We start from the raw sequence: 55,402 nt of genomic DNA, 5'->3' as shown, positions 1-55,402 counted from the left end.
GCGACCAGCAAGGGATCGTCGGCGGCGCGGTCCACCCCCGAATCCAGCCACGGCCTTGCGCGTTCATGGATGAAGGGCAGCGTGTCCTGAAACGCCCCCTTGCCGATGCCAAGGTCGATTGCCGCATGCAGGATCTGCGCCAGAGGGCCGATCGGGGTCGGGTTCTCGAAACTCGACTGGAACGGCACGACCCAGTCCGGCTGCACCTCGACCCTGTCGAACGCGACCGAGCCAGATCCGGTCACGCGCTGCCCGAACCCGTCCCAGTCATCCGTGACCGAGACGCCGTCCGCCGCGCGCGGGATGAAGACGATCTGCTGGCGCTCGTCCTCGTCCACGACAAGGGTCGGGATCCAATGGGCAAAGATCGCTCCGGTGCAGTAGAATTTCTGTCCGGTGACGAACAGCCTGTCGCCATCGCGGCTTAGTCGGGTGCGGCGGTTGAAATCCCTTGCGCCGATCTCGGCCAGCGCGTTGCCGAAGCGGTGGCCCGCCAGCGCCAGCGCGTTGAAGCGGGCCTGTTGGTCGGGGCTGCCGCCGCTGCGCAGGACTTCCAGCGCGTAGAAATGGTTCTGCGGAATCTGGGCCAGCGAGCCATCCGCCGCGCCGATGATGGCGATGACCCGCGCCAGCGTCACGACCGAGACTCCGGCCCCGCCATGTTCGCGGGGCACGCTGATCCCCCATAGTCCCGAGGCGCTGAAACGTTCCAGCTGTTGCCATGGCAGGATGCGGTCACGGTCGCGCACCGAGGCATAGGCCGCGAATTCGGCGGCAAGGCTGTGGGCGGTCTCGATGGCTTCCGCGTCACTCGCGATCAGGTGGACCTCGGCGGGGGGCGGGGCGGGCTGGGGGGCGGTCTTGGTCATGTCAGTTCCATTGATGACGTGCGGGCAGGGCGTCGTTCAGGTGCCAGTTGCCCAGCAGGTGGTATTTCCAGCGCAGCGGGTCATGCAGCGTATGGACGCGGGCGTTGCGCCAGATCCGGCCCAGATTCGGCGCGGCGCGGGTGGCGGATGAACCGGCCAGTTCGAAAAGCTTCTCGGCGGTGTTCAGCGCGGCTTCCGAGGTCAGGATCTTGGCCTCGGCTACCGCGACCGAGGCGCGGGCGCTGGATTCCTCGGTGATCTCGCTGGCGGCGATCTGGTTCAGCAGGCGCGCGGCGTCATGCAGGACCGCGCGGGCCGCCCATATGTCGATCTGCAACCGGCCGATCTCGGCGATGATATATGGATCGTCCTGAGCACGGGCGACGCCGGAATCGACCCAGGGCCGCGACTTGTCGCGGACAAAGGCGATGGCTTCGTCCAAGGCCCCGATGGCGATGCCGCTGTCGATGGCGGCTTGCACCAGTTGCGAGACCGGTCCCGCCAGCCCCGGAACCTGCGCCCGCTGCCAGACCGGAATGATCTGGTCAGGGGGTATCCGCACATTGTCGAAAACCACCGTCCCCGAGGCGGTCGTCCGCTGGCCGAAGCTTGACCAGTCGTCGATGACCTCGACTCCTGCCGCGTCATGGGGAACGCAGACCTGTACGGGGCGGCCCTGTTCGTCATTGGCGCGGGTCGGAATCCAATGGGCAAAGATCGCGCCCGTCGAATAGAAGCGCCGACCGTTCAGCCGCAGATCGCCATCCGTGCCGCGCGATAGTCCGGTCGTGTTATGGGTCAGGGCCTTGCGACCCTTTTCCGGCCCTGCATTTCCGATCCGCGCACCGGCCAGCACCTCGGCATACCAGCGCGCTTTCTGCTGGGGGCTGCCCGCTTCGGACAGAAGCTGGAGGACGCCGAAATGGTTCTGCGGGATCTGGCCGACCGAACTGTCCGCCGCACATAGGATCTCGAACACCTCGGCCAGCGTCAGATAATCCAGCCCCGGCCCGCCATGGGCCTTTGGCACGGTCAGCGCCCCCAACCCCGAGGCGGTGAAGGCGGCGATCTCGTCAAAGGGCAGGATGCGGTGCCGGTCGCGCTCGGCGGCCTTCGGGGCCCAGTCGGCGGCGAGATGACGCGCGGCCTCAAGCGCCTGGGCGCGGGTCTCGATCCGGTCCGGCGCGACCGGAGGGCTGGTCAGGGGTTGCGATCTGGGGTCATGGATGGTCATGGGGAAATCCTTGCGACTGGGGGTCAGTTCTTTCCGATCCACGGCACGAAGCGCCGCTCGATCAGGCGCAGCCCGATCTCGGAAATCGTGGCGAGCGCCGAGATCACCAGAATCCCCGCGATCACCATGTCGGTGACCAGAAATTGCGCGGCGAACTGGATCATGTAGCCAAGGCCACGGGTGGCCGCGACCAGCTCGGCCGCGACCAGCGTTGTCCAGCCCGCGCCAAGCGCGATGCGGATTCCGGTCAGGATCGAGGGCAGCGCGGCAGGCAGCAGGACGTAGCGGACCACCTGCCAGCGGGTCGCGCCAAAGGCCCGCGCGGCGCGGATCTGGCTTTCGCCCGCTGCGCGCAGCCCCGCTGCGGTCGAGATGACGATGGGCGCCAGCATGGCGATGCCGATGACAAGGATCTTGGAAGGCTCGCCGATGCCGCACCAGATGATGATGAGCGGCAGATAGGCCAAGGGCGGTAGTGGGCGGACGAACTCGACCAGGGGGTCCAGAATGCCGCGCCCGACGCGCGAGGTCGCGATCAGCACGCCGACCGGAATTCCGACCGCCATGGTCGCGACCAGCGCCGCCAGCACCCGCCACAGGCTGGCCGCGACATGCTGCCATAGCAGGGCATTGGCATAGCCTTCGGTCGCAGCGCGGTGGATGGCCTGCGCGACCCGCAAGGGCGAGGGCAGGAAGACCGGCGACACCCAGCCCCGCGCCGAGGCGATGCTCCAGACCAGCAGAACCGCTGCCATCGTGGCCAGTGCAAGGGCCGGCCCGACCGGAATGGAACGCGGCGGGCGTGGTTTCGGGGACAGGGGCATAGCGGGGCCGTCGATGGCGCTATCGGTCATCACGCGGCCTCGCGGGCATGGATGGCGTCCACCAGCCGCTCGCGGGCGGCGATGAATTCCGGTTCGGACCTGAGCGCGCGGGGATCTTCTCCGGCAAGGAAGCGGCGGCCCCAAAGGGTCTTTTCCTCATGGGTGATGCGTCCGGGCGAGGGGGTCAGAACGACGACGCGGGTCGATAGAAACAGTGCTTCCTCGATGCTATGGGTGATCAGCAGGGCTCCGGCATGACTGTCGCGCCAAAGCTTCAGGATCAGCCCGTGCATCCGTTCCCGCGTCATCGCGTCCAGCGCGCCAAGGGGTTCGTCCATCAGCAGGAATTCGGGGCGGGCCGCCAAGGCGCGGGCCAGACCGATGCGCTGGCGCTGTCCGCCCGACATCTGCCAGATAGGCTTGTCGCCCTGATCTGCCAACCCGACCGAGCCCAGCAGGTCCAGCGCGACCCTGCGTCTTGCCTCGGCACCGATGCCCGCCAGTTTCAGCGGCAAAGCGACATTTGCCGCGACGTTGAGCCATGGCAGCAACCCGTCATCCTGAAAGATCACGGCCCGCTCCGGCCCCGGTCCGCGCACGGATCGACCGTCGATCAGCACCTGCCCCGAAGACGGGCCCAGAAAGCCCGCCGCAAGGTTCAGCACCGTGGTTTTCCCCGAACCCGAGCGCCCGATCAGGCTGACGAACTCGCCGCGCCGGATCGCCAGAGAGACACCGGCAAGCACGGGCGCTGCGGCGCCGTAGCGCAAGGTCACGTCGCCGAGCGACAGGACCGCATCGGGGCGCTGCGGCGCGGTCATTTCAGCGCCGCGCTGGCGTAGCTGGCGTTCACATAGGGGGCGTAATCGGCCAAGGCCTTGGCCGAGCCCTGCGCTTCCAGAAAACCCGCCGTCGCCTTCAGCGCCTTGGCCGTCGCTCCGCCCAGAAAACTGTCAGAGGTCTGGTCGGCCAATCCGGCGAACGCATAGCCCCGAAGCAGCGCGGGCACGTCGGCGGCGGGCGCTCCGGTCAGTCGGGCGATCTCGGCCACCTCGGGGCTGTCGGGTCCCCATGCCGCCGGATCGGCCAGATAGGCGTCGGTCGCCGCGCCCGTGGTCTTGACGAAGGCGGTGACGATTGCGGGGTTCTTTTCGGCATAATCCTTGCGGACGATCCATGCGTCAAAGGTCGGTCCGCCCCAATCCGCGACCTGTTTGCTGTCGGCCAGAACCGTTCCACCGCTGGCCTTGATCTGGTTCAGCACCGGATCCCAGACATAGGCCCCGTCGATATCGCCGCGTTCCCATGCCGCGCCGATCTCTTGCGGGCGCAGGTTCAGTAGGCTGACTTCGGCGGGATCGACGCCCCAATGGCCAAGCGCCGTCAGCAGCGAATAATGTGCGGTCGAGACAAAGGGTGTCGCGATCTTTTTCCCCTTGATGTCGGCCGGATCAGTGATGCCCTTGACCGCCAGCGCCTCGGCCTCGGCGATATTGCCGACGACATAGACCGTCTCGACCGGCAATTGCTGCGAGGCCGCCGCGGTCAGGGGCGAGGAGCCGACATAGCCGATATCGATCGCCCCCGAGGCGATGGCCGCGATCACATCTGCGCCGCCTCCGAACAGCTTCCATTCGATCTCCGCGCCGGTCGCGGTTTCGTATAGGCCCTGCGCCTGCGCGACGCGGGCGGGCTCGACGATCTGTTGCCATCCGATGCGCAGGTTCTCGGCCCATGCGGGCAGCCCGAGCGCCGTGAAAATGGCGGTGGACAGGATAAGGCGGTTGGGTGTCATGGCGCTCTCGATTGGCCGGAATGGCCGTGCGGGATTATTCACGACTTAATTTACCGTGATTTCTCGGGCGCTCCATTCCAAAGAGTCCCCGCCAAAGAGAAGCGGGGTCATCGCGGCGACCGCGCGAAAGGAAAGAATTGTTCTGTGACGGGCGCGAACCCGACGCGCGGCGAGGGCGCGGTCGGGTGAGGCTAGGCGATCATGCCCAGCGAAAGCGCGGCGATGCCCAGACCGGCCAGCACTTCGAACAGCGGCAGAACCTGACGGGAATATCCCGCCTGACCCGCCGAAAGGACCGTGGTCTCGCGGGCAAAGACGCTGAGGCCCGCGACGACGATCGTCAGGGTGGCCGTGCCCATCGACATGGCGATGACGCCCAACAGTCCGGCGGTCAGGATGCCCATATGCCATGTCAGCACCAGCAGCAGGATCGCTCCGGAACACGGCCGGATCGCGATGCCAAGGATCAGGGCCAGCATCTCGCGCAGGCTACCCGATTGGCGCAACTGTTCCGGCGTCGGGCCGTGGCTGTGACCGCAGCCGCAATGGTCGTCGTGGTGATGGTGATCGGAATGGGTTGCGGCTTGGCGCTGCCGCAGCAGCTTGGCCGCCCCACGGAACGCCAGCCACAGCCCGACAAGTCCGGTCGCAACCGCGCTGGCCGAGATCAGATGCCCCTCGGCCAGCGTTGTCAGTTGCGTGCGGGTCAGGCCAAGGGTCAGCATCCCCAGCCAGACCAGCAGGATCGCCGTAGTCGCCTGACCCAGCGCGGCAAGAACCGAGATCAGCGACAGGCGCAGCAGGGGAACGTTCCGGCCCAGACCGTAGCCGCCGATGATGACCTTGCCATGACCCGGCCCCAGCGCATGGAAGAAGCCATAGCCGAAACACAGGGTCAGCAGGACGCCTGACGCGCCGGTTTCATGCGCGCGGAGCGACCGCAGGATGCCCGCAAGCTGGTTCTGGAAATCGCGCTGCCAGCCCGCCGCCCATCTGGCAAGCTGCAGGTCCATTCCGGCCGCCAGCCACCACAGCAGCGCCGCGAACAGGACCAGCGGGACGATCAGGATGGCGCGTCGCATGACACCACAAAACTGTCGGCGAAAAGGATGCCGATATCGGGAATCTCGATTTCCTGAAACGGGTCGTCGGTGACGTCAAGCGCGGCCAGCTTCTCGCCATATTTGGCCTGTGCCGCAGCTTCATCGGCCTTGTCGCGCCGCACCCGACAATCGTCGCGCCCGTCGATGCGCGGCTCTTTCGGGACATCATAGGCCACGAAATAGCTGGGATCATAGGACCGCGCCACGATATCCGCCCCCGCGACAGCGACCGCCGAGGCCAGAGGCCGGATATGCGAGGTGATGACCCGTCCGTTCTCGAAGCGGACCTTGTGCTGTTCGGGGCCGCGCAGAGTGACCGGCTGACTCGCGATCTCGACCGAGAAATCTCCGGGAAAGCCCGCCGCCCAATCGACATCCTGACCGGCAAAGGCGTCCAGCCGCTCCTGTTCGGGGGTGCCGTCGCCATCGCTGTCCAGACCGTTTTCCTCGATCATCAGCAGCGAATAGAACTCGTCATAGGCCCAATCGACGCGGATCGCCTGAAGCTCGCCCGAGGGCGAGAAGACCAGACTGAAATCCGTGTCGATGAAGACATGCGGATGCGCGTTTGCCGGTGTCGAAAGCGGCAAAAGCAGGAGAAGGGCTGCGAGATGTGATCCGGAACGCATCGTCCGGACCTATTCGCTGGGCGGCATTTTCGCAACGACGCATGTGGTCGGGGGCGGTTTTTCGCCCAGAAACCTGCGCTGGCCGCGCCCGACAGCCCCTTGCAAGGCCCGTTCGCGCCCGCTAATAATGTTACGATATAACATATCAAATTGGAAATACCGATGCCCGTCACAGCCGAACCCCGCGATCACCGCCTGCCCGTCACGGTCCTGTCGGGCTTTCTCGGGGCGGGCAAGACGACGCTTCTGAACCATGTCCTGAACAACCGCGCCGGACGCAGGGTCGCGGTGATCGTCAATGACATGTCCGAGGTGAATATCGACGCCGACCTGATCCGCGCCGGAGCCGAATTGTCGAGATCGCAGGAAAAGCTGGTCGAACTGACCAATGGCTGCATCTGCTGCACCCTGCGTGACGACCTGCTGCAAGAGGTGCGCCGTCTGGCGCATGAGGGGCGTTTCGACTACCTGCTGATCGAATCCACCGGCATCGCCGAGCCGCTTCCGGTGGCCGCGACCTTTGACTTCCGTGATGAAGATGGCGAAAGCCTGTCGGACCTCGCGCGGTTGGACACGATGGTGACGGTCGTCGATGCCGCAAACCTGACGGCCGATTTCTCCAGCCATGATTTCCTGTCGGCACGCGGCGAAAGTCTGGGCGAGGGTGACAACCGGACGCTGGTCGATCTGCTGACCGACCAGATCGAATTCGCCGATGTGATCGTGCTGAACAAGATCAGCGCCGCCGGTCCGCAGAAGCTGGAACAGGCAAGACAGATCATCCGCGCGCTCAATCCCGATGCGCATGTCGTCGAGGCCGACCATGCGCGGGTCGATATGGGCGTGATCCTTGACACGGGACGATTCGATTTCGACAAGGCGCATGAACATCCGCTTTGGGCCAAAGAGCTTTACGGTTTCGCCCATCATGTTCCCGAAACCGAGGAATATGGTGTCTCCTCGTTTGTCTACCGCGCCCGCAGGCCTTTCGATCCCGTTCGTATCCACACGGTCCTGAAGGGCGAACTTTCCGGCGTGATCAGGGCCAAGGGGCATTTCTGGATCGCCACGCGCCCCGACTGGGTCGCTGAATTCAGTCTGGCAGGGGCGGCCGCCACGGTCAGCCCGCTGGGTCGCTGGTGGGCCGGAGTCCCGCGTGATCGTTGGCCGACGCTGACCGACAGTCTGGATGCCGTCGCCGGACATTGGCAGGAGCCGTGGGGCGATCGCAGGCAGGAGCTGGTCTTTATCGGCGCGGGCATGGATCAGGCCGCCATCAGTCAGGCGCTAGATGCGGCGCTGGTCCCGGCCCCGTCCTTCGAACCGGAAAAATGGCAGGGTCTTGACGATCCGTTCCCGAATTGGGGCGCGGATCGGGCGTGACGCGACCGACCACGCCCCTTGCCGACCGGACGCGCGCCATGCCGCCCGCGAACAACCTCGCCTCGTCGCTGCGAAAGCGCCGGAACGCGGCCCCGATGGACAGTTTCGACCGGCTGCCGAAAGAGTTGCGGCAATGGTTGGCGCAAGCCGCATTGCCGTGGAGCCCGCGCTCGGTCAGGCGGATCTGGCACGAGGCCACCCGTTGCGGCGGGGCGGGCTTTGCCGATGCGCTGGCGCGATTGGCCGCCGCCGAGCGTCGGGCGTTGCGTCGGGACAGTCGGGATATCTGGGGACAGGATTATCCCTGCGACTGATGGCGCGGGTCTTCCGCCTCTCGCGATCCTGCTTCAGGTCGGGTATCGTGACGCCAGTTCAGTCAGGATATCGCTTTGCTTGCCCCCCAGACGCCAGCCGACGGCCAGCCGCAATTCGGCGATGGAAATCCCAGAACCGCCTATAACCGCGTGTTCTTCGGGCTGATGCGGGTGCAGCGCAGCCTGATGCCCGAGATCGAGAAAAGCCTGCGCGAACTGGGTATCCGTGATCCGGTCTGGTACGAGATCCTTTACGCGGTCGAACAGGCGGGCGAGGGCGGCGTGCAGATGCTGTCGCTGCAGGAACGCCTGTGCATTCCGCAATATGCCCTGTCGCGCCATGTCGCCCGGATGGAGGATGCGGGCCTGATCCGGCGTGAGGCCGTGGCGGGGGCGGGCAGGGGCCAGAACCTTTACCTGACCGAGGCATCGCGCGGCCTGCAGGACCGCGTGTGGCAGGTCTATGTCGAGCGCATTCAGGCCGCCATCGGCCCGCATATGACAACGGACGAGGCCTATGACCTCGTCCGCTACCTGAACAGATTGTATAGCTGAACCTAGAAGCGCATCGTCGCGACGACCGAAACCGTCCGCCCCGGTTCGTAAAGCGGGGTCACGCTGGAATAGTCCTGACCATAGGTGGCGCGGTCGGCATATTCCTTGTCGAACAGGTTGTCGATCTGGCCGCGGATCACCAGCCCCTCGACCGAAGCCGAGGCATATTCGGTGAACAGGTTCAGCACGCCATATCCGGGAATGCCCTGATCGGCATCGACCTCCTGATCGTCATAGGCCTGCGCGGCCTCGATGCTGCCGCCAAAGGTGAACGCGCTGCCCGAGGGGGTGTGCTGCACTTCTAGCGCCAGAATTCCGCCCAAAGGCGCGCCCAGATCGACGGCGGCATAGCTGTCCGTGCCGGTCCCGTTCACCTCGAACGTGCTGTAGGAATAGCTGGCCCGCAGGAAGCCGTCGCCCCAGCCATAGCCCAGACCAAGGTTGAAGCCACGGCTTTCGGCATCGGCGTTCCCGTTCTCGCGGAAGCTGCTGACGCGGGCATCGTCGATCCTGGTCAGGAACAACTCGCCGTCCACGGTCAGATCGCCTGACTCGTAATCGAAGCCCAGCGTGTAGTTTTCGGCGCGGGCGGCTTTCAGGCCGGAATAGTCCCAATCCGGATTGAAGATGAAGTTGTCCTCGAGCGTGACGCCACCGAAGACCGACGATATCCCGCCGCGCAGTTTCAGGGTCTCGGTCACGGCATAGGACAACGAGGCATTGCCGCTGAAGCCCGAATAGCTGTCCTGCCAGCCGCTCGTGCCGGTGAAGTCCTGACGGTCCCAGCGCGCGCCGAACGAGACCGAAAGCCGGTCGCTGGGCTCAAGCCGCGCCTGCGCGTAGATGCCGATGTTTTCCGCGCTTTCCGTGACATCGCCCGAGGCGTCGTCGCGGTAGCGGCTATCGCGGTCGTAATAGTCCAGACCGGCCGTGACGCTGTCGGTCGCCGAAAGGTGGAAGCGGTTCTCGATCGTCACCGAGGTCGTCTTGTTCAGGCCCCGACTGGTGCCAAGTTCCGGTTCAAGCGGCTGGGCAACGCCGATATCGACTTCGGAATAGCCGATGACGACACGGGGGTCCCAGATCCCCTCGGCCTGCGTGTTCTGGTAGGATAGCGCATAGGTGCGGCGGTCGGTGTCGTAGTTGCGCAGCGGAAAGGGCCTGCCGTCGCTGACGAAATTCGCGCGATAGGGGCGCAGCGCATTGTCCTGCATCCGCTGGCCCGAAAGCTCGAAACGGTGGCCGTCCTCGGTTTCGTAGGCGAATTTCAGCAGCCCGCTTTGCAGGTCGGCGGCCGATCCCTCGACCGTGTCGCCCGCGCCGGTTTCATAGTCGTCGCCCGTGGCGGATTTCAGATAACCCAGCCATTCGAAACCGCCGTAACGTCCGGCAAGCGTCCCCGAGCGACCAAAGGTCTGGCCGTTATCGGCATAGGACAGGCGGATATTGCCGCCGATATTCCGGCCCTCGGCAAGGATGTCGCCCGCATCGACGGTTTCCATCACCACCGCGCCCGCCATGGCATTCGGGCCGGCATCGGCGGCGGCGACACCGGCATCGACGCGGACGAATTTCATCAGCCCCGGATCGAAGGCATTGGCCGAGACATGGTGGAAGATGCGGTTGTTCTGCATGACCCCATCAACCGTGACCGACAGGTTCAGCATATCGACGCCGTTGACGAATATCTTCTGCGCGACCGGAATCGCGCCTCCGACCGAAACCGAGGCGATGCCCGCGAACAGATCCTTCAGATCCCCCATCCGCGCACGGTCGAGTTCCGCATCGGCGACATATTCGCTGGTACCGCGATCCGCAGCGTTTCCGTCATCGTCGCGGGCGCGCATGACCAGCGGGTCCAGCATCACGGATTGTCCGCTGGGTGGCACAGTGTCGGGCGAGGTGCTTTGGGCCAAGGCAGGCAGCGGAGCCGCTGCCATCAGGATTGTCGTTGCCAGAATTCGTTCGCGCGCCATTCTCGTCTCCTGAGGGTGGATTGGCTTGGAACGACGGTTCTTGGCTATTTCCCCGCGCCTAGCATGGCGAATGCAAACATGCAAATGCATGTTTTTGGCGGATGCAAGGAATCGCGGCTTGAACGGCTGGGCGTGCCCCGATCTAGCCGGATGACGCGCGGAAGCTCCGGCTGATCGCCTCTAGTCCGCCGATGGCGTAGCTGTGCAGATGCGCGACCAGTTCCTCGAACGGGGCTTCGAAGATCTTCTCGCCGATGGGGGTGGCGCTGCGCCCGAGCAGAACGAAAGCGGCGCAGGGCGCGGCGATGCAGGGCAGGCAGCGCAGCAGCGCCGGATGGTCCAGCGGGATCGCGGTGATTTCGCTGATCACAGGCAGGATGACCTGAAGCTTCGGCAGGACTTCCTGAGTTTGCAGGACGTGCAGATGCGACGAGGGCGAGATGATCTCGCGTCCCAGAACCACCATCGGCCATTGCACCTGTCCGGAACGACCGCCCAGAAGAAACCGGATCAGGTTCTTCAGCTTGTCCTGCGCCGGACCATCGCTGGCAACGAGTTGCTCAAGATCGTGCAGATCGGCGATCCGGCGGTGGGCCTCGGTCAGAACGGCCTGATACAGGCCCGAGCGGTCCCGGAAATGGTAGTTGATCGAGGCCAGATCGACCTCGGCCTCGGCGGCGATATCCTTGCTGGTGGTGTCGGCAAAGCCCGAGGCCGCGAAGCGCTCGCCCGCAACGGCAAGGATGCGGGCGCGGGTGGCCTCGCCATCGGTGCGGGTCGCGCGTCGTTTCCGTGTCGTGGTCTTGCTCATCTCAATCCGGTCTTCGCAGCATGGGAGAACGCCTTCTACGCGCAGGGGGGCCGTCGGAACAAGGCGATGTGCCAGAACGACAGGCTAGACTTTAATCCGAATTTAATCTAAAAGCAATTTAGACTAAGTGCAGATCCGCATCCTTGGACCTTCAGGGGCATCCCCATGAAAAAAATCCTGCCCATCCTTGTTGTCGCCGCTCTGGCTGTCGGCGGCTGGTTCTGGTGGCAGCAGCGCAACGCGGGCGAAGCGGACGGGCTGACGCTTTACGGCAATGTCGATATCCGGCAGGTCGCGCTGGCCTTTGACGGCAGCGGCCGCATCACGGAACTTGCCGCGCAGGAAGGCGACAGGGTCAGGGCCGGAGAGGTGATCGCGCGGCTGGACATGCAGGCGCTGCAACTTCAGGCCAAGGCGCAAGAGGCCGTGGTCGAGGCCCAGCGACAGGCCCTGCTGCAATTGCAGGCCGGTTCGCGCCCCGAGGAAATCGCGCAGGCCCGCGCCAAGGTCGCCTCGGCCAAGGCTTCGGCGGAACTGGCCAATCTGCAACGCGACCGCGCCGCGCGTCTGGTGACTTCGCGGACCGCCAGCCAGCAGGATCTGGACCGCACCGAATCCGAGGCCAAGGCCGCGAACGCCGCCGTCGATCAGGATTCCGCCGCGCTGGATCTGATCCTTGCAGGCGCGCGCCCCGAAGAAATCGCTGCCGCAGAAGCGAAGCTGCGCGAGGCCGAGGCCCAGCTCGAGCTTTTGCGACACAATATCGCCTTGGGCGAATTACGCGCGCCCGCTGATGCGGTGATCCGTTCGCGCCTGCGCGAACCCGGCGATATGGCAAGCGCGCAATCTCCGGTCTATGCGCTGGCCTTGACTGATCCGAAATGGATCCGCGTCTATGTCCGCGAGGCCGATCTGGGCCGCATCCGCCCCGGCATGGCAGCGCAGATCGTGACCGACAGCTTTCCCGATCAGCCGGTCGCGGGCGTGGTCGGCTATATCTCGTCGGTGGCCGAGTTCACCCCGAAATCCGTCCAGACCGAGGAATTGCGCACCAGCCTTGTCTACGAGGTCCATATCAACGTCGCGGACAAGGAAGACCGGCTGCGCCTTGGCCAGCCGGTGACGGTCCGGCTGGATGACGGGGCCGCCCCATGACCGCCGCGCCTGTCGAGGCCACGGCCCTGCGCAAAAGCTTTCGCGACAAGGATCTTGGCGAGATCACCGCGATAGACGGTTTGTCTTTGTCGGTCAGGCAGGGCGAGTTGACCGCGCTGGTCGGTCCCGATGGCGCGGGCAAGACCACATTGATGCGGATGTTCGCGGGCCTGCTGAAGCCCGATCAGGGCAGTCTGCACGTCCTTGGCATCGACGTCGCGCGCGACCCGCAGCAGGTGCAGGACCGGATCAGTTACATGCCGCAGCGCTTCGGTCTGTACGAGGATCTGAGCGTTCAGGAAAATCTGGACCTTTACGCCGATCTGCATGGCGTGCCGCAGGACCAGCGCCGCGACCGTTTCGCGCGGATGCTGGAAATGACCGACATGGCGCGCTTTACCGCGCGTCCGGCGGGCAAGCTTTCGGGCGGGATGAAGCAGAAGCTGGGCCTTGCCTGCACGCTGGTGCGCTCTCCCGATCTGCTGCTGCTGGATGAGCCCAGCGTCGGCGTCGATCCCCTGTCGCGCCGCGACCTGTGGAAGATCGTGCTGCAGCTTGTCGATGACGAGGGGCTAAGCGTCATCGTCAGCACCTCGTATATGGACGAGGCCGAGCGTTGCGCGCAGGTCCATGTCATGCATCGGGGGCGGCTTCTGGCCACGGGTACGCCAGCGGAGCTGCGCGAAAAGGCGCGTGGCCTGACCTTCGTCGCGACCCCGATTGCGGGCATGCCGGCGCGGGATTTGCAGGCACGGCTGATCGACGTGCCCGATCTGGTCATCGACGCGGTTCCGCAGGGTGGCAATGTCCGCTTCATCCGCAGGCCCGAGGCCGACGCGGCGCGACTGGCCGGATTGCTTGATGGCGCCTCGAGCGCGTCGCGCCCCGAGGAATTGGAGGACAGTTTCATGATCCTCTTGCGCGAGCAGGATCAGGGCGCGTCACCCGTCGCGACCGACATGCCGCCCTCGGGCGCGGCAGATAACGGCCAGCCGGTGATTGTCGTGCGTGATCTGGTCCGCAAGTTCGGCGATTTCACCGCCGTCGCCAGCACCTCGTTTCAGGTCGGGCGGGGCGAGATTTTCGGCCTGCTCGGCCCGAATGGCGCAGGCAAGACGACGACGTTCAGGATGCTGTGCGGGCTTTTGCCCGCGACCAGTGGCCAGCTTGAGGTGGCGGGGCGCAACCTGCGCGTCGCGCGGGCGCAGGCACGGGCGCGGATCGGCTATGTGGCGCAGAAATTCGCGCTTTACGGCAATCTTTCGGTGCGCCAGAACCTTGAATTCTTCGGCGGCGCCTATGGGCTGGGGGGCAGATTGCTGCGCGACCGCATCGCCCAGACCGTCCGTCAGTTCGACCTTGATCCCGCCGCGCAAAGCGGTCTGCTGCCCGCTGGCTACAAGCAGCGGCTTGCCATGGCGACCGGACTGCTGCACCGCCCCGAGATCCTGTTTCTGGACGAGCCGACCAGCGGTATCGACCCGCTGGCCCGACGCGCCTTCTGGCGGAGGATCACGTCGCTGGCCAAGGGCGGCGTCACCATCATCGTCACCACCCATTTCATGGAAGAGGCCGAATATTGCGACCGCATCGCCATTCAGGACGCGGGCGAGATGCTGGCCATCGGCACGCCGCAGCAGGTCCGTGAACTGGCGGGCGATGCGGGGGCGCGGGACATGAACAGCGCCTTCATCGCCATCGTCGAGACCGCCCGCGCCCGACGCGAGGCGGCATGAGCGGCGCGCGCACCCGCCTGATCGCGCTGACCCGCAAAGAGGTCCGCCAGATGCTGCGCGACCGCAGCAACCTGATCGTCGGACTGGCCCTGCCGGTCGTGCTGATCCTGCTGTTCGGCTACGGGCTGTCCTTTGACGTGACGGATGCCCGCATTGCCGTGGTGATGGAGGACAGTTCCGCCGCCACGATGAATGCCGTGGCAGGGCTGGCGGGCTCGGATTATCTCAGCCCGATCTGGACCCATTCCATGCCCGAGGCCGAGGCCCTGATCCGCGCGGGTCAGGCCGACGCGATCCTGCGCGTGCCCGCCGAGTTCACCCGCGATCTGTTGCACGGGCAGGGCCATCTGCAACTGATCCTGAACGGTGTCGATTCCAACACCGCGCAATCCATCGAAAGCTACGCCACCGGCGCGATCCAGACGGCGCTGGCCCATATCTCGGACCGGCAGGGCGGGCCTGCGGCCTCGGCCAGCGTCGCGATTGTCCAGCGGACATGGTTCAACGAGGCGGGAAACAGCACATGGTTCCTTGTCCCCGGCCTGATCGTGCTGGTGATGACCCTGATCGGAGCCTTCCTGACCTCGCTTCTGATCGCGCGGGAATGGGAGCGCGGGACGCTGGAATCCCTGTTCGTCACCCCCGCCCGCCCGATCGAGATGGTGCTGGCAAAGCTTGCCCCCTATCTGGTGATCGGGGTGATCGACCTTACCATGTGCCTGATCGCCGCGAAATTCGTCTTCGGCGTACCGATACGCGGATCGCTTTGGATTATCATCCTGTCCTCGCTTCTGTATCTGCTGGTGTCGCTGGCCTTGGGGCTGGTGATCTCGGGCGTGACAAGGAACCAGTTCGCTGCCAGCCAGATGGCGCTGTTGGCCAGTTTCATGCCCGCGCTGATGCTGTCGGGCTTTGTGTTCGACCTGCGCAACGTGCCCGTCGCCATGCAGGTGATCAGCAACCTGTTGCCCGCCACGCATTTCATGGGGTTGATCAAGACCCTGTTCATGGCGGGGGATTACTGGCCGCAGATCCTGCGCGCCAACCTGACACTTGCCGCCTATGCGGTGGTGCTGGTCGTGATCGCGACCCGCACGCTTGCGAAGAAACTGGACTGAGCCATGCAGGCCTTGCTGTTGTATATCGCCCAGACCTTCGCGCTGATCCGCAAGGAAATGCTGGCGCTGCTGAAAGACCCGTCGAGCCGCGCCCTGCTATTCGCGCCCGCGCTGATGCAGACGCTGCTATTCGGCTATGGCGCGACCTATGACCTGACCCATGCGCCCTTTGCCGTGCTGGACCAAAGCCGCAGCGCGGCCTCGGTCGAGATCACGGCGCGGATCGAGGGAACCGGCGTGTTCTCGCGCGTGGCCACTCTGGACAACGCATCCCAGATCGCCCAGCAGATCGACAGCGGCAAGGCCCTGCTGGTCGTGGTCTTTCCCGCCGATTTCGAATCCCGTCTAGCCGCCGGAACGGAATCCCCGATGCAGGTGATCCTGGACGGGCGCAACTCCGCGACTTCGGGCGCGGCGGCAGGGCAGGTCGCTGCCATCGTCGCGGCCTATAACCAGTCGCTGGGCGCGGGTCCGCCCGTGACCATCACGCGGAGGGCGTGGTTCAACCCGAATTTCGAATCCCGCTGGAACCTGATGCCCGCGATGATCGCCTCGCTCAGCATGTTGCAGACCCTGATGATCGCGGCGCTATCGGTGGCGCGCGAACGCGAGCAGGGGACGTTCGACCAGTTGCTGGTGACGCCGCTGACGCCCTCACAGATCCTGATCGGCAAGGCGCTGCCCGCGATTTTCGTCGGGCTGGCACAATCGACGATCATCTTCCTGATCATCCTGTTCTGGTTCCGCATCCCGATGGCCGGATCGGTCTGGCTGCTTTATGGCGGGCTTTTGACCTTCACGGTGGCGGCTGTTGGCATCGGGTTGTCGATCTCGGCGGTGTCGTTGAGCATGCAGCAGGCGATGCTTTACACCTTCATGCTGGTCATGCCGCTGATGCTGTTATCGGGGCTGCTCACTCCGGTGCGGAACATGCCGCATGTGCTGCAGGTCGTGACCTATCTGAACCCGCTGCGTTTCGGCATCGACATCGTCCGCCGCGTCTATCTGGAGGGCGCGGGTTTTGCCGATGTCGCGCCGAATTTCCTGCCGCTTGTCGCGGTTGCGGCCGTGACCCTGCCGCTGGCGGCATGGCTGTTCCGCAACCGGCTTGGCTAGGCCCGAAGGTCCCTGTCAGGCTCCCACGGACGGAAGCCACAGCACGATCTGGGGAAAGGCACAGATCGCGGCCACCAGCAGCAGGATGCAGCCGATAAAGGGGATGACTCCGGCGATGACGGTGGCGACCGATCCCTTGCCGCGCACGCTTTGCACCACATAAAGGTTCATCCCGACCGGAGGCGTGACCAGCGCCAGTTCGCACATCATCACAAGGAAGATGCCGAACCAGATGCTGTCATATCCCAGCGAGATCATCACCGGCAGCACGATGGGAATGGTGGCGATCATCATCGCCAGCGCATCCAGAAAGCAGCCCAGCACCAGATAGATCGCGACAAGGATCACCAGCATCAGCCACGGCGCGACATCCAGTTCGGCGACAAAGGCCGAGACCTGCGACGGAACACCCAGCACGCCAAGGATGAAGTTCAGGTAGAAGGCCGCGACCAGTATCAGCAGCGTCATCGCGGTGGTGGTGACGGTGGACAGCATCGACTCGCGCAGCATGGGCAGGTTCAGATCCCCGCTGCATCCGACAAGGACCAGCGCCGCGACGACGCCGACGGCGGCGGCCTCGGTCGGGGTGGCAAAGCCGGTATAGATCGAGCCCATGACCAGCACGAACACGAATAGCGGCGGCAACAGGTCCATCAGGGTGGCGCGGCGCTCGGACCAGGGGGCCAGATTTTGCCGGCCTCCGGCGATCGCGGGATTGATCATCGCCGCGATGATGATGGTGATGGCAAACAGCGCGGCCAGCAGCAGACCCGGCAGCACCCCCGCCGTGAACAGCGCCCCGATCGAGGTATTGGTGATCGCGCCATAGATGATGAGGTTGATCGAGGGCGGGATCAGAATCCCCAGTGTCGCGCCCGAGGCGATGGTCCCCGCCACCCATGTTTCCTTGTAGCCCTCGGAGCGGAAGGTCGGGAAGGCAACCGTTCCGATTGTCGCCGCTGTCGCTACAGACGAGCCCGAGATCGCCGCAAAGACCGTCGAGGCCGCGATATTCGTGTGCAAAAGACCGCCCGGCAGCGGGCGCAGCCAGCCCGACAGCGCGCGGTACATCCGCTCGGTCACGCCGCCACGGACAAGGATCTCGCCCATGAAGACGAACAGCGGGATCGCGACGAGCAGGAAATTGTTCAGCGTGCCCCACATCATCGTCCCGAACGGACGCAGCATGGTATCGCCGAAGAACCAGACCGCGCTGAGAAGGGCGACGCCGAACAGCGCGGTGGCGATATGCTGTCCGATGAACAGCAACCCCAGAAGCAGCACGAAGCCGAATGCGATATCACCGATGCCAAGCATTCCCGTCACCCCTCCTGCGCGACATATTCGCCGACTTCGTCCTGAACCGTCGGAGGTCCGTAGATCCGCGACACCGCGTCGAGGTCCAGCGACATCAGCCACGCGCCATGCAGCGCCATGGCCAAGGCGGTGATCGCAAATTGCACCAGCCCGACCAGCCACAACCCTTGCGGAACCCAAAGCGGCGTTTGCAGGGGCGTGTTGGTCACCGCGCCGAAACGCAATGTCGCGGCCAGTTCGCCATAGGCATGCCACGCCATGAACAGCGCAAAGCCCGCAAGGCTGGCATGGGCCAGCACATGCAGCGCCGCGCGAAGCCGGATGCCGAAAAAGCGGAAGCCCAGATCGATCCGCGGGTGGGCGCGCTTGACCAGCGCCCATGACAGTCCCAGCGATCCGCATAGTGCAAGGACATAGCCACCCAATTCGTCGGTGCCTTGCAGCGAATAGCCGAACAGGCTGCGCCCAAGGACATCGACGACAATCAGGACCGCAAGGATGGCAACCGCCGCTCCCGCCACAAGGGCGCAGACCATGGCCAGTTGGTTGAGAATGCGCAAAGCAAGCGGCGGATGCGGCATGATCATCTTAGCGGATTTCCAGCCCGCGCGCCTTGCCTACCGTCGCGTTCCAGATGCTGGTGCATTCGGGATAGCTGGCGGTGCAGCGCTCGGCCCATTCCGGCAGGATCTTCTCTGAGGCGATGGATGCGACCTTGGCCTTGTCCGCATCGCTGACTGGCACCAGCGTCATGTCGTATTTGGTGTAGATCCCGCCCTCGGGGCAGGTTCCGCCGGTCGAGCAGGTCTCGGCGGTGTCGTTGGTCGCGACAGCAAGCGCCCAGAGTTCGTCCTCCATCTGTTTCAGATCGGTCTCAAGCGCGGTGCGCTCGGCCTCGGGCAGCGCGTTCAGCCATTCCAGATTGACCAGATGGGCTTGGACCGAACCTGAAACCGACAGCGGATACAGGTATTTGGTCACTTCGGGCCATTTGCCGGTGTTCGACGACGTCGGCGAGGTCACCCCGCAGGAGGCCACGCCACGTTGCAGGGCCGGATAGACCTCGGGGAAGCTCAGCGTGACCGGAGTCGCACCCAGATTTTCCAGCAGCGTCGACATCGAGGCCGTGAACGAGCGCACCTTCAACCCGTTCAGGCCGGACAGATCGTCAAGCTTCTGGTTGCACAGAAAGACCTGCGGCCCGAAAGGCCAGATCGCCAGAGCCTTGACGCCGAATTTCTCGCCCAGCCGGTCGTTGAACGCCTCACGATAGGCGTCAACCGCCGGTTTCAATTCGTCCATGCTGGTCGAGACGCCGATCAGATCCAGCCCCTCAAGGAAGGGATCGTCCTTGGCCACGCTGCCGACCTGCGTCGTCGCCAACTGGAACGCTCCCGAGCCGACCAGCCGCAAGGCGTCGGCAAGGTTCAGGCCAAGCACCTGAAACTCGTTGCGCTCGACAGTGAATCCGGCGGCGGTGGCGCGTTCGATCGCGGCAGCTTCGATGGGAAACTGGGCGTTCTTTTCCTGCGTCTGGGTCAGCCAGCGCAAGGTTTCGGAATGGGCGGGTACGGCAAGAAGGCCAGCGGCGGCAAGCGCGATGACCGGAAGCGACGTCTTCATGCAGTTTCTCCGGTGGTGATGGGGCGGGATATGGCTTGGCTTATGCGACATGTCGGATCTTGAATATTCGGATTGGCAAATACCGACTATTTGCAAATTGCTAATATGGCGCGTTGATCTTTCCTATTTATCTGATGCAACAATATAATCCTGCCGTATTTGTGGCGCGGCGGGCGCGAATACCGAAACTGCCTTCCGGACAATTGGCCGGATAATTTCCGGCATCTGCAATAATAACAGACAGAGTGTCGTGAATATGGGCGGTTGATATATCGCATAACCCATGTCGCCAGCGGCCAGGCTTATTTCGCGCGACCGATCCGGCATTCCCTTGGGATCATCGGACCCGCGCGGCAACAGGAGAGCGGCTGACAGGAATGAACGGTCTTGGACAAAACCCGCTGAACTATCATCTGCTCAACGCTCTCAAGGTGCTGCTGGACGAACAATCCGTCACCCGCGCCGCCAATCGTCTGCAGATGTCGCAACCTGCGGCCAGTCTGATCCTACGGCAACTGCGCGAGATCTTCGGCGATCCCCTGCTGGTTCGGGCAGGCGGCGGCATGGTCCGCACCGAGCGGGGCGAGCAGTTGCGCGGGGCCGCGCGGCAATTGCTGGCCGAAATGGACAGCCTGCTGGTCAGTCCCGATGACTTCACCCCTGCCGAGAGCCGCGCGACCTTCACCATCGCGATGCCCGACCACATCCTGCCGCAGATGTTCAATGGCGTCATGCGCGAGTTCCGCAGGCAGGCCCCCTTGGCGCGCCTGTCGATCCGCGCGCTGGGACCGGACAATGACTTCGAGGGGGCGCTGGCCTCGGGGGCGACCGATCTGGTCATCTCGAACTGGCCGACCCCGCCGGATTATCTGCGCATCGCCCCCCTGTTCGAGGACGAGTTCGTCTGCGTCGTGGACAAGGACCATCCTTTCGCGAAATCTCCGCCGACATTGCAGGACTATTTCGCCGCAAGCCATGTCGCGCCCGGAGATTACGCCATCGCGCATCGTGGCGTGGTCGAAACCTTTCTGACCGAAAACAAGCTGGCCCGGGAAAGGCGGGTGGTCGTCGGTTATTTCTCGATGGCGCCCTATCTGGTTCCGGGCACGGATCTGGTATTTACCGTGACGCGAAGGTTCGCGGAACATTTCGCCGGTTTTCTGCCTCTGGCGATCGTGCCCTCTCCGGTCGTTTATCCGCCGGTGGCGTTCTATCAACTCTGGCACGAACGGATGCAGCATTCGCCGATGCATCGCTGGTTCCGCCATCTGGTCGGCTCGATGAAGCGGCTCAGCGCCGATCAGCCTTACAGGAATTAGGCTCCGGCCCGCAGGAAGGGGCCGGAGCCGGTCCGGTTGCGACCGGCGTCACATCGTGGCGATATCCATGACGAAGCGGTATTTCACGTCGCCCTTCAGCATCCGCTCATAGGCGGTTTCGATCTGGTCGGCGCGGATCATCTCGATATCGGCGGTGATGCCGTGCTCGGCGCAGAAATCCAGCATTTCCTGCGTTTCGGGAATGCCGCCGATCATCGAGCCGGCAAGGCCGCGCCGCTTCATGATCAGGTTGAAGACATTCGGGCTGGGATGGGGCGTGGCGGGCGCGCCCACCAGCGTCATCGTGCCGTCGCGTTTCAGCAGCGTCAGGAACGCGTCCAGATCATGCGGGGCGGCGACGGTGTTCAGGATGAAATCGAAGCTTTTCGCATGATCCGCCATTTCCCCGGGATTGCGCGAGACCACCACCTCGTCGGCACCAAGGGCCTTGGCGTCGTTGCGTTTGCTCTCGGATGTCGTGAAGGCCACCACATGCGCCCCCATGGCATGGGCAAGCTTGATCCCCATATGGCCAAGCCCGCCGATGCCGACGACGCCGACCTTCTTGCCCGGACCCGCGCCCCAGTGCCTCAGCGGCGAATAGGTGGTGATGCCCGCGCAAAGCAGCGGAGCCACGGCGGCAAGCTGGTCCTCGGGATGGGTGATCTTCAGGACATAGCGTTCATGCACGACGAGTTGCTGCGAGTAGCCGCCAAGCGTATGGCCGGGCGCGTCCGGTGTTGGCGCGTTATATGTGCCGATCATGCCGTCGCAGTAATTTTCCAGCCCATCGTCGCATTCGGCGCAATGCTGGCAGCTATCGACGATGCAGCCGACGCCGACCAGATCGCCCTCCTTGTGATGCGTGACATGGTTGCCGACGGCGGCGACGCGACCGACGATCTCGTGCCCCGGAACGCAGGGATAGACGGTTCCGGCCCATTCGCTGCGGGCCTGATGCAGGTCGGAATGGCAGATGCCGCAATAAAGGATCTCGATCTGCACATCATGCGCCCCGACGGCGCGGCGGGAGATGTTCAAAGGGGCAAGCGGCTGGTCCGCTGCCGGAGTGCCATAGGCTTTGACGTCCATGCGGAGTCTCCTTGCTGGAAATGGTCAGGTGTCGCGACCCTGCCGCGACACCCGTTGAAAGGTCTTCTATCCGGTCCATGCCGGAATCTCGTGACGCCCGCCCGATCAGGCGAGGTGCTGGTCAAAGAACGCCTGCAGCCTGTCGAAGGGGATGACATCCGTGCGGTCATAAAGATCGACGTGGTCGGCACCCGCGATGATCAACAACTCTTTCGGTTCGGCGGCAGTGGCAAAGGCATCCTCGCTGAAATAGCGCGAATGCGCGTTCTCGCCCGCGATCAGCAGCATGGGGCGCGGCGAGACCTCGGCGATATAGGTCAGCAGCGGCATGTTCATGAAGGAAAGCGCATTGGTCACCGTCCAGCCCGTGGTCGAGTTGACCGAGCGTTCGTGGAAGCCGCGGGGTGTCTTGTAATAGGCATGGTACATGCGGATGACCGGATCGTCGATGCCGTCCAGCGTCTCGGGCAGACCACCCGCCAGCGCAGGAGCGCCCGTTTCGGCATCGGTCCAACGCTGGGCACTCATTTGTTCCAGTGCGGCGCGGCGCTGATCCGGAGTCATCGCATCGTAATAGCCCCGCGCCATGACACGCGACATGTCGTACATGCTGGCCACCGCGACGGCCTTGACCCGCTTGTCGACCGCGACGGCATTCAGTGCCATGCCGCCAAATCCGCAGATGCCGATGATCCCGAGGCGGGCACGATCGACCTGCGGCAGCAGGCCCAGAAAATCGATCGCGGCGCCAAAGTCCTCGGTATTGATGTCGGGCGAGGCGACGGGCCAGCCCACGGCCTGACTTTCGCCGGTATAGGACGGATCGAAGGCCATCGTTGCAAAGCCGCGCTCGGCCATGGTCTGGGCATAGAGGCCCGAGGACTGTTCCTTGACCGCGCCAAAGGGGCCTGCGACGGCAAGGGCGGGTAGCGGGCCGGTCGCGTCCTTGGGCAGGTAAAGATCGCCCGTCAGCGCGATGCCGTAACGGTTGGTGAAATTGACCTTCCGGTGATCGACCTTGTCGCTTTTCGGAAAGGTCTTGTCCCAGTCGCTGGCGCTTTGGGCGGCAGCAGGTCCGGCAGCAAATGCCGACGCGGCCAGAACGCCTGCTCCCGCGCCGGTCAGTTGCAGCAGACTGCGGCGGTCGATGCGGGATGCGGGCCGTTCATCATGGGTCGGGGCGTGTTCGGTCATGGGGTCTCTCCGGTCGGGGGCAAAGCTGGGGTGTCGGGCGCCAAGGGGCTGGCGTCCGCGAAATGCCGGATAGGGTCGGTCAGGCTAGGTCAGGCGCCGTATTGCGCGTCGCTGACATGCTCCATCCAGTCGACGACCTTGCCGTTCTGGACTTCCTGAATGGCGATATGGGTCATGGCGTTCTGCGGAGCCGCGCCATGCCAGTGCTTCTCACCGGGGGCGAAAAACACCACGTCGCCGGGGCGGATTTCCTCGATGGGGCCGCCCTCGCGCTGGCAGCGGCCAAGACCGGCGGTGACGTAGATCGTCTGTCCCAGCGGATGGGTGTGCCATGCGGTGCGTGCGCCCGGCTCGAATGTGACGCTTGCGCCCTGAACGCGCCCGGGTGCGGCGGGGTTGAACAGCGCGTCGATCCGGACCGTTCCGGTGAACCATTCGGCGGGCCCGACACGAGAGGGCGTGCTGCCGGCGCGGAATATCTCCATCTTTCTTCTCCTTTGTGTCGGGCTGTCGGGGCGGATCAGGTCCCGCCCGCAGTTCCGGCTATTGTGACGGGGCCAAGATAGCATCGCCTGATCCCAAGGATTACCCTTGCCAATCCGCTTGCATTCATCGACCACAGCCATAAATCCATGATGCAGGCACGGCAGAGGCATCAGGTGGCACGCGAACAGTTCAACGACCTGCTATGGTTCCTTGCCGTGGCCGAGGAACGCAGCTTCACCCGTGCCGCCGCGCGGATCGGGATCTCGCAATCCACGCTCAGCCATACGATCAAGCGGCTGGAGACCCGCATGGGCGTGCTGCTGCTGAACCGGACCACGCGCAATGTCGCGCCGACCGAGGCGGGCGAGCGGTTGCAGCAGTCGCTGACCCCGCGCATCGCCGAGATCGAGGCGGAAATGGCCTCGATCATGGAATATCGCGACAAGCCCGCAGGACGCGTCCGTCTGACCATGTCCGATCACGCGCTGCATACCGTAGTCTGGCCCAAACTGCGCGACGTGCTGGCGGAATATCCCGATATCAAGGTCGAATTCAGCGTGGACAGCGCCTTCCGCAATATCGTGGACAGCGGCTTCGATGCCGGTATCCGCTTGGGCGAAAGCGTCGAGAACGACATGATCGCGGTCAAGATCGGTCCCGACTGGCGTCTGGTTGCGGTCGCCTCGCCTGCCTATCTGGCGGCACGCGGCACGCCCCTGCACCCCAAGGATCTGATCGGCCATAATTGCATCGGTATCCGCCAGATCTCGGCAGGGGGGATGTATGCATGGGAATTCGGGAAGGACGGAACCGAGCTGCGCGTCCGCGTCGATGGGCAACTGACCTTCAGTGGCTCCTATGAAATGGTCGACGCCGCAGCGAAAGGCTACGGCATCGCCTATGTCCCCGAGGATATCGTAGCCGATCGTGTCGCGGCGGGCGATCTGGTCGTGGTGCTGGATGACTGGTCGCAGCCGTTTCCGGGCTATTATCTGTATTACCCCAGCCGCCGTCAGAGCCTTCCCGCCTTTCGCGTCGTGGTCGAGGCGCTGCGCCAGCGTTGATAGCGCCCCAGACGCCTTTCATTCCGGCAGATAACGGCTGCGCAGATAGGCTAGGGGCTTGCGGTCCTGGGTCGTCAGCACGCAATCGACATGCGCGCCATGATGCAGCGTGGCGCGGATCGTCTCGCCCGGTTCTACATTGCCCAGATAGACGACATCGCGCGCCGTGATGCGCCGCCTTGCGCTGGCGCCTAGCGCGAAATCGGCGCGCTCGGACAGGGTCGCGAAGCTTGGAAAATACAGCAGACCCGCCGCGTTGAAATCGGCATAGGGGCAGGGCAGCACGGGGATATGCCGCCCCGCTGCACCGGTCAGGTCGCGCCGCGCGACCAGCGCCGCCCGATCCGCGATGCGCCGCGCCAGTTTCGGGGCCTCGGGGGGCAGGGCCAAGGCGCGGGGCGCGCGCCGCACGATCGAGCGGTTGCTGGCCGGATCGCCGCGCCCGACAAAGGCCGAGACCAGCACGATCCGTCCGGCCGCCTGCCCTTCGATCATGATCCGCTGGACCGAGGCCAGCCGCCCGTGCCCCAGCCGCCCGAGATGCGCCTCAAGTGTCAGTTCACGCCCGAGGTCGGGAATTTCCGGCGCGGAGATGCGCAGGCTTGTGGCGCAGAACGCAGCATAAAGCGGCTGGCCTTGCGCACAGTGAAAGACCGCCTCGCGCTGGCCCATCGCCCGCGCGATCAGCCGCCAGTGCAGATCGCCCGCCCGCCGCATCAGCCATGGCTCGGACAGGCCCAGATAGCCCATCTCGGCCATGCCAAGGATGTGCTGCTCGGCCAGTGGTCCGGCGTCCTGCGCGATCACCTGCGTCGGGGCGGTCTGGCGGGCGGCCGTCATGCGGCCAGACCTGCGCGGTGACGGGTCAGGATCTGTGCGGCAAGGTGGCGACTGTCCTCGTCGATGCCAAGGAACCGGCCCGAGCCCCAGGTGTTCAGCCATCCCAGACCGATGAAATACAGCCCCGGCACCTTGGTCACGCCGCGGTCGAAACTGGGCCTGCCGCGCGTATCCAGACATCCGGCGGGCAGCCAAGTGTAATCGGGGCGAAAGCCGATGGCCCAGATGATCGAGGTGATGCCCTGTTCATGCAGGTCGATTGCCGTGATCTCGGTCTCGGGACGCCACAGCTTTTCGAAGGGGGCCTCATGGGGGGCGTCGATCCCCTGACGGTCGATCCATGCGTCGATCTGGGTGCGGATGCCGATATAGCTGCGATCCGCATCGTCGAGGTTCTTTTCCAGATCCGGCAGGAATTCCAGCCGCGTGCCGCCCCCGCCCGAGACCGAGCCGTAAAGCCTGACGCCTTCCAGCGCGTAGCGGCGCAGGTCGATCTCTTTGCCGCCATCGCGGCCCGACATGTAATGGTTGGTCTGGGTCAGGGCCTTGTGCGGGTCGGGATGGCGGTCGATGGTGATGTCGTAATGGCCCGCGTCATACAGCCAGTCCGTCGCGTCGCGGCCGCGATATTTGCGCGGGCTGCGGGGGGCGGGGCCGACCGCAAGATGGACCTCGCGTCCCTCAAGGTGAAAATCGTCCATCAGTTGCACGCCGGACTGGCCGGTGCCGACGATCAGGGTCGCGCCGTCCGGCAATTGTTCGGGACGGCGGTAGTCACGCGAATGCATCTGCACGACCGCCGGATCAAGTTCCGCGGCATAGGGCGGCGTGATCGGCGTGTCATAGCCGCCGGTCGCGATCACCACCTGATCCGCCGTCAACCTGCCGATGGTGGTGTCGATCACATAGCCATCGTCCTGCTGCCGGACGCCGGTCACATTGACGCCCTCGCGCAGGGGCGGGTCGAAGCTTGCGGCGAAGCCGTCCAGATATTCGACGATCTCGTCCTTGCCCATGAAACCGTCGGGCGCTGACCCGCGATAGGGCCAGCCGGGCAGGCGGCATTGCCAGTTGGGGGTGACAAGGCAGAAGCTGTCCCAGCGGTTGTTGCGCCAGCTTTCGAAACGGGCGTGGCGTTCCAGGACGAGATGCTCGACCCCTTCGGCGCAGAGATACCAGCTGACCGACAGGCCGGCCTGTCCGCCGCCGATGATGATGACGGGGTAATGGGATGGGGAACTGGTGGTCATGGCGAACCCTTTGTTCTGGTTCAGGACTGTTCTGGTTCAGGACATGGACAGGCAGGTGACTTTGCCGTCCCGATGCAGGCTTGCGGCGCGGTGTTCGATCCGCGCCAGCTGATCCATCGCCGCCGAGCAGGCGAAGCCGTATTTCGCGGCTACCCGATCCGAGGCCTCGTTCAATCCCGTCCGCGCCCGTTGCAGAAACTCGCCCAGCGGGTAGGTCGTGCCTGCTTGCAGATGGGCGTGGATCGCGGTCGAGGGCGAGTAGCAGCTTTCTTCGACCCCGTCGGGCCAGCGGATGGTGAATCTGACCTCAGGCATCCGAATGCTCCGGTTTCAGGGACAGGTAGGGTCGGGCGGCATGGTCCCAGAACGGCGCGACCAGCCCGCCCGACGCGAATTCCACCCGAGATCCGGCAATCGCCTCGCCGATGACGGCGGCGGGGATGTCGCGGGCGGCGAAACGGCGGCAGATGTCATCCACATGCGCGGGGCGGGCGGTCAACAGGAAGCCGAAGCTCGGAAAGCTGCGCAGCCAGCGGTCCAGTCCGGCCCCGTCAGGCAGCGGGATGTCGTCCAGCGCGATGCGCAGCCCGCAGCCTGATGCCTCGGCCAGCATCAGCGCGGTTCCGGCAATTCCGCCCTGGCTGATATCCTTGCCGCCGGTGACCAGCCCCGCTTCGGCCAGTTCCGGCAGCAGGGCCAGATCGCCGCGCAGGCGCGCAGGGGGCGCATCCAGTGCCGCGCAGAAATTGTCGAAATTGCGATAGCTGCCGCGATGGTCGATGGCCGCGATCAGCACGTCTCCTGCCCGCGCCCCCGAGCCACGGATCAGCGCCTGCGCCTTTCCCGTGACCGAGACCGCCAGATTCAGCGCCGTACTGTGCAGATTGGTGTGCCCGCCGACGATGGGCACGCCGTAAGCCGCTGACGCATCGCGCATGCCTTGCAGCAGCGGCGCGGCCGTCGTGGCGTCGGGCGCCCAGACCGCGTCCAGAAGTGCGGTGGCGCGGCCGCCCATGGCCGCGATGTCCGACAGGTTGACCATGACGCCGCACCAGCCCGCGAACCACGGGTCATGTGCGACGAATGCGGGCATGAACCCTTCGCCCGCGAACAGATCCCAGCCCCCCGCGCCATCGGGCATCGCCGCGGCATCGTCCCCCGGCGCGCCCTGCGATCCGGTGCTCAACCCCAGTCCCTTGGTGGCCAGCGCGATGTCAAGCTTGCCACGGATGGAGGGATGCGCCGCCAATCCGGCGGCAAGGGCAAAGGGGTCCGGTCGGAGGTCCGCAGCGCCGGAAATCGCGGTCCTGTCCATCCTCACCTCCGCGCCCTTGCGGTCCAGCCGATGGCCGGTTCGGGGAAGGCGGGGTAATGCGGCAACGAGGCCTGCATATGGACATGGGCGACCCCGTGCAGATCCAGCGCACCCTGCCTTTGCCAGTGCAGACGGCGGAACAGCGCCTCGTTCTGCTCTTGGACATGGGCGTTGAATTCGACGCAGCCGCGCCCGTTCGCCGTCGATACCGCCAGCCGGATCAACTCGGCCCCGAGGCGACCGACGCGACGGTATTCCGCCGCGACCGCCAGCCGCGAACCCCACCAGATCCCCTGCGCGGACTCATGGATACGGACCGTGCCGACAACCTCGGCCTCTTCGCCCGCAAGCGTCGAGATCGCGACCAGCGTCAATGCCTGCTGGTCGATGGCATCGCGGTCATGGCCGGTGAAAATGCGCTGTTCCTCGACAAAGACGCGCTGGCGCAATCGCGCGGCTCCGGTCATTTCCCAGACCCGCGTCGCGGCGCGGATCAGGAATTCGGGGCTGATGAATGCGGAATGGTCAAGCGCGCTCATCCCTGCACCCTTAGCTTTTCATAGCTCGAAAGCGCCGAGCAGGCCCCGCATTTGCCGCAACCCGCCTTGATATCGCTGGCTTTCATACCGGCATCGATCACGATGCGCGACAGGGGCTCCAGCACGCTGGCCATGAATTCCGGTCGCGGGGCGGGATGGCTTTCCAGCGGCGTCCCCGAGATCGGCACGAAAGGCACGACAAAGGGATAGACCCCGATATCGACCAGCCTTTGCGACATCGCAAGGATCGCCTCGGCGCTGTCACCCAGACCCGCAAGGATATAGGTCGAGACCTGACCGCGCCCGAAGACCTTTACCGCCGCGGCGAAGCTGGCAAAGTATTTCTCCAGCGGCACGCTGGCCTTGCCGGGCATGATGCGGGCGCGGACCTCGGGGGTGACGGCTTCCAGATGCATGCCAAGGGCATCGACGCCCGCATCCTTCATGCGCTGGTGCCATGCGTCATCCTCGGGAGGCTCGCATTGCGCCTGCAGCGGCAAATCGACGGCGGCCTTGATGGCGCGGGCGCTGTCGGCCATGACCGAAGCGCCGCGATCCTTGCCCGCTGGCGTGCCGGTGGTCAGCACCATATGTTTGACCCCGTCCAGCGCGACGGCGGCGGCGGCCACCTCGGCCAGTTGTTCCGGCGTCTTGTGTGCGATGGTGCGGCCCGCCGCCAGACTTTGGCCGATCGAACAGAACTGGCAGGTTTTCTTGCGGCTTTCATAGCGGATGCAGGTTTGCAGGACCGTGCTGGCCAGAACGTCGCGCGAATGCAGCACGGCGATCTGGTTATAGGCAATCCCGTCCGCTGTTTTCAGGTCGTAGAATCTGGGCCGGTTGGGAAAGCGCACCCGCGCCAGTTCCGCGCCGTCGCGCAGGATGCGCGACTGCCCCGAGGCATCGGGGGCCTCGACCAGATAGGGGCTGTCGAAGGCGGGCGCGGTATGGACGGGGATCATCACCGTCCGGTCGCCGAAGCTGACCGCCTTGTGATCCGAGGGTCCGGCCCCGCCGCGACGGCTTTCATGGCCCGCTCGGGGATCGACCAGCCGCATCCCACGCGTCTGCAATTCGTTGATCAGCGCCGGATCGGCATCCGAGGGCAGGTTCAGGTCACGCATCATTCGCCTCGCATTCGTTCGAGGTGGCAGGGCCTGCCGCTGGAGCGGCCGCTGGCTGGGGCAGGATCTGGTGCAGCGCCTGCACGGGGCGGGCATCCTGCACCAGATGCAGCAATTCGGGGCGGGCGTAATGCCCGACGCTGTCCATCATGCGCTTGCGCTTGGTGACCAGCCGCATGTCCAGATCCGCGATCAGGATGCCCTCGCCCGAGGTCAGCGGCGGGACGACATGGCGACCCTCGGGGGTGATGATGCAGGTCATGCAGCCGTCGCGCAGGCCCTTTTGCAGCTTGGGATCGGGATGGATCGAGGCGATCTGCTCCTCGGTCAGCCAGCCGGTGGCATTGACGACGAAACAGCCCGATTCCAGCGCGTGATGGCGCATGGTGACCTCGATCTGCTCGCCAAAGACCGGCCCGACAAGGCTGCCGGGGAAATGGCTGGCATGGATTTCCTCGTGCTGGGCCATCAGGGCGTAGCGGGCCAGCGGATTGTAATGTTCCCAGCAGGCCAGCGCCCCCATCCGGCCCACGGCGGTTTCGACCACCTGCAGACCCGAGCCATCGCCTTGACCCCAGATCATGCGCTCGTGATAGGTCGGGGTGATCTTGCGCCGCTTCAGCTTCAGGCTGCCATCGGCGTCGAAGATCAGTTGCGTGTTGTAAAGCGAGCCGTGGTCGCGTTCGTTCACGCCCAGCACGACGACCGCGCCACGCTTGCGGGCGGCCTCGGCGACCGCGCGGGTTTCGGCCGAGGGGACGGTGACGGCCTCGTCATACAGCCGCAGATGTTCCGGCCCCTGCAACATCGGCGGCAGCACGAAACTGAAATAGGGATACCAAGGCACGAAGGTCTCGGGGAAGACGATCAGTTCCGCCCCCTTGTCGGCGGCCTCGGCGATGGCATTCAGCACGCGCTCGACCGTCCCGCCGCGCGAGACGAGGTCGGGAGAGATCTGGACGGCGGCGGCACGGACGCTGGTCTTGGACATGGCGGGCTCCGGTTTGCTGGCAAAGGGGCGGATGGGCGCGCTGTCACGCGCGCCCGAGGACGTCAGACCGTCCAGGTGTCAAGGATCAGGGCGTTCGATTTCTTGTGCAGCAGGATGCAATCCAGCACGTCCTGCGGCGCGATCGGGGTGATGCCGGGGATCAGCGAGGGCTCGCCATGGCCGTAAAGCGCCTGCAGGGCGAAGCGGCAGGCATAGACCTTGCCGCCTTCGGACATGAAGCGTTCGAGATTCTTGTTGAAGTTCAGATGGCCGGGGAAAGCCTCGTCGCCGATTTTCGGGAAGCCGCGCTGGATGCCAAGGGTGACGCCCGGCCCGTAAAGCAGGATCGAGGTCTCGTAGCCTTTGCGTTGCAGGCGGATCGCGTTCAGGATGTTGACCAGCCCGATCGAGCCCTCGAAGGCGACGGTGTGAAAGGTGACCAGCGCCTTGTCGCCGGGATCGGCTTTGACGTCCTCGAATACCTTGCTTTCGTAATCGACGAAGTAATCGCCGTCCTTATGGGCCTCATGGGTGACTTGCGGCATTCCGGTCGCTCCTGTTGGGGTTGCTTTGTTCAGGATGCGCTGCGGCGGCGTTGAATCAATTCTAATAACAATATCCATACAATAAACCGGCATTGCATGCAGTGGCTGCCTATGGGCGGATCAACTGCCCGCATCTACCGCTTATCGCGCGATCAGTTCAAAAACATCGCGCTGCGCCAGCCCTCGGTTCGGGATTGAGCAATGCCGGACGGACGCATACAATCCGCATCAATTTGACAAAGCCCGCGGTTCCGGCCGAATCAATCATCGGGCCAAGGAGAGACGATGAAGGACTGGGTTCCTGCCCTGAGCGACAACGGCAAGCCGCGCTATCTGCAGATCGCGGACGCCATCGCGGACGCGATCCGGACGGGCGATCTGGCGGCGGGCGACCGGCTGCCGCCGCAAAGGCGTCTTGCCGATCTGCTGGATATCGACTTCACCACGGTCAGCCGCGCCTATACCGAGGCACGGGCGCGCAAGCTGGTCGATAGCCATGTCGGGCGCGGCACCTTCATCCGCACGGCCCATCGCGCGGTCGAGGAAGCCGATCCGCGTCGCCAGCGCGACGAAGACCTGTCGATGAACATGCCGCCCGAGGTGACCGACCCCGAATTGCTGGCCCATATGCGCGAAGGGCTGGCCTCGGTCTCGGCCAATCTGGTCTCGCTTTTGCGCTACCAGTCCACGACCGGCAGCGATCAGGACAAGATCGCGGCCTCGACCTGGCTGTCCAAGCGCGGGATGGTCCCCAGTCTTGAACGCATCGCGGTGACACCGGGCGCACATGCGACGATGATGGCGATCCTGTCGACGATCGCGCGGCCGGGGGATGCGATCCTGTGCGAGCGCATCACCTATCCGGGCCTGCGTGCCATCGCGGCGCGCTTGCAGTTGCGACTGGTCGGTATCGCCATGGACGAGGCGGGCGTGATCCCCGAATTGCTGGAAGTCGCCATCGAGCGCGAACGTCCCAAGGCGCTTTACCTCAACCCGACGCTGCACAATCCCACGACCCTGACGATCCCCGAATGGCGGCGTCTGGAAATCGCCGAGATCATCACCCGTCGCCGCCTGCCCGCGATCGAGGACGATGCCTACGGCTTCATTCCGGCCTCGGCTCCGGCGCCGTTCGCGGCCTTGGCGCCGGGGCTGTCATGGCATATCGGCGGGCTGGCGAAATGCATCGGGGCGGGGTTGCGGCTGGCCTATGTCGTTGCGCCGGATGCCCGCGCTGCCTATGCCTTGGCCGAGGGGCTGCGGGCAGTGGCGGTGATGCCCTCGCCGATTTGCACCGCGCTGATGACCCGCTGGGTCGAGGACGGGACCGCGGACCGCATCCGGCATTTCCTGCGCGCCGAAAGCGCGGCCCGCCAGCAGATCGCCGCCTCGGTTCTCAGCGGGTTCGAGTTCCGCGCCGATCCGAACGCCTTCAACATCTGGCTCAAGCTGCCCGAGGGGGCCGGTCGGGCCGAATTGATGGGCCGGATGGCGGGGCGTCATATCGGATTGATGCCCGCCGACGCCTTTACCGTCGGTGCCGAACCCGAGGAGCATCTGCGCATCTGTCTGGGCGGCGCGATCAACCGCGAGGAATTGCGTGCGGGCCTGCTGTTTCTGGCCAACAGCCTGTCGGGCGGCGGGTGGATGGGCTAACGGGTCAGCCTTTGGCTTCGGCTCGCGCGGGGTCGAAGCCATGCATGCCCTTGACCCATTGCAAGGCGACGAACGCGCCCTTGACCGGAGGCAATAGCCCCAGCGACGCCAGAATGGTGGCAAGGCCAAGCACGGTTCCGATCAGGATCGGGCGGTCCCCGAACAGGCTGAACATCGGCATCAGCGAAAATCCGATCAGATGCGCGACGACAAGAACGACGATATAGGCCGGACCATCGTCGGCGCGCTGCGGTGTCAGGTCCAGCCCGCATGAATCGCAGCAATCCGCCACTTTCAGATAGCCGCGGAACAGCTTTCCCTGACCGCAACGCGGACATTTCAGACGCACCCCGCGCCGTAATGCGGGCCTTAGGTCTTCGGGTGTCTGTGTAAGCGTGGGGGTAACCATCCGGCCCTCGGGAAGCGGTGCTGAAACAATGATGCCTATAGGTTGATAGCATAATGACCGGCTGATCGCAACGAATGATTGCAATCAATTGATCCATACAATTATGCTACCAATAAGCTTCACCGAGGCAGGCATGGGGTAAGCACCAATTCCACCGCCGCCAAAACTCGGCGTGATGTGGGGGCAGCGTCATGCTCCGGGCAAGCCAAGGCCCGCCCGAAGATCTGAAGGGATGTAGACGGATTGTCAGGCGGTCCCGCGCGCCGCCCATAGCAGACCGCGCCGCAGGATCTCTTTCATCTGCGGATGCTCGAATTCGGCCGATTTATGGCCAAGCGCCGAATAGAAGACGCGCCCCAGTCCGTAGCGGTGTTTCCAGACCACGGGCATCCGCGTGTCCTTGACCCATGCGGCGTGTTCGCCCGAGAAGGTCGTTTCCGCAAGCACCTCGATGCGGGGATCGACATGCATGTAATATTGCTCGGAATGGTAATCGAAATCGCCGATCCCTTCGAGCAGGGTGTCGCCATTCGCGGCAATCTCGACGCGGTAGTCGATGACATTGCCCGGATGCGCGACGAACTGGCCGCCGACCATGAACTGGTAATCGGTGTTCTTGCGGAACGTGTCGGCCATGCCGCCATGGAAACCGGCCAGTCCGGTTCCGGCCTCGACTGCGGCGGTCAGGCGTTTCACCTCTTCGGCCTCGACCTCGGCCATGGTCATCACCGGCACGATCAGATCGAATCCGGACAGATCGGCCTCGGCCAGAATTGCCGTGCCTTCGCGGCGGGTGACTTCGAACCCTTCGGCCTCCAGCATGCCGCTGACGATTTCCGAGGACGGTCCGGGCTCGTGCCCGTCCCATCCGCCAAAGAATACCAATGCTTTACGGGTCATTCTGCCATCTCTGCCATGTTGATCTGTCCGGTTGCGGTTCCCGTCGGCAAGGGCGCGGGACGGTCGCATGTGGTGGCAAGCGCCTCGGCCCGACCGGTCGAGGCCGCGCGCAGCAGGGACTCGATCACATCTAGCGCATGCAGGGCCAATGCCCCCGAGGCGCGGTGATCCCGTTTGGTCACGATCGCGTCCGCCATATCGGCAAGGCCAAGGCCGCGATAGTTGCCGTCGCCATGCGCGTGGCGCATCACCTGCGGTTCCCAGTCGGCGGCGTGCAGCATCACCTCGCCGTCGAAATGGTTCGGGTCGGGGATCAGCATCGCGCCGTCGGTGCCGTAAAGCTCCAGCGGGGTGTGGCGATGCGCCTTGACGTCGAAGCTGGTGACGATCTGCACTACCGCGCCCGAGGCGAATTCCATCACGCCCGTCACATGCGTCGGCACTTCGACGGGGATGTCCTGTCCGGCGCGGGGACCGGTGGCGATGATGCGGCGGTCGCGTCCGCGCGCGGCCATGCCGACGACCCGCGACACCGGACCAAGCAGATTGACCAGCGCGGTGATGTAATAGGGGCCCATATCCATCAGCGGCCCCGCGCCCTCTCCGGCATAGTAGAAGTCGGGATTGGGATGCCAGCGCTCGTGCCCTGCCACCATCATCACCGCCGTTCCGGCGGTCGGTCGCCCGATCCGCCCCGTATCCAGCAAGGCGCGGGCGGTCTGATGCGAGCCGCCAAGGAACGTATCGGGGGCCGAGCCGACGCGCAGCCCTTTGGCCGCCGCCGCCTGCAACAGACGACGCCCCTCGGCGACCGAGCCAGCCAGCGGTTTTTCCGCATAAAGATGCTTGCCCGCATCCAGCACCATCAGCCCGACCTCGACATGGGCCTTGGGGATGGTCAGGTTCAGGACGATATCAATATCGTCGCGTTTCAGCAGTTCGGCCGGCGTGACGGCTGGAACGCCATATTGTACGGCCTTCGCTTCGGCCGCCTCGGGGCGCAGGTCGGCCACGGCGCGCAGCGCGATGCCGGGGAAGATCGCGCAATTCTTCATATAGATGTCGCTGATGACACCACAGCCGATGACACCGATTCCCAAGGGTTTCATGCGCGGGCCTCCATGCGCTGACCACGTTCGTCGTAAAGATGCAGATTGGCGGGCTCGGGCGTCAGGAACAGCTTGTCGCCCACTTGCAGCCGCATATGTCCGGGCAGCCGGACGGTGATGCTGTCGATACCTTCGGCGCTCATATAGGCGATGGTGTCCGCGCCAAGGGTTTCGACGACCTCGGTGCGGGCCTGCCATGTGCCGCTGGTGCCATCGACGCGGATATGTTCGGGACGGATACCTGCGGTGTGGACGTCCTGACGCCCGATCGCGCGGCCCGGCAGCAGGTTCATCTTGGGCGAGCCGATGAAGGCCGCGACGAATTCGGTCGCGGGGTTGTCGTAAAGCTCCATCGGCGCGCCGACCTGTTCGATCCTGCCGCCATTCATCACCACGATCTGGTCTGCCAGCGTCATCGCCTCGACCTGATCATGCGTCACATAGATCATCGTCGATCCCAGCGAGCGGTGCAGTTGCGCCAGTTCGACCCGCATCTGGCCACGCAGCGCCGCGTCAAGGTTCGACAGCGGCTCGTCCAGCAGGAAAACCTTGGGATTGCGCACGATCGAGCGCCCGATGGCGACCCGCTGGCGCTGGCCGCCCGACAATTGCGAGGGCTTGCGTTCCAGATAATTTTCCAGCGCAAGGATCTTCGCGGCACGGGCCACGCGCTCGTCGCGCTCGGGTTTCGGCATCTTCTGCAAGCGCAGGCCGAAGTCGATATTCTGCGCGACCGTCATATGCGGGAACAGCGCATAGGACTGGAACACCATCGAGATCTCGCGCTGCGAGGGTTCCTCGTTGGTGACATTGCGCCCGCCGATCAGGACGCGGCCATCGGTCGGGGTTTCCAGCCCCGCGATCAGGCGCAGCAGCGTGGATTTTCCGCAGCCCGAGGGGCCGACCAGAACGGTGAACGAGCCGTCGGGGATCAGCAGGTTCAGCTTCGGGATGACCGTCAGGGCTCCGAAGCTTTTGGAAATGTCGTCAAGTCTGACTTCTGCCATGCTGGCCTCCTGTCAAGCCGGTCGCGGCGTGTAGCGGAAATGGGAAAAATCGGCCGGAGTCGCGGTTCCGGCGATGTCATGCGCGCACATGCCGACAAATGCGCCGGTATGGCTGCCGCAGGCATTGCCCGCCGCCTCGTCGGCCAGCAGCGAGGCGTCAAGGACCAGCCCCACATCCTGCCAATCGCCGTCCGGCAGCGCATAGCGGAAGCGCAGCGCGTCGCGTTCGACGGAAACGCCCAGCCGGATCGCGCCCGTCGCGGGCAGCGGGATCGGTCGGGTCAGGGGATAATCGACGGCCCCAATAGGATAATCGCCCTTGACCGACATCACGATCAATTCGCGCGCGCCGTCCTCGGTCGCGGTGATCGCCAGATAGTGGAACAGATAGGCGTTATAGTAGCACAGCAGGCCCGCCATCTGCAGATAGCCCTGCGGCGCGAACTCGACCTCGGTTTCGGCGTCATAGGACCATTCGGTCTGGCGGTGCATCACCACGGCATGTTCGAAACGGTTGCCGGGGGATTCACGGCCAAAGATCCGCAGCCAGCCGGGACGCGCATCGAGCGAGAAGATGCGCTCGGCCTCGGGGGTGCGCAGCCATTGCAGCGGCTGGGGCAGGGGGCCGGGCGCGAAGTCGAAGCTGCGCTGCGGCTCGTTCCAGACCTGCGCGGGCAGATCGGGGGCGGCGACTTCGGCGGCGGGGACATTGCCGCCATGGGCCAGACGCGGGAACTCGCCCGTTTCCCAGATGATCTTCTGGATCGCCGTTTCGCGTCCGCAGACCGAGCGTTTCAATCCGGTCAGCGGCCGCGAGCACAGATGCACCATGTAGAATTCGCCGTTCTGGGTCTCGACGATATCGGCATGGCCGGCGCGTTGCAGGGGTGCGTCCGGCGCGTCCTTCGAGGTCAGCATGTGCTTCATCGGGTCGGTTTCGTACGGACCCAGCAGATCGCGCGACCGCGCCATGGTGACGGCGTGGTTGTATTCGGTGCCGCCCTCGGCGGTCAGCAGCCAGTACCAGCCGTCGCGCTTGTAAAGATGCGGCCCCTCGGTCAGCTTCAGGTCGGTACCGCGATAGATATTGGTGACCGGCCCGACCAGACGCTGTTCCTCGACCGAATATTCCTGCAACAGGATGCCGCCGAACTTGCCGCCCTTTTCCTGATTGCGGTGGTTCCAGACCATGTTCAGCAGGTATTTGCGCCCGTCATCGTCATGGAACAGCGACGGATCAAAACCCGAGGAATTCAGATAGATCGGGTCCGACCACGGGCCTTCGATATTGTCGGCCGTGACCAGATAGTTGCGGCTGTCCTTGAACCCGCCCGTGCGGCGCTTGAGGTCCGAGAAGATCAGCCAGAACTTGCCGTCCGCATGGGTCAGGCAGGGCGCCCAGACCCCGCCGGATTCTTCGGCCCCGCGCATGTCCAGTTGCGACGCGCGGTTCAGCGGGCGGTTCAGCAGCCGCCAGTTCTGCAGATCGCGCGAGTGGTGGATCTGCACGCCGGGGAACCATTCGAAGGTCGAGGTGGCGATGTAATAGTCGTCGCCCACGCGGATGATCGAGGGGTCAGGATTGAAGCCCCGAAGGATCGGGTTCTGGATCATGGCATTCATGAGGGATCAGCCTTTGACTGCGCCACCGGTCAGGCCGGCGACGATGTATTTCTGCGCGGCGATGAAAAAGACCACGGCCGGCAGGATGGTGAGGGTGACGAAGGCAAGGGTGCGGTTCCATTCGACCGCAAACTCGCCGCGATATTGCATCATGCCCAAGGGCCAGGTGAACGCCTCGCGCGAGTTCAGCATGACCAGCGGCAGCAGGAAGTTGTTCCAGCTTTGCACGAAGACGAAGACCCCGACGGTCGCCAAGATCGGCGTCGAGAGCGGCAGGGTGAATTGCCAGAAAAAGCGGATATAGCCGCAGCCCTCGACATAGGCCGCCTCGAACAGTTCTTTGGGCAATTCGCTGAAGAAGGTGCGGAACAGCAGGATCGCCAGCGACAGGCCGAAGGCGGTCTGCGGCAGGATGACGCCCCAATAGGTATCGAGCAGTCCCAGATCGCGCACCTGCACGAAAAGCGGCAGGATCGCGGTGGCAAAGGGGAACATCAGCCCCAGCGACAGATATGAGAACAGCATCTTCGACCCAAGGAAGCGGATCTGGGCAAAGACATAGGCGGCGGCTGCTCCGACCAGCAATGTCAGGGCTACGGTCGTAATCGAGATGACCAGAGAATTGCCCAGATAGCGCCAGAAACCCGGATCGCTCAGGATGTCGGCATAGATGTCCAGCCGCCATGTCTGGGGCAGGCTCAGCGCGCTGGTCTGGACCTCCGCGTTCGACTTGAACCCGCCAAGCACGGTTGCCAGCAGCGGACCCAGAACAAAGGTCGCCACGATGCACAGCAGGCCGATGCGGAAGATCTCGCGGATGAGGTTGGAGCGGGTCATGCGGGCTTCCTCATGAACAGGCGCTGATAGAAGACCGCGACCAGCACAGCGGTGATGAACAGCACCACGCCGATGGCCGAGCCGTAGCCGATTTTCAGTCGCGCCAGACCGAAGGTGTAAAGATAGGTGACGATGGTGTGGCTGGAGTTTGCCGGACCGCCATTCGTCAGCGGGATGACCACGTCGAACACCTGCAACGCGCCGATCACCGAGAAGAAGACCGAGACGACGATGGCGGGTTTGATCATCGGGATCTGGACATAGCGCACCACGCCAAGGCGGCTGGCCCCTTCGATCCGCGCGGCCTCGATCATGTCCTTGGGGACGCCCTGAAGTGCGGCGATATAGATCATCATGTGGAAGCCGAAATATTTCCAGACGATGACGACCAGCACGGCGGTGAAGGCCCAGCTGCGGTCCGAGGTGATGAAATACGGATCAATGCCAAGGGCGCGCGTGATGTCGGCGACCACCCCGAAGTTTCCATCCATGATGAAGCTCCAGATCAGACCGGCGGCGATCTCGGCAAGGATGTAGGGCAGGAAGAAGACCAGACGGAAAATCGTGTTCTCGGGGGTGCGGCGATAGATCATCAGCGCCAGAACCAGTGCCAGAGGCAGCTGCACCAGAAGCGAGACCGCGATCACCTTGAGCGAGTTCATGACCGCTTGCTGGAACACCGCATGGCCCATCATGCGCTCGAAATTCTGCAGGCCGACAAAGTCGGTCGGAGTGCCGTAGCCGTTCCAGTCATAGAAGGCGTAGATGCCGGAACCGGCCAGCGGATAGATGACGAACAGCGTGAACAGCACCAATGCCGGAGGCAGCAGCACAAGCGCCGCGGCAACCCGCCCGTTCATGGATTTTCGACGTGGCTTGTCGATTGCGGAGGAGCTCTCCGCATGGGTGTTTACGGCAGCCATGGTGGCACGTGCCTCTTTTTTCTGGAAACGACAGGTCGGGTTGCGCCACCCTGACGGTGGCGCGACCGTGTTTCGCGGGAACCTAGCGGAACTCCCAGGCTTCCTGGATGCGCTCGGCGGCCTCGGTCGGGGTCACGTCGCCCGAGACCAGATCGGCCGAGATGTCGTTGATCGTGCCGCCAACCGATGCGCCAAGGAACTGGTCAAGGAAAATCTGGTGGCTGGGCGAGGCTTCTAGCATCGCGTTGATTTCCTGCGTGAAGGGAACCTCGATCGCATCCCCCGTGCCCGCGATGACCGGCACGAACAGGGCGCGGCGGGCGCCTTCGCGCTGGTGCTCGGCATTGACAAGGAATTTCAGGAAATCGAGCGCCTCGGGCGGGGCACCGGTGGTCACGGCGAAACCGTTCACGCCGCCCAGCGTTGCCGCATCGTCGCCACCGCTTGCCCCCAGCGCGGGGAAGGGCAGGATTTTCAGGCTGCCATCCAGCAGGTTGCCCTGCTCGACCCCGATGGTCTGGGTATAGGCCCAGTCGCCCATCAGCATGAACGCGCCCTTGCCCTCGGCGAACATGGTATTGCCCTGATCGGCCGCGGTGCTCAGCACGCCCGGCTGGAACGGGTCCAGATCGACCAGTTGCTTGAAGCGTTCGCCCGCACCGACAAACGCCGCAGAGTTGAACCCGTCGCCATCGTCATCCATCGCCGCGCGGATGCCTTGGGGGCCGCCTTCACGCAGCGCCAGATAGCTGTAGTAGAAATGCAGCGGCCATTTGTCCTTGCCGCCCGACACCAGCGGCGTGATGCCCGCACCCTTGAGCTTGCCGACCGCAGCCAGGAAGTCGTCCCATGTCTTGATCGCGGCCAGATCGAGACCGGCCTTGTCCGTCAGTTCCTGATTGGCGAAGAAAACCACAAGGCGGGCTTCCATGGGCAGGCCGTAGACGGCATCGCCGTTGCTGAAAGCTGCCCTTGCGCCGGGGGTGAAGCTGTCGAGATATTCCTTGTCGAGCGATCCCGAGATGTCCTGCACCAGACCGGCCTTGACCTGATCGGCAAGGGTCAGGCCCGCCCAGCTGTAGATCAGGTCGGGCCGCGCATCCGATTGCAGCATGGTCGGCAGCTTGGTCTTGTAGGCTTCCGAGGCGAAGAATTCGATCTCGACATCGACGTCGGGATGGGCGGCTTCATATTCCGCGATCACATCCGCATAGAACTGCTTCAGGCCGGGGCTGTTCGATTCCGGACGCAGAAGTTTCACTGAAGTTTCGGCATGCGCCGCCACTGCGGCAAATGCGCAAAGCGCCGCCGCACCAAGAATGGCTTTCATTTTTTCCTCCCATCAAGCGTCGGTCTGACCGGGCTTGCTCCATTCTGATGAACGTACATCAGATTTTGATTCGGACAATCCCCATTTTGGGAGGCGGGAATTACGGCAGGTTGTCGCGCATGAAGATGTCGATGCTGATCTTTTCCTGCGCATCGAATGTCGGGCGACCGTCGATCAGGGATTTCAGGATCCGGACGGCACTGCGCACCTCGTGGCCGGCGTCCTGATTGATGACCGCATCAAAGGTGCCGTCGATCAATGCCGTTCTGGCCGAGCGGGTCAGCTCGTGGACGACGACCGAAATGCGCCGTTGCCCCTGTCTTTGCCGGAGCGCCTGAACGATGCCGCCGTTTCCGGCACCAAGGCTGTAGATGCCGACGATTTCGGGATCGGCGGCCAGTCGGGCGGACAGAAGCCGCGCCACGGTTTCGGAATCGTCGCGGCCCTCGATGGGCGAGAGGCAGGTCAGATGGGGATATTCGCGGGCGATGACGGTCTCGAATCCCAGCCTGCGTTCGACATGGTCACGCAGCAGCGACGAGCCCATGACGATCGCGATCCGGCCCGGAAGCGGGCAGCACCTGCCCAGCAGACCGGCGGCGGTCCGGCCAGCTACCACGTTGTCAACGCCAACAAATTTGGCGCGCTTCGATGTTGGCGCATCCGATACCAGCGTCAGCACATGGATGCCCTTGGCTACCAGTCGGGCGATGGCGTCGCGCACTTCCGGCGCGTCGGTCGCCACCATGGCCACGCCCTCGATACGGCTGGTGTCCAGCCGGTCAAGCGCCGCGGCCAGCGCGGGCCCGTCAAAGGGCGGCACAAGGATCGTCTCCAGTTCGATCCGGTCCGCGCTGGTGAACGAGGCCGTTCCCGACACCGCATCGCGCAGCATATGCATGAAGCTGTTCGTTCCGGCGGCCAGAATGAAGACCAGCCGGTAATGGCGGCGTTTAGACAGGTTGGCCGCCGCCATGTCGCGCTGGTAGCCAAGCCGCTCCATCGCGTCGGCGACCCGCTGGGCGGTCACCTTGCGCACCCCCGGACGTTCGTTCAGGACGCGGTCCACGGTCGCCAGACTGACCCCTGCCTCGCGCGCGACGTCATGCACGGTCGGTCGCCCGACCACACCACTCGCTGTCCGGCCGCCGCCCAACTCTCGCGTCACTTCGAACCTCCGCAATTTTTTGAGCACCGTAACTCAAACTCTTGTCACATCAAACCGTTTTGCCGGAACAGATCGGCGGATGCGCGGGATGGCGGTCAATCGGCGACCACCTTGACCCAGCCGTCGGTGACTTCGCTTTCGCGCAGCGCATCCAGCACCCGCATCGAGCGGATCGCGTCCTCGACGCCCCAAGGCAAAGCGTCCTGCCCCAAAGCCGCAAGCGCGAAGGCTTCGGCCATGTCGGCATATTGATCCGAGGGCGGCATGATCTCGCGACGGGAAAGCGATCCGTCGGGCGCTTCGCCATGATCGACAAGGATCGCGGTCGAGGCATCTGCGGCGGGGTTGAAGGGGATCAGGATCTCGACCCGACCCTTGGTGCCGACGATTTCCAGCGACTGGGCGCGGACAAGCTGGGTCGAGACGCTGAAGACCAGCTGACGGGCCTGACCGAAATCGGCGATGGCGCTGGCCATACGGTCGGTGCCGAAATCGGGATCGCGTTCGACCATTGCCACGACGCGCACCGGCTCGGCATCGAAGAAATAGCGCCCCGCCGTGACCGGATAGCAGCCGATATCCAGAATGCCGCCACCGCCGATACCGGCCTGATTGCGCACATTGGCGGGATCGGCGTTGAAATAGGTGAACAGCGCGCGGATCAGACGGACCTCGCCCAACTCGCCCGAGGCGACGATTTCGGACGCCCGCTGCCATTGGCGGTGGAAGCGCACCATGAACGCTTCAAGGATCAGACGGTCCTTGCGCGCCGCGCGCAGTTGCGCGGCCTCGTCCGCGGTGATTGCGATGGGCTTTTCGCACAGGACATGCTTGCCCGCCGCATTGGCCGCCAAGGTCAGCGGCACATGCAGATGGTTCGGCAGGGGGTTGTAGATCGCGTCGATTTCCGGGTCGTCGATCAGGGCCTCGTACGAGCCGTAGGCGCGGGGAATGCCCAAGCGGTCCGCCGCCGCGCGGGCCGTGGCCTCGCTTCTGGAGGCAATCGCCACCACCTCGGAATGAGGCGATTTCATGATGGCGGGGATCACCTTGGTCAGGCCGATATTGGCGGTGGACAGCACGCCCCAGCGGATCTTGCGGTCGTTCATGGACTTCCTCTCATTGATGTGCGCCGCCCATCGGGTATCCGCCCGGCTCTGATCTGCAAGAGAAATTTATCGCGGCAAGGGCAAAAGCATCATTCGGCCGGACGGGTTTCCGCAGCGGTCGGCAGCGCGGGATTGCGCGGGCTGTTCGGTGGCCCTGCCTCGGTCGTGACCGAGATCAGGGGCGCTATTTCGGCGGTATCGCTTGCGTCCAGATGCGCCAGATCCGAACTGCGCCGCCAGCCGCCCCGAAGGTACAGCACACTCGCCATCAGCAAGGTGGACAGCATCGCGATCGGGAAGCTCAGCCAAAGCGCATCGACGCCCAGCAGATCGCGCAGCCCCAGAGCCACGCCAAGCCGGACCGGATAAAGCGAGATCGCCAGAATGATCAGCGGCCAGATCACCTGACCATTGGCCCGCATCGTGCCGAACAGGACCATGGTGATGCCAAAGGCGATGAAGCCCCAGCTGGCAAGGCGCGCGATGTGCTGCCCGATGGCGATGGCGGGGCTATCCGCGCCCAGAAACAGCGCCAGCGCGGGACGGTCCATGATCATGAGAACCAGAACCAGTCCTCCGGTCAGCAGGAAATTCAGGGCGATGCCCGCGCGCGTGACCTTGGACACGCGGTCCCAGCGGCCCGCTCCGATATTCTGGGCGGCCATGGCGCTGACTGCCGCGCCAAGGGCCATCGCGGGCATCTGCACATAGGTCCAAAGCTGCTGGGTCGCGCCGAATGCGGCGGTGGTATCGACGCCCTCGCGGTTCACCAGCGTCATCATCGCCAGCATCGCGCTGGAGACGACGACCATCTGCAAACCGATGGGCAATCCTTTCGCGAACATCATCCGCAGGATATGCGGCGCGGGGCGCAGCATGGCCAGATCGGCCCCCGCCAGCCGCAACGGGTGCCTGCGCCGGTAGATGTAAAGCACCATCGCGACAAGGCTGACATAGTTCGCCACCGCCATGGCAAAGGCCGAGCCTCCGATCCCCATGGCCGGAAACGGACCGGTGCCAAGGATGAAGACCGGATTCAGCACGATATCCAGCATCACGGCCAAGGCCATGAAAATCAACGGCGTCAGGGAATCCCCCGCGCCGCGCAAGGCCATCATCAGCATCGTCTGCATCAGGATCGCGGGCATGGCCAGAAAGGTCACTTTCAGGAAGGCCCGCGCCAAGGGTGTGATCTCGGGGCCGGTTCCAAGCAACGCCAGCAGGTTCGGCGCAAGGAACCAGCCGATAATGGCGACCAGAACGGCCACGGGGGCGAAGGTGCCGATGGCGGTGCCGACGACCTCTTTCGCGCCGTGCAGATCGCCGCGACCGATGGCCTGACCGATCAGGATGGTCGAGGCCATGCCGAAGCCGAAGACAAAGGCGGTCAGCAGGAACATCACCAGATTGCCGTTGGTCGTCGCGGCCAAGGCATTCTCACCCAGCAGGTTGCCGACCCAGACCGCGTCGATCGAGCCATTGGCCGATTGCAGGACAGACGAGCCCAAAGTGGGCAGGGCAAACAGCAAGAGCGTCGGATAGATCGGGCCACTCGTCAGGTCGACGCGTTGCTTCATACTATGCCCTTTTCCATGGTGGATGCAGCGGACAACGCTTCGGACCCGCACAAGTTCAGGCCGCTTGCGCCGAAATCGCCTATGGATGCATCTGCGCAGGCAGCCCGAAGTCAGATCGCCAGATTCAGCCTTTGCAGGTGCCGGTCAAGGATCGCCGCCGCCGCTTTCGCATCCCTGCGCCGGATCGAGGCCATGATGCCGTGATGGTCCGCGTCGATCCTCGGGCGCCACCGGTTGCGGTAATGGATCAGGATATAACGCGCGGCCACGTCTTGCAGATTGTCCACGATCTCGGCCAGTCGGGGCATGTTGCAGCCCTCGTAGATCTTGGCGTGGAAGGCGCGGTTATATTCCTCCCAGTCGAAGATATTGTCGGCGCGGTCACAGGCGTGGCGCAATTCGTCGGCCTCGCGGATCTGGTCGGGTGTCAGGTTCGGGACCGAATGCAGCAGGGTCATCGGCTCTAGCGCCAGCCGCATCAGCTTGAGTTCCTTTTGCGCCAAGGGATCAAGCGGCGCGACCTGCACGCCGCGATGGGGCTGCGAGACGGCCAGCCCCTTGGCGACCAGACGCAACAGCGCCTCGCGCACGGGGACATGGCTGACGCCGAATTCCGCCGCGATATAGTCCTGACGCAGTTTCTCACCGGCCAGCAATTCGCCGCGCACGATCCGGCGCGTCAGTTCACGCGCGATCACGTCAGGGGACAGAATATGCGCCATGACCCAAGACTTACCTTTCGTCCTGCAAGCGGGAAACGTCATCGCGCCCCGATTTGCGGGCCAAGCAATAGGAGGGGCGGTAGGTCAAAGTCAAATCGCCGCTGCCATCCATCCGCGCCATCAAGGACCTTAGCGCGGCGGGCGACATCCGTCCGCCCAGCAGCCCGTTGACCCCCGTCGCGCGCAGATGCGTGAAAAGGGCATGCGCCGAGGGGAAATGCAGCCGGATCGCCTCGTCGCGGGCGACCAGAAGTTCCATTCCGGCGGGCAGTGCCTTGGCCAGCGCGGCGCTGTCGCGATAGGACGGCGCGCCCGGCGGCAGGCCCAAAGCCGCAAGCTCGGGGAAATTTTCGGGGCCGAAGCCCGACACGGCCAGCACCCCGCCCGTGTCCAGCACGGCGCAAAAGCGGCGGATCAGCGCCTCGGGATCGGCGATCCATTGCAGCATCGAGGCGCTGGCGACCAGATCGAGCCCTTGGGGTAACGCCAGCCGCGTGATCTCGCCCGCCAGCCGTGCCGGAGGGGTTTCCCACGCCAGATCGGGCAGCGGCGCGGAAAGATCGTTGAGCCAAAGCGCGCGCGGCTCCAGCGCGACAAGCGCGCGGGTCAGGAAGCCCGAGCCATGTCCGGCCTCGAAGATGCGGGGCTGGCGCGGCACATAGGGCCGCATGTCCCGCGCCAGCGTCAGCGCGATCCGGCGTTGCGCATGGGCGTTGGTCGCATAGCTTTGCAGATGGCGCGAGAAGGCCGCGCCGACGCGGGCAGGGGTCACGCGAAGATCTCCTGCCAGTCCTGCCAGATCGGAAAGGGGTTATGGCCGGTTTCCAGCCAGCGGATGCGATGGCCTGCCCACGCGGATTGCAAGGCGCTTGCGGGAAATATCCGGTCGTTCCGGCTGGCGATAACATGGTCGAAGCGGGGGTTTTCCGCAGCGGGCCGCTGGGCCAGCATGCCCAGTTCCTGCCCCAGCGCCGCCAGATCGGGGTCAGGCGGCAATGCCGCGCCCGCGCGTCGGGCAAAGCGAGCAAGGTTTGCGGGCGTCAGTTCCGTCATGGTGCGGGCGAAGATTTCGGACGGGATGCCCAAGCGGTCATTCGCCACAAAGGGCGATCCGCACACCGCCACCGCGAAATCGGGTTGCAGCGCGGCAAGCTGTCGTGCCGCCACCGCCACGCCCAGCGAATAGGCCAGAACGCGGATGCGGGCATAGGGCACGAGAAGCGGGGCGGGCAGGTTTTCGTCGCGGTAATCGTCCAGAACCAGCACGTCGCTTGCTCCGGCAAGGTGCAGGAACGGCATCGCGCCGACCGCCCAGCCCGAATAGATCAGAACGAGGTCGCTGGAGCCTTGCCGCCGCAGCCATGTCTGGCGCATCACAGCCCCCTTGCAATGGCGCGCATCGTTGCCGTGATCCGCGAGATTTCCTCGGGCGCGGTGACAAAGGGCGGCATCGTGTAAAGCAGCCTGCCAAAGGGCCGCAGCCAGACACCTTGCCGCGCGCAGAAGGCATGGACCTTGGCCATGGGCAGGGGCGCGCGCATCTCGATCACGCCGATTGCGCCCAGAACGCGCAGGTCCGAGACATCGGGATGCTCCGCCACGGGGCCGAGTTCGGCGCGAAGCTGCGTCCCGATCCGGCGCGCGTCAGCCGACCAGTCGCGCGATTGCCAAAGATCGACCGCCGCCCCCGCCACCGCGCAGGCCAGAGGGTTCGCCATGAAGGTCGGACCATGCATCAGGGCCGAAGGACTGCCTTGCCCGATCATCGCGGCCACATTGCCGGTGGCGATGGTGGCGGCAAAGCTCATCATGCCGCCGGTCAGCGCCTTGCCCAGACACAGGATATCGGGCCGTATCTGCGCGTGATCCATCGCGAAGGCCTTGCCGGTCCGCCCGAAGCCCGTCGCGATCTCGTCGAAAATCAGCAGGATCCCGTAGTGATCGCACAGAGCGCGCAAGCCTTGCAGATAGGCGGGGTGATAAAAGCGCATGCCGCCCGCGCCCTGCACCACCGGCTCGATCACGAATGCCGCGATGCGGTCGCCGTGGCGGGAAAACAGCGCCTCGACCTCGGCCAGACCGTTCTGCGCCAAGGCTTCGGGCCAATCCGCGTCGAAGGCGATGGGCGGTCTGGCGACGAAATGCTGGGCGCTGACCGCCAAGCCGAAATGGCTGTGCATGCCGGTATCGGGGTCGCACAGGCTCATCGCTTTCCATGTGTCGCCGTGATAGCCGCCGCGCACCGTGGCAAGCGCGGTTCTTGCGGGATGGCCCGCCGCGATCTGCGCCTGCACCGCCATCTTGACCGCGACCTCGACCGCGACGGACCCGCTGTCGGAATAGAACACGCGGTCCAGCCCGTCCGGCAGCACCGCCACCAGCTTGCGCGCCAGCGAGATCGCGGGCGCGTGCGTCAACCCGCCGAACATCACATGTGGCATCAGATCCGCCTGCGATTTGAGCGCCTGAACCAAAGCATCGGGCGCGTGGCCGTAAGCGGCGCACCACCAGGACGACATCGCGTCGATCATCCTGCTGCCATCCGCCAGATGCAGCCAGACCCCCTTGGCGCGTTCGACATGATGCACGGGCTGGGGCGCGTCCATCGCGCTATAGGGATGCCAGATGTGTCGGCGCTCGAAACCCGCGTCGTCCATCACAGCGCCCCGCGGATGGCGGATAGGTCGATGTTGTGGAATGCGGCCTGCAATGTGGCGGGCGTCAGTTCCGTCAGGCGGGGCAGGCGGCCCAGATCGTGGACGTTCCCGATGCGGCAGATGATGGCGCGGCTGTCGGCCATGTCATCACCGACAAAGGCGATGCCAAGGATGTCCACCTTGCGCGCGCGCAGGGCCTCGATGGTCATCAGGCTGTGGTTGATCGTGCCCAATCCGGTGCGGGCGACGATGATCGCAGGGGCGCGCCAAACCGCCATGAGATCCGCGAGCAGCAGATTTTCATGCAGCGGAACCAGAACGCCCCCCGCGCCTTCGATCACCAAAGGTTCCGCGCAATCGGGCAATCGCAGGTGCGCGGGGGCGATCTCGATCCCTTCCTCGGCTGCCGATAGATGCGGCGAGGCGGGGCGTTTCAGCGCATAACCCTCGGGCAGAACGGGGCGACCGCTCAGGCGGGCGACGGTCTGGCTGTCGGTTTCATCCTCAATGCCCGATTGCACCGGTTTCCAGTAGGTCGCGCCAAGCGCGCGGGTCAGGCCCGCTGCAAAGACGGTTTTGCCGATGCCGGTATCGGTGCCGGTGACGATCAAGGCCGAACTCATTGGAAATCCTTTTGCTTCAGGTCGCCGATCGCGGTGAAAAGCGCGGAAATATCGTCCGGACCAAGATTGCCGGTAATCGATACACGCAGCCGCGCGGTGCCCTTGGGGACGGTCGGAGGCCGGATCGCACGCACATCGAAGTCCTGCCGTTGCAGCTTCCGCGCCGCTGCCAGCGCGGCATGATCCGATCGGATCAGGATGGGCAGGATCTGGCCGGGGGGCAGGTCATAGCCGATCCTGCGGGCGCAGGCATGGGCATGGGCGCGCAGTCGGGCGGCTGTCGCGATGCAGTCGGGACCGCGTTGCAGATGTTCCAGCGCGGCCCGCGCTGCGACGGCCATCAGCGGCGAGGGCGCCGTCGCGAAAATGAAGGGCCGCGCGCGATTGACCAAGGTGTCGATCACCGCCCTATCAGCGCAGACCAGCGCCCCGCTTGCCGCCAAAGCCTTGCCGCAAGTGTGAAGGGCGATCACGGGGCAGTCGGTGATTTCGGCGGCAAAACCGCGACCAAGGGGGCCGTAAACTCCGGTGGCATGAGCCTCGTCAAGGACCAGAACGGCGTCATGGCGCGCGGCAAGGGCCGCAAAATCGGCCAAAGGCGCGAAATCGCCCTGCATCGAATAGATTGTCTCAAGCGCGATCCAGACCCGTCCGCGCCCGCCCGAATTACGCCAGCCCCGCAGAACCCGTTCGGCATCGGCCACGTCGTTATGGCGAAAGCTTTCCGTCCGCGCCGCGCCAAGGCGAAAGCCTTCATGTGCGCTGGCATGGATCAGCGCGTCATGCAGGACCAGATCATCCGCCATCGGCAGGGCCGAGAAAATCGCCTGATTGGCCTGAAAGCCTCCGCCCATATAAAGCGCCGCCTCGGAGCCGAAGAACTGCGCCGCCATGGTCTCCAGGGCGACATGCTCGGGGTGGTTGCCCCGCAAAAGCCGCGAGCCCGTCGCCCCGACCGGAACCCCGCGCCGGATTGCGTCCGTGACGGCATCGCGCAGCGCGGGTGACGTCGCCAGCCCCAGATAGTCGTTCGAGGCGAAATCCAGACCGGCAGCAGGTGCAAGTTCGCGCAAGCGCCCGCGCGTTCCCAGCACCGACAGGCGTTCGGCATGGCGGGGATACGCCGTCATGGCTGCGCTTCTTCGGCCATCAGGCCAAGCTTTGCGAAAAGCTGCGCGTCCTTGGTTGCCGTGGGGTTGTCCGCCGTCAGCAGGGTGTCGCCCACGAAGATCGAATTGGCTCCGGCGAAAAAGCACATGGCCTGCAATTCGTCCGACATTTCGCTGCGGCCCGCGGACAGGCGGACATATGAGGCGGGCGCAAGGATGCGGGTGGTGGCGACGGTGCGGACCATCTCGATCGGGTCAAGCGGCGCGACATCGGCCAAGGGCGTGTCGGGCATCCGCATCAGCATGTTGATCGGGATGGATTTCGGAGGCTCGGGCATATCGGCAAGGGTCTGGATCATGGCGATCCGGTCCTCGGCGGTCTCGCCCATGCCGATGATCCCGCCCGAGCAGACATTGATCCCCGCATTGCGCACGCGGTCGATGGTCTCGATGCGTTCGGCGAAGCTGCGGGTGGTGATGATCGTGGGGTAGAAGCGTTCGGAGGTGTCGATATTGTGGTTGTAGTAATCCAGCCCCGCCGTCTTGAGTTGCAGAACCTGATGGTCGTCCAGCATCCCCAGTGTCATGCAGGTTTCCAGACCCATGGCCTTGACGCCCTGAACCATCGCGATCACGGCGGGCATGTCGCGTTCCTTGGGCGAGCGCCATGCCGCGCCCATGCAGTAACGTGTCGCACCCGCCTGCTTGGCCTTGCGGGCCTCGGACAGGACCCTTTCCACCTCGAGCAGCTTGGACGCGCTCAGCTGCGCGCCGTTGCGGGCCGATTGCGAGCAATAGGCGCAATCCTCGGGGCATCCGCCGGTTTTGATCGACAGAAGCTTGGCACATTGGATGCGGTTCGGATCGAAATGCGCCCGATGCGTGCTTTGGGCGCGATAGAGCAGATCCATGAGGGGGAGATTATAGATAATGCTGGCTGTGTCTTGCATGGCGGCCTCGGTTGCTTTGTCCGAAGCAGACATGCAGCCGCCGTAAGGCGCAATTTCGACAATTATCTATTATTCGATCCCAAGGATTCATGCTGGAAACAGGCGAATTTCGGGGTATGTCCGCCATTCGCCATGCCGCGGCGGCGCTTTGGATTATCTATAATCTAAAAATTCGATCTTGGCGCAGGTGTCCCGTATCTCTGGTAACGCGGTCATAAAGTCTGTGTGAGATGCGGCAACCTGCCGCAAGCCGTCGCGTTCCTTTCCCGTAACCGCAACGCAACTCGATTGGAGGGTAGTGCGATGAACTGGGATATTGTCGAAGGCAAATGGAACCAGATCAAGGGCTCGGTCAAAGAGCAATGGGGTGATCTGACCGACGATGAATTGACCGAGATTGCCGGTAAAAAGGACAAGCTGGCCGGCAAGCTTCAGGAGAAATACGGCTGGACCAAGGAAGAGGCCGAAAAACGCATGGATGATTTCGTCCGCGAGCGTGCCTGAGGATTTCCGCCAGAGATCAAGCCCCCGCTTATGCGGGGGCTTTTGCTTTGCGGTCGGTCAGCGCGGATCGTCCACCGCGATATAGACAAGCTGATGCCCGCTATAGGCCGCTTGCAGCCATGTATTGCCGCAATGCTTGTACAGGTGGTTTCTCACCTGCACCTCGGAACAGTTCTTCGGGGCATTGTGGATGATCGTGCCGATGGCCAGCGCCGCGACTGCACCCCATAGCAGGTCGTTGTCGTGGTCGTCATGCCAGTAGCCGGGCCAGTACGGACCACGGGACGGGTGATGGTGGTCGTGGTGATCGTGGCGGTTGTGGTCGTTATGATGGTTCGGCGGCGGAGGCGGTGGTGGCCGGTGTCCGGCGGGGGGCTTGGGATGCGGATGCTGCCCGCCATGCGCGGGCGGTTTGTGATGGGCGGGGGCAGGGTGGTTGCCCTTGGCCTTCTGGTGGATAACCAGCTTGTGTCCACCCGTGCCCAGATGCATTCCACCGGTCCGCCCGCCGTGGAAGCCGCCCCGGGCTTCGGCTGCCGGCGCGAAGGCCAGCGCGGAAAGGCTGATGATCGACAGCGTGGCAATGCCGCTTTTCGCCATGGTCAGGATACGCATTACTGTGCCTCCGTTTCGCCGACGGTGCTCAGTTCGGTTTCAAGGAAATCAATCCGTTTGGCGCCTTCGGGTGGCTGATAGATGAATGCGGACGCATCGGGAGTCGCCCCTTCGTCCCAACTGTAATCCGCGACAAATCGGGGCAGGGCCGTGTCCTCGCGGTCCACAATCGAGATCCGCTCCGGCAGCGATGTTCCGTCCGTGCGCAGCCAGATTTCCCAATCCTGCGTCTCGGTGCGGAAGGCCCAGTGATCGGTCACGGTGCCGTCAATCGTCGCGGTCCCGACCTTGAACGCTTCCTTGACCAGATCGACCGGCTCGTCCTCGGTGCCCCATTCGAAAAGATCCGCAGCAGGGAAATCCAGCGCGTAAGTTTCTGATGTGTAATCCAGAACGCTCTTGATGTCGGTGGGGGCGTTCTCGATCAGCGCGTAATATCCGTCGGCAGGAGAGACATAGCTGACGGATTTGCCGTCGTAATACAGCTGGCGTTCGGCGACGTCGGTCTTCAGGTCGATCCGCAGCCGATCCGGGCGCTGGACCTGATATTCGACGGTTCCGCCGACCAGCAGCTTCTGTTCGTCATCCAGCACGACCTCCATCTGGGTCTGCGAGGTCAGTGCGAAGGTCTGGAGCTTGGCCAGATGTGCGCCCATCGCTTGCAGCGCCTGTATGGCCGCCGGATCGACAAGATCTTCGGCGCAAGCGGGCTGCGACAGGGCGCCCGCCATAAGGGTAGCCGCGATCCATTTCCTGTGCCGCATACAACCACTCCTTGAACGATTACCGGGATGGCCCGTCAGATCGAACCAATGCGGCAAAACCCCGCCGTCGTGCCAAGGGTTCCGCAGCGCATGTGTGGCGAAACCGCGCGGGCAAGGGGTCATCAAGGGATCAGCCCCAGCACCCCGACCGCGATCAGGCTGAGCGCCCAGACGGTTTCCAGATTGAACCAACTTCGCGAGACAAAGCGCAGTCCCAGCCAGCCATGCACCGCCAGCGCGATTGCGCCTCCGGTCGTGACCATGGCGACGGTATGCAGCAAGGCCACCGCCAGCGCGGTTTGCAGATTCCCCGCCGCCACGCCCTGAGCAAGGAATGCGCCGTGACCGTCCGCGCGACACAGGCCCAGATAGACCGGCAGGATCATCAGCCCGGCGCCGTGGACCAGTGCGATGGCAAAGGACCACAGCACCAGTTGCGTCGGCCTGATCCGCGCCAGCCTGCGGGGGTGGCGGCGCTGGACCAGCCGGTAGGCCCCGAACAGGATCACCAGAAGACTTGCCGCGATCCTGATCCGGTCCTGATAGGTGACCAGCCACAGGACCAGCGCAAAGGGCAGCAGCACCGCAAGGACCGAGACAAGATGCCCGACCGCCAATTGTCCCATGCCCGCAAGCAGATCGCGCCGCCCGCGCCCCATCAGCCCCGCCGACACTGCCAAGGGCCAGCCCATGGCGGGGCTTGCGCCGTGATAGGCTCCGCTCAACAGGACCGTCAGCCACAGGCCGGTCTGCGTCCAGCCCTCCACCTCAGACCGAGGGGTAGCAGAAGGACTCGGTCGAGCAATCCCCCCCTTCCAGCCGGATCTGGTGCGCGCGGAAGCCCGAAGGAAAGTCGGGCCAGAAATCCTTGTCCAGCGTCAGCCCGCCCTGCGGCCCCACATCGGCCTTGACCATGGCCGAGGGCACGCCCGCCGGATAGAACTGGTCGTCCCATGTCGAATAAAGCGAATTCGTCCAGTAGACCCGCTTGCCGTCGCGGCTGATCTCGACCATCTGCGGGCCTCCGGCATAGGGTTTGCCATTCGGATGCGCGGTCCGGCGTGCGATGCCGCCGATATGGACCGAACCCGCCAGTTTCGGGGCCATCGGGTCGCTGACATCATATTGCCGCATTTCGCCCGTGCCCCAGCACGAGACGTAAAGAAAGCGGTCGTCCAGCGACAGGTCGATATCGGTGATCAGGGGCGGCACGGCCCCGAAGCCCTGCAAAAGCGGCGGCAGGTCGGCGGGATCGGCAGGTTCGGGCGGGATCGTCGCGGTCTTGCGGCAATGGAATTGCCCGCCCTCGCGCCACCATGTCCAGATCGAGCCCTCGAGGTTGGTCGTATCGACCACCACGCCGACGAAACCATATTGCTTCACCGGATCATGGGCGGGCCGCACCTCGAGCGCCATCTGGTGGTTCTCGCCAAGGTCAATCACCTGCACATGTTTTCGCGCCCGCAGATCCCAGAAATGCAGCCGGTGGCCGTATTTATTGGCCAGAAGCTGCTCGGGGACGATGCCGTTCTCGAATTGCGGTGGCAGCGCCCATTCGCTGGATACCATGTAGTCGCGCGGCAGGTTCCACCAGAAATCGTAATGCTTGTCCTGCGGGCCGCGCTCGATCTCCCAGCGGCCGATGACGTCGAAGGTCTGGCAATCCATGATGAAAATGCCCGGAGGGCCGTCGGTCCCGTCCGGACCGGCCCCGCCAAGGGTCGAGACATAGATCCCCTCGGGTCCGCAATGGATCGTGTGGGGGCGCGAATAGCCGGTCTTGCGGAACACCTCCTCGGGTTCGATGACCTTATGCAGCTTGGGATGGCGCGGGTCGGGCTTGGTATCGACGATATAGATGCGCGAGGACCGCAGCCCCGGAATGATCAGGTAGCGTCGTTCAAGAAAGGCGTGCCCTGTCAGCGGCGACAGCGACGAGGAACAGGCGTTCCAGCCGAAATGGTGGAACTCGTCGCGTGCCTTCGGCATGGCAAGCGTGCTGACGACCTGCCCGAAACCTTGCGATTGCGGGTCAAGATCGACCACCGCCAAGGCATCTGGCTGCGAGAAATCCGGACTGAGCAGAAGGGTATAAGCCAGTTTCTCGGGCTCGGCCTGCATGGCCAGTCGGGGTGTTGCGTGGAATGTGGGATCGGGACGGATCGTCATGCACTTCCCCCTTTCATGAAGCCGCGTGACGCGGACAGTGCAGGATCGAAGCAGCAATGGCGGACGATGCGCCCGCCTGTCCCGAAGGCTGGACCCGCAGCACAGCACGGGCAATGATTCGTTATCGCCTGGTCGCACCGCCCGCGCGGGCAGGACAGGTCACAGCACGTTGTCACCGAGTTCGGGGATCTCCAGCGCGGGAAACATCCGCCTGACCTCGGCATAGTCCGAGCGCAGCTCGGTGATGATCCAGTCCCTGACCTGTTCGACCACGGGACGCAGCGGCTTACCCTCGGTCTGCACGAAACAGCATTGGCGCGGCGT

At 64.4% G+C, this 55,402-nt stretch carries 57 protein-coding genes (2 of these 57 only partly in view); 11 read left to right on the top strand and 46 right to left on the bottom strand.

Features of this window, described 5'->3' with window-relative positions:
• From GL286_RS12280 to GL286_RS12250, 7 genes are all read right to left on the bottom strand, one after another.
• Positions 1 to 869 carry the 5' portion of an SfnB family sulfur acquisition oxidoreductase gene (locus GL286_RS12280; protein WP_155095852.1) on the bottom strand. 346 nt of this gene lie to the left of the window's left edge, so 869 of the gene's 1,215 nt are visible here — the first part of the coding sequence; it begins with the start codon at positions 867 to 869; the stop codon falls past the left edge of the window.
• A gap of 1 nt (position 870) precedes the next feature.
• Positions 871 to 2,103: an SfnB family sulfur acquisition oxidoreductase gene (locus GL286_RS12275; protein ID WP_155095851.1), complete on the bottom strand. Its 1,233-nt coding sequence runs from the start codon at positions 2,101 to 2,103 to the stop codon at positions 871 to 873.
• Positions 2,104 to 2,126: 23 nt separating this feature from the next.
• The gene (locus GL286_RS12270; protein WP_155095850.1) at positions 2,127 to 2,957 is read right to left on the bottom strand and encodes an ABC transporter permease subunit; all 831 of its coding nucleotides are present in this window, start codon (positions 2,955 to 2,957) and stop codon (positions 2,127 to 2,129) included.
• Positions 2,957 to 3,748 carry a taurine ABC transporter ATP-binding protein gene (locus GL286_RS12265; RefSeq protein ID WP_155095849.1) on the bottom strand — a complete coding sequence of 264 codons (792 nt, stop codon included), beginning with the start codon at positions 3,746 to 3,748 and terminating at the stop codon, positions 2,957 to 2,959. Before GL286_RS12265 ends, GL286_RS12270 begins: the two co-directional genes overlap by 1 nt.
• Entirely contained in the window at positions 3,745 to 4,722 is a 978-nt protein-coding gene (gene tauA, locus GL286_RS12260) for a taurine ABC transporter substrate-binding protein (RefSeq protein ID WP_155095848.1), read from the bottom strand. Before tauA ends, GL286_RS12265 begins: the two co-directional genes overlap by 4 nt.
• 191 nt (positions 4,723 to 4,913) lie before the next feature.
• A complete protein-coding gene (locus tag GL286_RS12255) occupies positions 4,914 to 5,804 on the bottom strand; it encodes a nickel/cobalt transporter (protein ID WP_155095847.1) in 891 nt (296 codons plus the stop codon).
• Positions 5,786 to 6,454, bottom strand: coding sequence for a DUF1007 family protein (locus GL286_RS12250; RefSeq protein WP_155095846.1), 669 nt, complete (start codon positions 6,452 to 6,454; stop codon positions 5,786 to 5,788). The genes GL286_RS12255 and GL286_RS12250 overlap by 19 nt, the downstream gene beginning before the upstream one ends.
• 162 nt (positions 6,455 to 6,616) lie before the next feature.
• Between GL286_RS12250 and GL286_RS12245 the strand changes: the two genes are divergently transcribed.
• The 3 genes from GL286_RS12245 to GL286_RS12235 all read left to right on the top strand — a co-directional run bounded on the left by GL286_RS12245 (position 6,617) and on the right by GL286_RS12235 (position 8,706).
• Positions 6,617 to 7,837, top strand: coding sequence for a GTP-binding protein (locus tag GL286_RS12245; RefSeq protein ID WP_155095845.1), 1,221 nt, complete (start codon positions 6,617 to 6,619; stop codon positions 7,835 to 7,837).
• Positions 7,834 to 8,151: a DUF6525 family protein gene (locus tag GL286_RS12240; protein WP_343038883.1), complete on the top strand. Its 318-nt coding sequence runs from the start codon at positions 7,834 to 7,836 to the stop codon at positions 8,149 to 8,151. The genes GL286_RS12245 and GL286_RS12240 overlap by 4 nt, the downstream gene beginning before the upstream one ends.
• Positions 8,152 to 8,226: 75 nt before the next feature.
• The gene (locus GL286_RS12235) at positions 8,227 to 8,706 is read left to right on the top strand and encodes a MarR family winged helix-turn-helix transcriptional regulator (protein WP_246184932.1); all 480 of its coding nucleotides are present in this window, start codon (positions 8,227 to 8,229) and stop codon (positions 8,704 to 8,706) included.
• A gap of 2 nt (positions 8,707 to 8,708) precedes the next feature.
• Here GL286_RS12235 and GL286_RS12230 read toward each other — a convergent pair whose 3' ends face one another.
• Both GL286_RS12230 and GL286_RS12225 read right to left on the bottom strand, forming a co-directional pair.
• Positions 8,709 to 10,682 carry a TonB-dependent receptor domain-containing protein gene (locus tag GL286_RS12230; RefSeq protein WP_246184931.1) on the bottom strand — a complete coding sequence of 658 codons (1,974 nt, stop codon included), beginning with the start codon at positions 10,680 to 10,682 and terminating at the stop codon, positions 8,709 to 8,711.
• A 142-nt stretch (positions 10,683 to 10,824) separates the two neighbouring features.
• Positions 10,825 to 11,493, bottom strand: coding sequence for a TetR/AcrR family transcriptional regulator (locus GL286_RS12225; RefSeq protein ID WP_155095844.1), 669 nt, complete (start codon positions 11,491 to 11,493; stop codon positions 10,825 to 10,827).
• A gap of 165 nt (positions 11,494 to 11,658) precedes the next feature.
• Here GL286_RS12225 and GL286_RS12220 point away from each other — a divergent pair, with 165 nt between their 5' ends.
• Genes GL286_RS12220 through GL286_RS12205 form a run of 4 tightly spaced genes read left to right on the top strand, consistent with a single transcriptional unit; the run spans position 11,659 to position 16,618 of the window.
• Entirely contained in the window at positions 11,659 to 12,648 is a 990-nt protein-coding gene (locus GL286_RS12220; protein ID WP_155095843.1) for an HlyD family secretion protein, read from the top strand.
• Positions 12,645 to 14,384: an ATP-binding cassette domain-containing protein gene (locus tag GL286_RS12215; RefSeq protein ID WP_155095842.1), complete on the top strand. Its 1,740-nt coding sequence runs from the start codon at positions 12,645 to 12,647 to the stop codon at positions 14,382 to 14,384. The genes GL286_RS12220 and GL286_RS12215 overlap by 4 nt, the downstream gene beginning before the upstream one ends.
• Complete coding sequence (locus tag GL286_RS12210; protein WP_155095841.1) at positions 14,381 to 15,502, top strand: ABC transporter permease; 1,122 nt, start codon at positions 14,381 to 14,383, stop codon at positions 15,500 to 15,502. The genes GL286_RS12215 and GL286_RS12210 overlap by 4 nt, the downstream gene beginning before the upstream one ends.
• A 3-nt stretch (positions 15,503 to 15,505) precedes the next feature.
• Positions 15,506 to 16,618: an ABC transporter permease gene (locus tag GL286_RS12205; RefSeq protein ID WP_155095840.1), complete on the top strand. Its 1,113-nt coding sequence runs from the start codon at positions 15,506 to 15,508 to the stop codon at positions 16,616 to 16,618.
• 15 nt (positions 16,619 to 16,633) lie between these two features.
• Here the strand turns inward: GL286_RS12205 and GL286_RS12200 are convergent, their stop codons facing one another.
• From GL286_RS12200 to GL286_RS12190, 3 genes are read right to left on the bottom strand one after another with little or no spacing between them, the layout of a single operon-like run.
• Positions 16,634 to 17,935, bottom strand: a complete 1,302-nt coding sequence (locus GL286_RS12200; RefSeq protein WP_155095839.1) for a TRAP transporter large permease — start codon at positions 17,933 to 17,935, stop codon at positions 16,634 to 16,636.
• 5 nt (positions 17,936 to 17,940) lie between these two features.
• Positions 17,941 to 18,522, bottom strand: a complete 582-nt coding sequence (locus tag GL286_RS12195) for a TRAP transporter small permease subunit (RefSeq protein ID WP_246184930.1) — start codon at positions 18,520 to 18,522, stop codon at positions 17,941 to 17,943.
• Position 18,523: 1 nt separating this feature from the next.
• Positions 18,524 to 19,558, bottom strand: a complete 1,035-nt coding sequence (locus GL286_RS12190; RefSeq protein WP_155095837.1) for a TRAP transporter substrate-binding protein — start codon at positions 19,556 to 19,558, stop codon at positions 18,524 to 18,526.
• Positions 19,559 to 19,935: 377 nt separating this feature from the next.
• Here GL286_RS12190 and GL286_RS12185 point away from each other — a divergent pair, with 377 nt between their 5' ends.
• Positions 19,936 to 20,877, top strand: a complete 942-nt coding sequence (locus GL286_RS12185) for a LysR family transcriptional regulator (protein ID WP_155095836.1) — start codon at positions 19,936 to 19,938, stop codon at positions 20,875 to 20,877.
• 48 nt (positions 20,878 to 20,925) lie between these two features.
• On the opposite strand, the gene GL286_RS12180 is transcribed toward GL286_RS12185, so the two are convergent.
• From GL286_RS12180 to GL286_RS12170, 3 genes are all read right to left on the bottom strand, one after another.
• A complete protein-coding gene (locus GL286_RS12180; RefSeq protein ID WP_155095835.1) occupies positions 20,926 to 21,969 on the bottom strand; it encodes an NAD(P)-dependent alcohol dehydrogenase in 1,044 nt (347 codons plus the stop codon).
• 105 nt (positions 21,970 to 22,074) lie between these two features.
• Entirely contained in the window at positions 22,075 to 23,163 is a 1,089-nt protein-coding gene (locus GL286_RS22520; protein WP_155095834.1) for an alpha/beta hydrolase, read from the bottom strand.
• Between the two features lie 89 nt (positions 23,164 to 23,252).
• Complete coding sequence (locus tag GL286_RS12170) at positions 23,253 to 23,648, bottom strand: (R)-mandelonitrile lyase (protein WP_155095833.1); 396 nt, start codon at positions 23,646 to 23,648, stop codon at positions 23,253 to 23,255.
• A gap of 174 nt (positions 23,649 to 23,822) precedes the next feature.
• Here GL286_RS12170 and GL286_RS12165 point away from each other — a divergent pair, with 174 nt between their 5' ends.
• Entirely contained in the window at positions 23,823 to 24,713 is an 891-nt protein-coding gene (locus tag GL286_RS12165; RefSeq protein WP_170295165.1) for a LysR substrate-binding domain-containing protein, read from the top strand.
• A gap of 18 nt (positions 24,714 to 24,731) precedes the next feature.
• Here GL286_RS12165 and GL286_RS12160 read toward each other — a convergent pair whose 3' ends face one another.
• The 8 genes from GL286_RS12160 to GL286_RS12125 form a co-directional block, all read right to left on the bottom strand.
• On the bottom strand, positions 24,732 to 25,553 hold the full coding sequence (locus tag GL286_RS12160) for a Pnap_2097 family protein (RefSeq protein ID WP_211596319.1): 822 nt from the start codon (positions 25,551 to 25,553) through the stop codon (positions 24,732 to 24,734).
• A complete protein-coding gene (locus tag GL286_RS12155; RefSeq protein ID WP_155095831.1) occupies positions 25,550 to 26,803 on the bottom strand; it encodes an MSMEG_0569 family flavin-dependent oxidoreductase in 1,254 nt (417 codons plus the stop codon). The genes GL286_RS12160 and GL286_RS12155 overlap by 4 nt, the downstream gene beginning before the upstream one ends.
• Before the next feature lie 36 nt (positions 26,804 to 26,839).
• Entirely contained in the window at positions 26,840 to 27,118 is a 279-nt protein-coding gene (locus GL286_RS12150) for an MSMEG_0570 family nitrogen starvation response protein (RefSeq protein ID WP_155095830.1), read from the bottom strand.
• Positions 27,111 to 28,118, bottom strand: a complete 1,008-nt coding sequence (locus GL286_RS12145; protein ID WP_155095829.1) for a sll0787 family AIR synthase-like protein — start codon at positions 28,116 to 28,118, stop codon at positions 27,111 to 27,113. The genes GL286_RS12150 and GL286_RS12145 overlap by 8 nt, the downstream gene beginning before the upstream one ends.
• Before the next feature lie 2 nt (positions 28,119 to 28,120).
• A complete protein-coding gene (locus GL286_RS12140; protein ID WP_155095828.1) occupies positions 28,121 to 28,657 on the bottom strand; it encodes an MSMEG_0567/Sll0786 family nitrogen starvation N-acetyltransferase in 537 nt (178 codons plus the stop codon).
• A complete protein-coding gene (locus GL286_RS12135; protein ID WP_155095904.1) occupies positions 28,654 to 29,781 on the bottom strand; it encodes an MSMEG_0568 family radical SAM protein in 1,128 nt (375 codons plus the stop codon). Before GL286_RS12135 ends, GL286_RS12140 begins: the two co-directional genes overlap by 4 nt.
• Positions 29,774 to 30,772 (bottom strand): Nit6803 family nitrilase, encoded by a 999-nt coding sequence (locus GL286_RS12130; RefSeq protein ID WP_211596317.1) that lies wholly within the window; start codon positions 30,770 to 30,772, stop codon positions 29,774 to 29,776. The genes GL286_RS12135 and GL286_RS12130 overlap by 8 nt, the downstream gene beginning before the upstream one ends.
• Before the next feature lie 62 nt (positions 30,773 to 30,834).
• Complete coding sequence (locus GL286_RS12125) at positions 30,835 to 31,317, bottom strand: MSMEG_0572/Sll0783 family nitrogen starvation response protein (RefSeq protein ID WP_155095827.1); 483 nt, start codon at positions 31,315 to 31,317, stop codon at positions 30,835 to 30,837.
• 285 nt (positions 31,318 to 31,602) lie between these two features.
• Here GL286_RS12125 and GL286_RS12120 point away from each other — a divergent pair, with 285 nt between their 5' ends.
• Positions 31,603 to 32,973, top strand: coding sequence for an aminotransferase-like domain-containing protein (locus tag GL286_RS12120; protein WP_155095826.1), 1,371 nt, complete (start codon positions 31,603 to 31,605; stop codon positions 32,971 to 32,973).
• A gap of 4 nt (positions 32,974 to 32,977) precedes the next feature.
• On the opposite strand, the gene GL286_RS12115 is transcribed toward GL286_RS12120, so the two are convergent.
• The 18 genes from GL286_RS12115 to bioB form a co-directional block, all read right to left on the bottom strand.
• On the bottom strand, positions 32,978 to 33,322 hold the full coding sequence (locus GL286_RS12115; RefSeq protein ID WP_343038882.1) for a DUF983 domain-containing protein: 345 nt from the start codon (positions 33,320 to 33,322) through the stop codon (positions 32,978 to 32,980).
• Between the two features lie 306 nt (positions 33,323 to 33,628).
• Positions 33,629 to 34,282, bottom strand: coding sequence for a ThuA domain-containing protein (locus tag GL286_RS12110; protein WP_155095824.1), 654 nt, complete (start codon positions 34,280 to 34,282; stop codon positions 33,629 to 33,631).
• Positions 34,279 to 35,391, bottom strand: coding sequence for a Gfo/Idh/MocA family protein (locus GL286_RS12105; RefSeq protein WP_155095823.1), 1,113 nt, complete (start codon positions 35,389 to 35,391; stop codon positions 34,279 to 34,281). The genes GL286_RS12110 and GL286_RS12105 overlap by 4 nt, the downstream gene beginning before the upstream one ends.
• Positions 35,388 to 36,398, bottom strand: a complete 1,011-nt coding sequence (locus GL286_RS12100) for an ABC transporter ATP-binding protein (protein ID WP_155095822.1) — start codon at positions 36,396 to 36,398, stop codon at positions 35,388 to 35,390. The genes GL286_RS12105 and GL286_RS12100 overlap by 4 nt, the downstream gene beginning before the upstream one ends.
• A 12-nt stretch (positions 36,399 to 36,410) precedes the next feature.
• Positions 36,411 to 38,021 carry a glycoside hydrolase family 43 protein gene (locus GL286_RS12095; protein WP_155095821.1) on the bottom strand — a complete coding sequence of 537 codons (1,611 nt, stop codon included), beginning with the start codon at positions 38,019 to 38,021 and terminating at the stop codon, positions 36,411 to 36,413.
• Positions 38,022 to 38,027: 6 nt separating this feature from the next.
• A complete protein-coding gene (locus tag GL286_RS12090; RefSeq protein ID WP_155095820.1) occupies positions 38,028 to 38,858 on the bottom strand; it encodes a carbohydrate ABC transporter permease in 831 nt (276 codons plus the stop codon).
• Positions 38,855 to 39,718 (bottom strand): carbohydrate ABC transporter permease, encoded by an 864-nt coding sequence (locus GL286_RS12085; protein ID WP_211596315.1) that lies wholly within the window; start codon positions 39,716 to 39,718, stop codon positions 38,855 to 38,857. The genes GL286_RS12090 and GL286_RS12085 overlap by 4 nt, the downstream gene beginning before the upstream one ends.
• Before the next feature lie 145 nt (positions 39,719 to 39,863).
• Positions 39,864 to 41,111, bottom strand: a complete 1,248-nt coding sequence (locus GL286_RS12080) for an ABC transporter substrate-binding protein (RefSeq protein WP_155095818.1) — start codon at positions 41,109 to 41,111, stop codon at positions 39,864 to 39,866.
• A gap of 100 nt (positions 41,112 to 41,211) precedes the next feature.
• Positions 41,212 to 42,279: a LacI family DNA-binding transcriptional regulator gene (locus tag GL286_RS12075; RefSeq protein WP_343038881.1), complete on the bottom strand. Its 1,068-nt coding sequence runs from the start codon at positions 42,277 to 42,279 to the stop codon at positions 41,212 to 41,214.
• Between the two features lie 95 nt (positions 42,280 to 42,374).
• Positions 42,375 to 43,388, bottom strand: a complete 1,014-nt coding sequence (locus tag GL286_RS12070; protein ID WP_155095817.1) for a Gfo/Idh/MocA family protein — start codon at positions 43,386 to 43,388, stop codon at positions 42,375 to 42,377.
• Between the two features lie 89 nt (positions 43,389 to 43,477).
• Positions 43,478 to 44,965 carry an MATE family efflux transporter gene (locus tag GL286_RS12065; RefSeq protein ID WP_155095816.1) on the bottom strand — a complete coding sequence of 496 codons (1,488 nt, stop codon included), beginning with the start codon at positions 44,963 to 44,965 and terminating at the stop codon, positions 43,478 to 43,480.
• Between the two features lie 110 nt (positions 44,966 to 45,075).
• Positions 45,076 to 45,687 (bottom strand): GntR family transcriptional regulator, encoded by a 612-nt coding sequence (locus GL286_RS12060; protein WP_155095815.1) that lies wholly within the window; start codon positions 45,685 to 45,687, stop codon positions 45,076 to 45,078.
• Positions 45,688 to 45,697: 10 nt separating this feature from the next.
• On the bottom strand, positions 45,698 to 46,459 hold the full coding sequence (locus tag GL286_RS12055; protein ID WP_155095814.1) for a methyltransferase domain-containing protein: 762 nt from the start codon (positions 46,457 to 46,459) through the stop codon (positions 45,698 to 45,700).
• The gene (locus GL286_RS12050) at positions 46,456 to 47,061 is read right to left on the bottom strand and encodes a pimeloyl-ACP methyl esterase BioG family protein (RefSeq protein ID WP_155095813.1); all 606 of its coding nucleotides are present in this window, start codon (positions 47,059 to 47,061) and stop codon (positions 46,456 to 46,458) included. The genes GL286_RS12055 and GL286_RS12050 overlap by 4 nt, the downstream gene beginning before the upstream one ends.
• A complete protein-coding gene (gene bioA, locus GL286_RS12045) occupies positions 47,061 to 48,344 on the bottom strand; it encodes an adenosylmethionine--8-amino-7-oxononanoate transaminase (protein WP_155095812.1) in 1,284 nt (427 codons plus the stop codon). The genes GL286_RS12050 and bioA overlap by 1 nt, the downstream gene beginning before the upstream one ends.
• Positions 48,344 to 48,967 (bottom strand): dethiobiotin synthase, encoded by a 624-nt coding sequence (gene bioD / locus GL286_RS12040; RefSeq protein WP_155095811.1) that lies wholly within the window; start codon positions 48,965 to 48,967, stop codon positions 48,344 to 48,346. Before bioD ends, bioA begins: the two co-directional genes overlap by 1 nt.
• Positions 48,964 to 50,097, bottom strand: a complete 1,134-nt coding sequence (locus GL286_RS12035) for an 8-amino-7-oxononanoate synthase (RefSeq protein WP_155095810.1) — start codon at positions 50,095 to 50,097, stop codon at positions 48,964 to 48,966. The genes bioD and GL286_RS12035 overlap by 4 nt, the downstream gene beginning before the upstream one ends.
• Positions 50,094 to 51,026 carry a biotin synthase BioB gene (gene bioB, locus GL286_RS12030; protein WP_246184929.1) on the bottom strand — a complete coding sequence of 311 codons (933 nt, stop codon included), beginning with the start codon at positions 51,024 to 51,026 and terminating at the stop codon, positions 50,094 to 50,096. Before bioB ends, GL286_RS12035 begins: the two co-directional genes overlap by 4 nt.
• A gap of 303 nt (positions 51,027 to 51,329) precedes the next feature.
• Here bioB and GL286_RS12025 point away from each other — a divergent pair, with 303 nt between their 5' ends.
• Positions 51,330 to 51,530, top strand: coding sequence for a CsbD family protein (locus GL286_RS12025; RefSeq protein WP_155095808.1), 201 nt, complete (start codon positions 51,330 to 51,332; stop codon positions 51,528 to 51,530).
• Positions 51,531 to 51,587: 57 nt separating this feature from the next.
• Here GL286_RS12025 and GL286_RS12020 read toward each other — a convergent pair whose 3' ends face one another.
• The 5 genes from GL286_RS12020 to GL286_RS12000 form a co-directional block, all read right to left on the bottom strand.
• On the bottom strand, positions 51,588 to 52,145 hold the full coding sequence (locus GL286_RS12020) for a hypothetical protein (protein WP_155095807.1): 558 nt from the start codon (positions 52,143 to 52,145) through the stop codon (positions 51,588 to 51,590).
• Positions 52,145 to 52,909, bottom strand: a complete 765-nt coding sequence (locus GL286_RS12015; protein WP_155095806.1) for a DUF2092 domain-containing protein — start codon at positions 52,907 to 52,909, stop codon at positions 52,145 to 52,147. Before GL286_RS12015 ends, GL286_RS12020 begins: the two co-directional genes overlap by 1 nt.
• 122 nt (positions 52,910 to 53,031) lie before the next feature.
• Positions 53,032 to 53,676: a hypothetical protein gene (locus GL286_RS12010; RefSeq protein WP_170295164.1), complete on the bottom strand. Its 645-nt coding sequence runs from the start codon at positions 53,674 to 53,676 to the stop codon at positions 53,032 to 53,034.
• A gap of 1 nt (position 53,677) precedes the next feature.
• Positions 53,678 to 55,078 (bottom strand): selenium-binding protein SBP56-related protein, encoded by a 1,401-nt coding sequence (locus tag GL286_RS12005; protein ID WP_155095805.1) that lies wholly within the window; start codon positions 55,076 to 55,078, stop codon positions 53,678 to 53,680.
• Between the two features lie 159 nt (positions 55,079 to 55,237).
• A protein-coding gene (locus GL286_RS12000; RefSeq protein WP_211596313.1) for a LysR substrate-binding domain-containing protein crosses the window boundary here: on the bottom strand, positions 55,238 to 55,402 show its end. The gene runs 753 nt beyond the window's last position; the window shows 165 of its 918 coding nt (coding positions 754-918); the start codon falls outside the window, past its right edge; it ends in the stop codon at positions 55,238 to 55,240.

It is taken from the genome of Paracoccus aestuariivivens (genome assembly GCF_009711225.1).
Taxonomy (GTDB): Bacteria; Pseudomonadota; Alphaproteobacteria; order Rhodobacterales; family Rhodobacteraceae; genus Paracoccus; species Paracoccus aestuariivivens.
Note: the sequence above shows the minus strand (reverse complement) of the source record. Positions and strands in the feature narration are given on the sequence as shown.

What these genes read in the sequence shown, in the direction of transcription:
- GL286_RS12275 (WP_155095851.1), bottom strand. Translation starts at nt 2,103, where the DNA reads ATGACCATCCATGACCCCAGATCGCAACCCCTGACCAGCCCTCCGGTC.
- GL286_RS12270 (WP_155095850.1), bottom strand. Translation starts at nt 2,957, where the DNA reads ATGACCGATAGCGCCATCGACGGCCCCGCTATGCCCCTGTCCCCGAAA.
- GL286_RS12265 (WP_155095849.1), bottom strand. Translation starts at nt 3,748, where the DNA reads ATGACCGCGCCGCAGCGCCCCGATGCGGTCCTGTCGCTCGGCGACGTG.
- tauA (WP_155095848.1), bottom strand. Translation starts at nt 4,722, where the DNA reads ATGACACCCAACCGCCTTATCCTGTCCACCGCCATTTTCACGGCGCTC.
- GL286_RS12255 (WP_155095847.1), bottom strand. Translation starts at nt 5,804, where the DNA reads ATGCGACGCGCCATCCTGATCGTCCCGCTGGTCCTGTTCGCGGCGCTG.
- GL286_RS12250 (WP_155095846.1), bottom strand. Translation starts at nt 6,454, where the DNA reads ATGCGTTCCGGATCACATCTCGCAGCCCTTCTCCTGCTTTTGCCGCTT.
- GL286_RS12245 (WP_155095845.1), top strand. Translation starts at nt 6,617, where the DNA reads ATGCCCGTCACAGCCGAACCCCGCGATCACCGCCTGCCCGTCACGGTC.
- GL286_RS12230 (WP_246184931.1), bottom strand. Translation starts at nt 10,682, where the DNA reads ATGGCGCGCGAACGAATTCTGGCAACGACAATCCTGATGGCAGCGGCT.
- GL286_RS12225 (WP_155095844.1), bottom strand. Translation starts at nt 11,493, where the DNA reads ATGAGCAAGACCACGACACGGAAACGACGCGCGACCCGCACCGATGGC.
- GL286_RS12220 (WP_155095843.1), top strand. Translation starts at nt 11,659, where the DNA reads ATGAAAAAAATCCTGCCCATCCTTGTTGTCGCCGCTCTGGCTGTCGGC.
- GL286_RS12215 (WP_155095842.1), top strand. Translation starts at nt 12,645, where the DNA reads ATGACCGCCGCGCCTGTCGAGGCCACGGCCCTGCGCAAAAGCTTTCGC.
- GL286_RS12210 (WP_155095841.1), top strand. Translation starts at nt 14,381, where the DNA reads ATGAGCGGCGCGCGCACCCGCCTGATCGCGCTGACCCGCAAAGAGGTC.
- GL286_RS12205 (WP_155095840.1), top strand. Translation starts at nt 15,506, where the DNA reads ATGCAGGCCTTGCTGTTGTATATCGCCCAGACCTTCGCGCTGATCCGC.
- GL286_RS12200 (WP_155095839.1), bottom strand. Translation starts at nt 17,935, where the DNA reads ATGCTTGGCATCGGTGATATCGCATTCGGCTTCGTGCTGCTTCTGGGG.
- GL286_RS12195 (WP_246184930.1), bottom strand. Translation starts at nt 18,522, where the DNA reads ATGATCATGCCGCATCCGCCGCTTGCTTTGCGCATTCTCAACCAACTG.
- GL286_RS12190 (WP_155095837.1), bottom strand. Translation starts at nt 19,558, where the DNA reads ATGAAGACGTCGCTTCCGGTCATCGCGCTTGCCGCCGCTGGCCTTCTT.
- GL286_RS12185 (WP_155095836.1), top strand. Translation starts at nt 19,936, where the DNA reads ATGAACGGTCTTGGACAAAACCCGCTGAACTATCATCTGCTCAACGCT.
- GL286_RS12180 (WP_155095835.1), bottom strand. Translation starts at nt 21,969, where the DNA reads ATGGACGTCAAAGCCTATGGCACTCCGGCAGCGGACCAGCCGCTTGCC.
- GL286_RS22520 (WP_155095834.1), bottom strand. Translation starts at nt 23,163, where the DNA reads ATGACCGAACACGCCCCGACCCATGATGAACGGCCCGCATCCCGCATC.
- GL286_RS12170 (WP_155095833.1), bottom strand. Translation starts at nt 23,648, where the DNA reads ATGGAGATATTCCGCGCCGGCAGCACGCCCTCTCGTGTCGGGCCCGCC.
- GL286_RS12160 (WP_211596319.1), bottom strand. Translation starts at nt 25,553, where the DNA reads ATGACGGCCGCCCGCCAGACCGCCCCGACGCAGGTGATCGCGCAGGAC.
- GL286_RS12155 (WP_155095831.1), bottom strand. Translation starts at nt 26,803, where the DNA reads ATGACCACCAGTTCCCCATCCCATTACCCCGTCATCATCATCGGCGGC.
- GL286_RS12150 (WP_155095830.1), bottom strand. Translation starts at nt 27,118, where the DNA reads ATGCCTGAGGTCAGATTCACCATCCGCTGGCCCGACGGGGTCGAAGAA.
- GL286_RS12145 (WP_155095829.1), bottom strand. Translation starts at nt 28,118, where the DNA reads ATGGACAGGACCGCGATTTCCGGCGCTGCGGACCTCCGACCGGACCCC.
- GL286_RS12140 (WP_155095828.1), bottom strand. Translation starts at nt 28,657, where the DNA reads ATGAGCGCGCTTGACCATTCCGCATTCATCAGCCCCGAATTCCTGATC.
- GL286_RS12135 (WP_155095904.1), bottom strand. Translation starts at nt 29,781, where the DNA reads ATGCGTGACCTGAACCTGCCCTCGGATGCCGATCCGGCGCTGATCAAC.
- GL286_RS12130 (WP_211596317.1), bottom strand. Translation starts at nt 30,772, where the DNA reads ATGTCCAAGACCAGCGTCCGTGCCGCCGCCGTCCAGATCTCTCCCGAC.
- GL286_RS12125 (WP_155095827.1), bottom strand. Translation starts at nt 31,317, where the DNA reads ATGCCGCAAGTCACCCATGAGGCCCATAAGGACGGCGATTACTTCGTC.
- GL286_RS12120 (WP_155095826.1), top strand. Translation starts at nt 31,603, where the DNA reads ATGAAGGACTGGGTTCCTGCCCTGAGCGACAACGGCAAGCCGCGCTAT.
- GL286_RS12110 (WP_155095824.1), bottom strand. Translation starts at nt 34,282, where the DNA reads ATGACCCGTAAAGCATTGGTATTCTTTGGCGGATGGGACGGGCACGAG.
- GL286_RS12105 (WP_155095823.1), bottom strand. Translation starts at nt 35,391, where the DNA reads ATGAAACCCTTGGGAATCGGTGTCATCGGCTGTGGTGTCATCAGCGAC.
- GL286_RS12100 (WP_155095822.1), bottom strand. Translation starts at nt 36,398, where the DNA reads ATGGCAGAAGTCAGACTTGACGACATTTCCAAAAGCTTCGGAGCCCTG.
- GL286_RS12095 (WP_155095821.1), bottom strand. Translation starts at nt 38,021, where the DNA reads ATGAATGCCATGATCCAGAACCCGATCCTTCGGGGCTTCAATCCTGAC.
- GL286_RS12090 (WP_155095820.1), bottom strand. Translation starts at nt 38,858, where the DNA reads ATGACCCGCTCCAACCTCATCCGCGAGATCTTCCGCATCGGCCTGCTG.
- GL286_RS12085 (WP_211596315.1), bottom strand. Translation starts at nt 39,718, where the DNA reads ATGAACGGGCGGGTTGCCGCGGCGCTTGTGCTGCTGCCTCCGGCATTG.
- GL286_RS12080 (WP_155095818.1), bottom strand. Translation starts at nt 41,111, where the DNA reads ATGAAAGCCATTCTTGGTGCGGCGGCGCTTTGCGCATTTGCCGCAGTG.
- GL286_RS12070 (WP_155095817.1), bottom strand. Translation starts at nt 43,388, where the DNA reads ATGAACGACCGCAAGATCCGCTGGGGCGTGCTGTCCACCGCCAATATC.
- GL286_RS12065 (WP_155095816.1), bottom strand. Translation starts at nt 44,965, where the DNA reads ATGAAGCAACGCGTCGACCTGACGAGTGGCCCGATCTATCCGACGCTC.
- GL286_RS12060 (WP_155095815.1), bottom strand. Translation starts at nt 45,687, where the DNA reads ATGGCGCATATTCTGTCCCCTGACGTGATCGCGCGTGAACTGACGCGC.
- GL286_RS12050 (WP_155095813.1), bottom strand. Translation starts at nt 47,061, where the DNA reads ATGCGCCAGACATGGCTGCGGCGGCAAGGCTCCAGCGACCTCGTTCTG.
- bioA (WP_155095812.1), bottom strand. Translation starts at nt 48,344, where the DNA reads ATGGACGACGCGGGTTTCGAGCGCCGACACATCTGGCATCCCTATAGC.
- bioD (WP_155095811.1), bottom strand. Translation starts at nt 48,967, where the DNA reads ATGAGTTCGGCCTTGATCGTCACCGGCACCGATACCGGCATCGGCAAA.
- GL286_RS12035 (WP_155095810.1), bottom strand. Translation starts at nt 50,097, where the DNA reads ATGACGGCGTATCCCCGCCATGCCGAACGCCTGTCGGTGCTGGGAACG.
- bioB (WP_246184929.1), bottom strand. Translation starts at nt 51,026, where the DNA reads ATGCAAGACACAGCCAGCATTATCTATAATCTCCCCCTCATGGATCTG.
- GL286_RS12025 (WP_155095808.1), top strand. Translation starts at nt 51,330, where the DNA reads ATGAACTGGGATATTGTCGAAGGCAAATGGAACCAGATCAAGGGCTCG.
- GL286_RS12020 (WP_155095807.1), bottom strand. Translation starts at nt 52,145, where the DNA reads ATGCGTATCCTGACCATGGCGAAAAGCGGCATTGCCACGCTGTCGATC.
- GL286_RS12015 (WP_155095806.1), bottom strand. Translation starts at nt 52,909, where the DNA reads ATGCGGCACAGGAAATGGATCGCGGCTACCCTTATGGCGGGCGCCCTG.
- GL286_RS12005 (WP_155095805.1), bottom strand. Translation starts at nt 55,078, where the DNA reads ATGACGATCCGTCCCGATCCCACATTCCACGCAACACCCCGACTGGCC.